Source organism: Pseudomonas sp. SST3, assembly GCF_003325755.1.
Genome location: NZ_QORI02000013.1, coordinates 57,672 through 112,678 on the forward strand (window position 1 = coordinate 57,672; position 55,007 = coordinate 112,678).

Below are 55,007 nucleotides of genomic sequence, written 5' to 3' on the forward strand. Positions count from 1 at the left end.
CAACAGGCGCAGTGATAGACGCCAGGTGTCTTGGTTTCGTTGTACTTGCCCGTAAATGGGCGCTCGGTCGCGCCCAGCCGGCACACCTGAAACTGCTCGTCGGAGAGTTCTTCGCGCCAGGTTTCGAGCGGTTTTTCAAGCTTGTCCATCGGTACACCTCGTGAACTTAAAAAAGGCGGATCTGTACCTTTTCCGGTGATCGGGCCGCACGTATGATGCGTTGCTCTTAGACGCCTAGTCTGGCAGCGGGGTTTCCGGCTGCCAAGGCGCCCGGGTTCATGCCAAACGACGCCAGCCATCAAGAGTCGGGCGCGTCTTCACTTCGGGACACTCAGGATCATGCAGGTCAGCAAATCGAACAAGCTCGCCAATGTCTGCTACGACATCCGCGGGCCAGTGCTCAAGCACGCCAAACGCCTGGAAGAGGAAGGCCATCGCATCCTCAAGCTGAACATCGGCAATCCGGCGCCGTTCGGTTTCGAGGCTCCCGAGGAAATCCTTCAGGACGTGATCCGCAACTTGCCCACCGCGCAAGGCTACAGCGATTCCAAGGGCCTGTTCAGTGCACGCAAGGCCATCATGCAGTACTACCAGCAGAAGCAGGTAGAAGGCGTGACGATCGAAGACATCTACCTTGGCAACGGCGTGTCCGAGCTGATCGTGATGTCCATGCAAGCGCTACTGAACAATGGCGACGAAGTGCTGATTCCAGCACCGGATTACCCGCTGTGGACCGCTGCCGTGAGCCTGGCCGGCGGCAAGCCGGTTCATTACCTCTGCGACGAACAAGCCAACTGGTGGCCGGATCTGGCCGATATCAAGGCCAAGATCACGCCGAACACCAAGGCATTGGTCCTGATCAACCCGAACAATCCGACCGGTGCGGTCTACCCGCGCGAGGTCCTGAAAGGCATGGTCGAGCTGGCTCGCCAGCATAATCTGGTGCTGTTCTCAGACGAAATCTACGACAAGATTCTCTATGACGATGCGGTGCACGTCTGTACCGCATCGCTGGCGCCGGATGTGCTCTGCCTGACGTTCAATGGCCTGTCCAAGTCCTACCGGGTGGCCGGCTTCCGCTCCGGGTGGGTCGTGATCACCGGACCCAAGCACAAGGCGCAGAGCTACATCGAAGGAATCGACATACTGGCCAACATGCGCCTGTGTGCCAATGTGCCGTCCCAGCACGCGATCCAGACCGCCCTGGGCGGCTATCAGAGCATCAATGATCTGGTGCTGCCGCCTGGACGGCTGCTTGAGCAACGCAACCGCACCTGGGAGCTGCTCAACGACATCCCGGGCGTCAGCTGTGTCAAGCCGATGGGGGCGCTCTACGCCTTTCCTCGAATCGATCCAAAGATCTGCCCGATCCACAACGATGAAAAGTTCGTACTGGACCTGTTGCTGTCCGAAAGGCTACTGATCGTTCAGGGCACCGCATTCAACTGGCCGTGGCCGGATCACTTCCGCGTAGTCACCCTGCCACGGGTGGACGACCTGGAACAAGCGATCGGCCGCATCGGCAATTTTCTGAAGACGTACAGCCAGTAGCATTCGATGGACCTGCAGATTAACGACTTTTACCGGGACGCCACGGCTGGCCTGTTGATGCTCTATCAGGCCTTCCCACGGAAGATAACGCTGTATGTCGAAGACCTGATCGGCCATGAAGAGCTCGACGAGTTCGGCCTGCCCAGCAAGCGTCACCAAAGCTGCCTGGGCGCGCTGCTGTGGCTGGCGGAAGAAGGATATTTGCGCTTCAAAACCACCATTCAGTTTCTCGCCATCGACCAGGCCGTGCTGACCGAAAAGGCCCTTCTGCGCTTGACCAGCGCGGTACCCGAAGCCGCGAACGACAGCGAAACATTACCTCCCAGCGTACGTCGGGTGCACTCGAGCCTGGCTCACCAACTCCGCCAGGCACAACGCGACGGCCACGGCGAGCGACTGGCACAACTGACCCGCCAACTGTTCACTTGCTCGTTGGCCAGCCACCCCTGAGCGCGCCTGCAAGACAGGCGACATAGCTTGAAATAGTCGCCAGGTTGAATAGCGCCGACCAGCACCTTATATAGCCTATCGTTCTTATTGTTCTCCCTGGAGTCTGCCGCAACATGATGCGCATTTTCTTGTTCCTGGCCACCAACCTAGCTGTATTGGTAGTCGCCAGCATCACCCTGAAGCTACTCGGAGTGGATCGCTACACGGGTCAGAACTACGGCAGCCTGCTGGCTTTCTGCGCCGTCTTTGGCTTCGCCGGCGCATTGATTTCGCTGTTCATCTCCAAGTGGATGGCGAAGATGAGCACCCGTACCGAGATCATCGGCCAACCTCGCACACGCCATGAGCAGTGGCTGCTGCAGACCGTCGAACAGCTTTCCCGCGACGCCGGCATCAAAATGCCCGAAGTCGGGATTTTTCCAGCCTATGAGGCCAACGCCTTCGCGACCGGCTGGAACAAGAACGACGCGCTGGTCGCGGTCAGCCAAGGTCTGCTCGAGCGTTTTTCGCCGGATGAGGTCAAGGCGGTACTGGCGCACGAGATCGGCCACGTATCCAACGGCGATATGGTGACCCTTGCGCTGATTCAAGGTGTGGTGAACACCTTCGTGATGTTCTTCGCGCGAATCTTCGGCAGCTTCGTCGATCGCGCGATCCTGAAGAACGAAGACGGCCATGGCATCGGTTATTTCGTCGCGACCATCTTCGCCGAGCTGGTACTGGGTATCCTCGCCAGCATCGTCGTCATGTGGTTCTCGCGCAAACGTGAGTTCCGCGCCGACGAAGCAGGCGCACAGCTGGCGGGTACCAGCGCCATGATCGGCGCTCTCCAGCGGCTGCGTGCGGAACAGGGCGTGCCGGTAGACATGCCGGACAGCCTCAAGGCTTTCAGCATCAACGGCGCCCTGCGTAACGGCCTGGCCGGACTGCTGATGACACACCCTTCGCTGGAAGACCGTATCGAAGCCCTGCGTCAGCGCGGCTGAACGAGCGGATCGGGACAAGGGCGGCAATGACCGCCCTTTTTTTCGCCCATGCTTTGCACGTAGTGGCTGTATGCCTGTCGAAGCAAGCGCACCCACCGAACAAGGAACTCACCATGCGCCGCCTCCTCCTACTCGGCTTCGCCCTGCTCACCCTGGTCGGCTGCCAGAGCGCCTATTACTCGGCGTTGGAAAAGGTTGGGCTGCATAAACGCGACATTCTGGTCGACCGTGTCGAAGATGCTCGCGATTCGCAGCAGCAGGCCAAGGAGCAATTCAAGGACGCACTCGAACGTTATCGCAGCGTCGTACAGGTCCAGGGTGGCGAGCTCGAGGAGCGCTACGATGCGTTGAACAGCGAATTCGAAGCCAGCAAGAACAGCGCCCGCGATGTACGAAACAGGATCGAGGCGGTGGAGGACGTTGCCGATGCCCTATTCAAAGAATGGAAGCAGGAGCTCGGTGAGTACAGCAACGCGAGCCTGAAAGCGGCCAGCGCCAAGGACCTGGAGCGCACTCAGAGGGACTATCGCGAGCTGCTGCAACGCATGAAGGCAGCGGAGAAACGCATTGATCCGGTGCTCGATGTGCTACGTGACCAAGTGCTGTATCTCAAGCACAACCTCAACGCCCGTGCCATTGGTGCGCTTCAGGGCGAATACCGGACGCTCGAAGGAAATGTCGATCAACTGTTGGCCGACATGCAGCGGGCAATCGACGAAGCCGAATCGTTTATTCGCCAGCTTCAGAGCACCAAGTGACACACCCCGAACCCATCGCCAGACCCGGCAAGCTGATGGCGGCCGTCATCGGGTTGCCGGGCCTGGGGCAGTCGGTAATCGTGCCCGATGAACCTTACGAATCCGACCCGAGCCGATAGCAGCTTTCTTCCAGGCGCGTCAGGCCGCGTTCGAGAAACTTCCAATTGTCCTCGCTCAGCACATCCACCCGTTCCAGCAATTCGATCTTCCAACGCAAGCCCAGGGACCGTCTGACTTCAGCCTCGCTCACGGCGAATGGCGGACCGGACATCTGTGCCTGCTCATAATCAAGGGTGACCAGCAGCCCTTGGCAGTCCGGCGCAAGGATGTTCGCCAGGTGCTCGACGTAGCGTTGGCGCATTTCAGGCGGCAGTGCAATCAACGCAGCGCGGTCGTACAGCGCCTGACAATCGGCGACATCACCGGGAGTCAGAGCGAAGAAATCGCCACAGCGGATCTCCAGCGCACCGGCACGATAGACCTTGAATCCACCCTGAACACTGACGTCTGCAATCAGCCCCTGCTCATCGAAGAAATCCTCGACGGCCCGCTCGCTGAGCTCGACGCCCAACACTGCGAAACCCTGCTGGGCCAGCCAGGCCAGGTCGAGGCTTTTTCCGCACAGCGGTACCAGAACACGGGCACCCTCGGCCAGACGCAGGTCCGGCCAATGACGACGCAGATAAGGATTGACCTCGTTTAGATGAAAACCGATTTCATTGCGCGCCCAGCGCCGTTGCCAGAACCCTTCGTCCACATCCAGACCCTCATGAGCGATAACGGCCGGAGCTTATCAGAGCCCCGCTTCGAGCAGTTCAGCTATAACGCCGCTTCCGGGTCCATGCCAGCGTCACGCATCTGAGCCAGCTTGTAACGCAGAGTACGCGCACTGATGCCCAGACGGTCGGCAGTCTCCTTGCGGCGTCCACGCTCGGCACGCAAGGTCTCGAGGATCAGCTCGAATTCGCGGCGACGCAGGTCTTCACCCAGCGCGCCAACCGTTTCGGCAGGAGCAGGTGGAGCCATAGTCGGTGCCTGCGCATATGGCGCGGCCTCAGCGCCTGCTGGACTTCGTGCCAACGAGGCGAAACCAGCCGCCGCCGTCAGACAAAGATCATCCGGTCGGATCTGACCGCCCTGTTGCAGGATCAGTGCGCGCTGAATGGCATTGTCGAGCTCACGAACATTGCCGGGCCAGGAATGGCCAAGCAAACAGTGGCGTGCCTCGGTGCTGAGCCTCACGCCTGGCTGACGCATCTTCACCGCATGATTGGCCAGTAGCCGCTCAGCAAGCGGCACGATGTCGGCAGGCCGATCACGCAACGCCGGCCAGGCGAGCGGAAACACCGAGAGTCGATAGAACAGATCCTCACGGAAACGTCCGCTGCGAACCTCGTCAGCCAGGTCGCGATTGGTGGTGGCGACGATTCGGATATCCAGCGGTATCGGCTTGCGGCCGCCGACACGCTCGACCTCCCGCTCCTGCAACACACGAAGCAACTTGGCCTGCAACGCCAGCGGCATCTCGGAGATTTCATCGAGCAACAGCGTGCCGCCTTCGGCCAGTTCGAACTTGCCCGGCTGCGTCGCGATGGCACCGGTGAAGGCGCCTTTTTCGTGACCGAACAGCGTTGCTTCGAGCATGTTGTCCGGTATCGCCGCACAATTGATCGCTATGAATGGTCCTTTGGCGCGCGAGGATTGCTGGTGAATATAGCGGGCGAGCACCTCTTTGCCGGTGCCTGACTCGCCGGAGACCAGCACCGTCGAGTCGCTCCGCGCCACTCTCGCCGCCAATGCCAGCAGTTGCCGGCTTGCCGGCTCGACTGCGACCGGCCCTTCCTCGTCTGCACCAATCTGCCCGCTGGCATGTCGCGCAACCAATCCGAGCAAAACCTTTGGCTCGAACGGCTTGACCAGATAATCCACCGCTCCCTGACGCATGGCCTCGACCGCTCGTTCGACGGCACCGTATGCCGTCATCAGCAGGACCGGCAGTTGCGGATAGCGCTGGCGGATCAGCCCCTGCAGCGCATGGCCATCCATTCCGGGCATATTCACGTCACTGACGACCAGGCCGAAACCGTCCTGTTCCAAAGCCAGCAAGGCGGTCTCGGCGCAATCCACAGCGAGATAGGAATAGCCACCGAGCTCCAGCGTATCGCCCAGAGCCTCGCGCAGCGCGCGGTCGTCCTCCACCAACAGAATTTTTGCGGTCATGGGCCTCATTCCGAACGTACCGGCGTGCACACCGGAAGCAATGGCAGCAGCAAGGTAGCGCAGGTTCCTCGGGCCGGCCGGGAGCGCAACTCAAGCACACCCGAATGCGCTCGAGCCACCGATTTGACAACAGCCAGCCCCAGCCCGGTCCCCGTCGCGCGGGTGGTGAAGAATGGCTCGCCAAGCCGAGCCAGCGTTGCAGCATCGATCCCGACACCGTTGTCGCTGATGCTGATACGCAACATCGGGCCACGGGCGTAGAGATGGATTTTCAGCCTCGGGTCAGTGCCTGCCGCTTGAAGCGCATTCTCGATCAGGTTGAGCAGCGCACCCACCAAGGTGTCACGGTTGCATAGCAGAGCGCCTCCCTGTACATCGCACTGCCAGCGGACGCTGACGCCCTCCACCTTCGTCTCGGCCGAGGCGCGCAGTGCCGCCAGCAGCTCGGCGGGACTCAGTCGATCCTTCAGTGGGAGATCACCCCGAGCGAACACCAGCATGTCACGAACCTGATGCTCCAGCTCGTTTAGACGATCCTTGAGGCGCCCAGCGAAGCGCTGCTGATGCTCAGCGGACAACCCACCCTGCTCCAGATGGCTGGCATAGAGCAGCGCAGTGGAAAGCGGCGTGCGGATCTGATGTGCCAACGACGCCACCATCCGCCCCAGCGCCGACAAGCGTTCGTTACGCGCGAGCTGGTCCTGCAGCCTTCTCGTCTCGGTCAGGTCGGTCAGCAGAACCAGTTGTCCGGGCTCGCCGTTCAGCGAGCGCGTTGCGATGGAAACGCGACGTCCATCCTTCAGCGAGATTTCGTGGCCGTCGTCTTTGCGCGGGGCAAAGCTACAAGCGATCACCTCTCGCCAGAGCAGCCCTACAAGCGGCTCGCCCAGGAGATCGAGAGCAACCGGATTGGCTTCGCGGATAACGCCCTGCCCGTCTATGACGATGACGCCCCCGGGCAGCAAATCAAGCAGACTCTGCAACCGGTTGGCCAGGCGCTCCTTCTCACCAAGCTCTTGCAAGCGTTGTGCGCTGGTTTCAGCCAACTGCCCCTTCAACTCGGCCACTCGCGCCTGCAGCAGCTGTTGGGATTCACCCAGCCGGCCAGACATCCGGGTAAAAAGTGCGAGCGATTGCTCAAGCTCGCCGCTGGCGGTGGTCTTGGCGGGATGCTGGATTAAAGCCGATGAAGAAGACGCGGAAGTCACTGGCACTCGTATCCGTCAAAAAGATGGTCGGTGACGTGACGGCAGCAAGGATCATGCCGCGGCATGAGAAGGAGGGGAATGCCACGCCGCCGGATCCAGCGGCGTGGCGGGGGATTACTCGTCGATGTCGTCGTCGCGGCGGTTCATGCCGTACTTGCGCATCTTTTCAACGAGGGTCGTTCGGCGAATACGCAGGCGTTCGGCCGCGCGTGCGACAACCCCGTTTGCATCTTCGAGCGCCTGCTGGATGAGGCCCTGCTCGAGATTGCCGAGGTAATCCTTCAGATCGAGCCCTTCGAGCGGAAGCATGGCGTGCGCATCGGCAGCCACGATAGGGGCGTTGATCGCGGCGCGCTCCTCCATTTCATCATGCATATTGATGGCGTACTGCTCGTCATCATCATCGACATGACGGAATTTCTTCGGCAGCTCCATCACGCCGATCACCCCATAGGGATGCATGATCGCCATGCGCTCGACCAGGTTGGCCAGCTCACGGACATTGCCTGGCCAATCGTGACGGCACAGCGACATGATCGCGGCGGAGTTGAAGCGAATCGAGCCTCGCTTCTCATGCTCCATTCGCGAGATCAGTTCGTTCATCAACAGGGGGATATCCTCGATGCGCTCACGCAGCGGGGCCATTTCGATGGGGAAGACATTGAGCCGGTAATAGAGATCCTCGCGGAAGCTACCGTCCACGATCATCTTCTCCAGATCCTTGTGGGTCGCGGCGATTATGCGGACATCGGCATTCTGCGTACGGTTGCTACCCACGCGTTCGAAGGTGCGTTCCTGCAGAACTCGCAGCAGCTTGACCTGCATGGGCAGCGGCATATCACCGATCTCATCGAGAAATAGCGTCCCGCCTTCCGCCAACTCAAACCGCCCGGCACGGGAGGAAATCGCGCCGGTAAATGCCCCCTTCTCATGCCCGAACAATTCGCTTTCCAGCAATTCGGCCGGAATCGCCCCGCAGTTAACAGGAACGAATGGCCCACCACGGCGCTTGGAGTGATAGTGCAGATTGCGCGCAACGACTTCCTTGCCGGTGCCCGACTCCCCAAGGATCAACACGCTTGCCTCGGTATCCGCGACCTGCTGCATCATCTGCCGGACATGCTGTACCGCACGACTGGTGCCAACCAGACTACGGAACAGATTGGGTTCGCGCTGCCGCCCGCGCGCCTTGGCCTGGTCGTTCATCTCCCGGTAAACCTGGGCGCGATGAAGAGAATCAAGCAGTTTGTTGTAACTCGGCGGCATCTCGAGACTGGTTAGCACGCGCCGACGAATCTCGTCCGGCCAATCTGCCGGAACGGGCTCACCGATCAGCATGAGCGGAAGATTTTCGTCCCACTTGCTGAGCTGCTTGAGCAACTCCACTGCGCCGCCCTTGGCTGAGACGTCACCGAGCATGACGCCGAGTACGCTGCGACTCGATTCAAGCGCGTCGACGGCGCCCCGCCATTCATTGCTGGCGCAGGCCAGATGATCCTCACTCAGAAAGTTGAGAATGACGGTCAGATCCCGGCGACGATCCCTATCGTCATCTATCAACAAAATCTTGGTTTCACGCCACATCTTGTTTATAGCTCTAGAGGCTGAAAGAAAGCCTGCGCTCGTCTCGCTAGAAACGACTACGTCATCGGCAGATAGCCGGTAGTAAATTAAAAAAAACGTCGCGAGTCAAATTTATGACGTGATTCAACGACAAAAAGACCATTAAATGCATCTTTCATCGATACAAGGGCAGGAAGGACGCGAATGTGCCGGTCAGAATGACGACGGCGCTCGCTAAGCAAGACTTGACTGTATCGAACGAAGCTGAGAGGCGCGTATCGCGTTGCGGACGGGAAATCAGGTTACCGTCACGCTGCTACAGGCGCAAAAGGATTCCGGCGTTACAGATAAATAAGCGCGGCCGACAACAGAACGGCAGCCGGCCAAATGGTAACGCAGGTTTGACACTCTTTCAGTCAACCAAACAGCTTGTAAACGTTGGCGCCGTGCTGAGATTGATTGAGCTGGATCAGCTCATCAGCGACACGCCGCTGCTCAGCCTGACAGGTCATGACCAGTTCACGGTACAGGCTCACCAACTCCTGCAAGCGTTGGCGAATCGCCGGTTCGTCCTCGCGAGGTTCAACCATCGCGGCGTCGATGACTTGACGGCATTGCAGATCCAGGACGCTGATTGCCGTCCAGTCCTGTTGGACCATCGCGTCGCGCAGCGCGTTGCCGGTTTCTTCGAGACGTTTGACTGCTGCACTCATGGATCCGCTCCGGATGAACTGGTTTACAAGGCCTGGCCTCCACGGCCGCCCGGCACGCTTGCTGTGCCTGAAACCGTTATCGGCAAACCTTGATTCGCCTTTAGCGCAACCGCGATAAAAGGTCGGAGCTCAATGCAGCCCGCGCAGCCCAGTCGGAACGCTGGGAGGAGCAACCGGTTCCCAAGGACCATCGGGGCGGCCGGCGCAATACCAGTCACCATCCCAACGGTAGTAAAGCCGCTCGCGGTAGAACATGTCGCGCCCTTCGACGACATAGACACCCAGGCGATTGTCCCAATGCGCAGCGGCATGAGGAGGTGGTGCGTAACGCGGGTGGCTTTTCTGTGTCGCTGGCGGGCGTGGCGCCGGCGGTGTGCGAACCGGCGGAGGGCTGGCGACGGGCTCGCGAGGCTCCGACACCGGCGGCGGCGGTCGGCGTGTCGGCTCCGGTGTCTGATATGGATTGCCCGCACAGGCTCCTAGCAGCAGCGCCAGTATCATTGCGCCGCCCATCTTTGATAGACGATGCGCACCTATCGAAACCGAGTTCATCGCCATTGTTCCGGGCCTCTTGGGTGCCACGCGAGATCAGGGCGTGTCAGGTTGGTTGATGATCAGCTCGGCCGTGTTGTCGCGATCCAACACCAGCGGTTCGCTGCTGCCCGTCCACTCGCCTTGGAGGGCGTTCCCCTCTCGGGAAATACGGGCAAGCAGCCTGACCTGTTCGAAGTTGGACAAGCGAAGCTGCGGAGTCATCGCATCGGCGTCACTCAAACTGACCGTAGCAGGTAGATCGGCGACCGTCAGGCGTTTCACTGCCAATGGCATCGGCGGCCCAGATATCGCGCGAGCGAACACGAATACCGTATCAGTCGGCTGCACATCATCGCTGAGCGCCGCGTCCAGGCGTACATCGACCTTCAGGCCGGCTTCGACAGCAGCCGTCTCGCCTGTAGGCTCCTTCACGCTTGCCGACACCGGTTCGCCGAGTTGCTCGCGCGCTCGGACGATGCCCCCCTGAATGGCTTCGCGAGACGGGTCTTCGACCGGCAGAGTCGCAACCAGTCGCTCCCAGAACGCTATCGCGTCCTCAAAGCGTTCATCTTCGTAGGCGGCGATGCCCAACAGACCAAGGCTGGTGACCTCATCAGGATCGCCCTTCAACGCTTCATCGGTCAGCTTTTGCATTTGCGCGGACCACTGGCGATCTTTCGCAAAGTAGAGCGCTTGCGCCCACTGCCCCAAGAGCTCCGGCTGACGGCCGGCCAGGTTGATCAGCTGCTCATAGGCGGCGGCTGCATCGGTGGGGCGTTCCTGACTCATGTAGGTGCGCGCCAGGAAATACCACGCCTCTGTGGACTCGGGCTGCGCCTTCACCGCACGTTCCAGCCGCGCCGTCATCTCTTCGATGGTTTTGGGTTGCTCGGCGAATTCCCGCGCCAATTGCAGCTTGTCGCTCGCCCCCCAATGCGAATACAGACCGTAACCAATCAGCGGCACGAGGATCGCCGCGATCAATGGGACGGCCCGGCCCAAGTCACTGTTTCGGCGGGTCTCGCCACCTTCTGTGTCGTCGAGCAGCTCACGCGCCGCATCGGCACGTCCCATCTCGAACTGTTCCAGCGTGAGGGTCCCAGCAGCCCGTTGTGCAGCCAGTTCACCGAGCCGCTCTTCATAGAGCGCGACGTTCAGTGCCGTACGGTCCTCTTCTGCCTGTGCACGACGCCCGCGCAACAGGGGGAGCATCAGGAACGCCAGGGCGGCCAGTAGCAGCAGGCCAGCGCCTATCCAGAAATCAGTCATGGGTCTTTTTTATCCAGCAACGTAGCGAGGCGTGCACGTTCGGCCTCGGAAAGTGTGTTCGACGCTTGGTTGGCCATGCCCCGGCGACGGCGCATCAGGATGACCACTAGTACGCCGAAGCCGAGGACGAGCAAGGCGATCGGGCCGTACCAGAGCACGAGCGTCTTCGCATTCACAGGCGGCTTGTAGCGTACGAAGTCGCCGTAACGCGCAACGAGGTAATCGATGATTTGCTCGTTGCTCTGCCCTTCTCCCAGCATGCGATAGATTTCGCGACGTAAGTCCATGGCGATGGGGGCGTTGGAGTCGGCAATGTTCTGGTTCTGGCATTTCGGGCAGCGCAGTTCCTCGACCAGCGTGCGGTAACGTTCCCGCTCGGCCTCGTCCTTGAACTCATAGGCATCGATAGCGGCCTGCGCGCCACTCGCCAGACACAGCGCCAGCAGTATCCCCTGAATCAGCTGTCTCATTCGTCTACCAGCTCCTGATACAACGCGGCGAGCTGCTCACGCCAGACACGCTCATCGATGACGCCGACATACTTGTGGCGAATGATGCCCTGCTTGTCGACGAGGAAAGTTTCCGGTGCACCGTACACGCCCAGATCCAGCCCCAGGCTGCCCTGCTCGTCGCGAATGTTCAGTTGGTAAGGGTCGTGGAAATCCTTGAGCCATTTCTGGGCCGCGGCGTTGTCGTCCTTGTAGTTGACGCCATGGATATTCACGCCTTGGGCAGCAAGTTTGTTGAGCACCGGATGCTCGACCTTGCAGGCCACGCACCAGGTCGCCCAGACGTTGACCAGCGCCGGCTTGCCCTTGATGTCTTCCTCACTGATCAGTCGCTGCGGATCCTCGACCGAAGGCAGGGAGAACGACGGCAAGGGCTTGTCGATCAGTGCCGACGGCAGCTCGGTCGGGTCCAGAAACAACCCTCGGTAGAGGAACACGGCGACCAGCAGGAATATCGCCAGCGGCAGCAACATCAAAAGTCTTTTCATCTCAGGCTCCTTGCTGGGCCAAACCGAGTGCGTCACGGACGCGGGACCTGACTTTCACCCGGTAACGTTTGTCGCACACCGACAGCACCCCACCCAGCGACATCATCAGCGCGCCCAGCCAGATCCAGCGCACGAACGGCTTGATGTGTACCCGCACCGCCCAGGCACCGTTCTCCAGGGGCTCGCCCAGTGCCACATAGAGGTCACGGGTGAAGCCTGCATCGATGCCCGCCTCGGTCATCGGCATCTGCTGCACGGTATAGAGGCGCTTCTCTGGATGCAGCGTCGCGACTTGCTTTTCGCCATCGAAGACACGGATGGTGCCCTTGTCGGACGTGAAGTTGGGCCCGTCGAAATGTTTGGCTCCGTCGAAGACGAAGCTGTAACCGCCCAATTGCAGCGACTCCCCTGGCGCCAGACGCAGGTCGCGCTCATCGCTCTGCAGGCTCGTCAGCACCACACCCAGGGCACAGACGACCAGCCCCAGGTGCGCCAACTGCATACCCCAATAGCTCGGTGCCAGACTCCGCATGCCTTTCAGCAGACCCTTGTGACGAGTCTTGTCGAGTACGTCGCGAATCCCGGCAGTGACCACCCAGGCAGCCAGCAGACAAACAGCCAACACCGCCCAATGGAAATCGCCGAACAACATCGAGCCCAGCCCGCCCAGCACAGCGCTGGTGATCAGCACCGGCGTCAGCATGCCTATCAGCCACTTCGCCGGCGTATCCTTCCAGCGCACCAGCACCCCCACGCCGATTGCAAGCATCAGCGCACCAACGAGCGGCAGGAACATGGCATTGAAATAAGGGGGGCCGACCGAAAGCTTGGTGTTCGACAACGCATCGAGCAGCAGCGGATAGAGCGTACCCAGCAGGATCATCGAAGTTGCAACTACCAGGAGCAGGTTGTTGACCAGCAGCAATGTCTCCCGCGACCACAGGCCGAAGCCGATCTGGCTTTTCACCACCGGCGCGCGCAGTGCGAACAAGGTCAGCGATCCGCCGACCACCAACAGCAGGAACGCCAGAATGAACACGCCGCGTTCCGGGTCAGTTGCAAACGCGTGCACCGAAGTAAGTACCCCTGAACGAACCAGGAAGGTACCCAACAGGCTGAGCGAGAACGCTGCGATAGCCAACAGCACGGTCCAGCTCTTGAACACGCCACGCTTCTCGGTCACCGCCAGCGAATGAATCAACGCGGTGCCCACCAGCCACGGCATGAAGGACGCGTTCTCCACTGGATCCCAGAACCACCAACCGCCCCAGCCCAGCTCGTAATAGGCCCACCATGAACCCAGGGCAATACCCGTGCCCAGGAAGGCCCAGGCAATCAACGTCCAGGGGCGCGACCAGCGCGCCCAGGCGGCATCGAGTCGGCCACCGAGCAATGCGGCAATGGCGAACGAAAAGGCCACGGAGAAACCGACATACCCCATGTAGAGCATCGGCGGATGTACCACCAGACCGAAGTCCTGCAGCAGCGGATTCAGGTCACGGCCGTCCATCGGCGCTTGTGGCAGCAGGCGCTCGAAGGGATTGGAGGTGACAATCAGGAACAGCAGGAAGCCGATACTGATCAACCCCATCACGCCCAATACCCGCGCCAGCATGTCTTCAGGCAACTGGCGCGAGAAGATCGCGACGGCGAAGGTCCAGGCGGACAAAATGAACGCCCACAATAGCAACGAGCCTTCGTGCGCGCCCCATACCGCACTGAATTTGTAGTACCAGGGCAAAGCGCTGTTGGAGTTCTGCGCGACGTAGGCCACGGAGAAATCGTCCACCATGAACGCATAGGTGAGGCAGGCGAAGGAGAACGCCAGGAAGGAAAACTGTCCCCAGGCAGCCGGTTGCGCCAAACCCATCCACTGATGATCACCGCGCCAGGCGCCGATCAGTGGAAGCGTGCCCTGCACGACCGCCAGGCACAGCGCCAGAATCATCGCCAGATGACCGAGTTCGGGGATCATTTCGCATACTCCTGCTTGTCGCCTTCGTAATGCTTCATCATCCCGCTCTGCTCCAGCGCCTGGCTGACTTCCGGCGGCATGTAGTTCTCGTCATGCTTGGCAAGTACCTCATCGGCCACCAGAACGCCGTCGGCATTCACGCGGCCGAGGGCAACGATGCCCTGCCCTTCACGGAACAGATCGGGGAGGATGCCCTGGTACTGGATGGTCACCGTCTCATTGTTATCGGTGACACGGAAGGAGACGGTGAGCGAGTCGCTGCTGCGCTTCACCGACCCGGCCTCGACCAGGCCACCGGCCCGAATCCGCGTGCCCTCTGGGGCTTCGCCCGCAGCGATCTGCGTCGGCGTGTAGAACAGGTTGATGTTCTCTTGCAGAGCAGACAATGCCAGCGCCACTGCGATACCGACGCCTGCCAGAATGGCCAGTACGATGAACAGACGCTTCTTGCGCACAGGATTCACTTCATTTCCTCCCGGCGCAAACGACGCGCCTCGTCTTGCAGATAACGCCGGCGCGCCATGGTCGGCAGCGCCACGTTGAGAATCAGGACCGCCAGGCTGATGCCATAGGAAGTCCAGACATACAGGCCATGGTTGCCCATGGCGATGAAGTCGGAAAACGACGAGAAGTTCATGTTGTTTTACTCACCAGCGCTTTCACTTCGGCCTTGACCCAGCTGCTTCGCGATTCGCGACGCAGCACTTCCAGGCGCATGCGCATCAGCAAAACCAGGGTGAAGAAGCAGTAGAAGCCAAGCACCATCACCAATAACGGCAGCCACATTTCTGCGGGCATGGCCGGCTTTTCCGTCACGGTAAAGGTGGCGGGTTGATGAAGGGTGTTCCACCACTCCACCGAGTATTTAATGATCGGGATGTTGATCACGCCGACGATGGACAGCACCGCGCAGGCCTTCGCCGCACTGTCGCGGTTGGTAATGGCCTGCCCCAGGGCAATGATGCCGAAGTACAGAAACAGCAGAATCAGCATCGATGTCAGACGCGCATCCCACACCCACCAGGCACCCCAGGTCGGCTTGCCCCACACCGCACCGGTAAGCAGCGCAATGAAAGTCATCCAGGCGCCAATGGGCGCGGCCTGCTGCAGGGCGACGTCGGCGAGTTTCATCTTCCAGACCAGGCCGACAATGCCGGCGACGGCGAGCATCACGTAGATAGACTGCGCCAGGAAAGCGGCGGGCACGTGGATATAGATGATGCGAAAGCTGTTGCCTTGTTGGTAATCCTGCGGCGCAAAGGCCAGGCCCCAGACGACACCGACACCGATCAGCAGCAACGCGGCCCAACCCAGCCAGGGCATCCAGCGGCTGCTGATCTCGTAAAACCATTTGGGCGAACCCAGTTTGTGGAACCACGTCCAGTTCATAGACCCCGCCTCACATCCACCACACAGGGCGATACTGCCTTGAAAACGGGCAGCTGCCTCTTGCCCGCGATCAGTAAACTCATCGTCATCGAAACCACTCGTCTCGCATCGGCGACTCGCGCTCCGCTATCGGATATATCCATGGTGCAGTCCGTCATTCGCCAACGCTGATTTTCAGGCCGGCCGCTATTGCAAAGGGTGTCAGGGTAACTGCCAGAGCAGTCAGGCTGGAAAGCCATAATAGGTGTCCGAGCGCAGGTAGCCCCTGCAACGCTGCCTGCAGCGCCCCGCTGCCCAGAATCAGCACGGGGATATAGAGCGGGAGAATGAGTAGCGCCAACAACAGCCCGCCACGCTTGAGCCCTACCGTCAACGCAGCACCCACCGCGCCCAGCAGACTGAGCACGGGTGTACCCAGCAGCAGCGACACCAGTAGCACCGGCAGTGCGCTGACCGGCATGCCCAGCATCAGACCCAGCAGCGGGGCCAACAGAACCAGCGCCAGGCCGGAAAACATCCAGTGTGCCAGCACCTTGGCGAGCACCAGAAGCGCCAAAGGGTGCGGCGAAACGACCCACTGCTCGAGCGAGCCGTCCTCGAAATCGCTGCGGAACAGCCCGTCCAGCGAGAGCAGCACTGCCAGTAGCGCCGCCACCCAGATCAGCCCTGGGGAAATCGTTTGTAGCAATTGCGACTCGGGGCCGACCGCCAGCGGGAATAAGGCAATGACGATTGCGAAGAACACCAGCGGGTTGGCCAGCTCCGCCGGACGACGGAACAGCAGGCGGCTTTCGCGAGCCAAAAGCAGCGTAAAGACGTTACTCATGCGGCGCGCTGCCCCAGGTCTATTTCGCGGAAGCCCGTCGGCATCTCGGCGAGCGAATGATGCGTCGTCAGTACGACCATACCGCCCTGCTCGCAGTGGGTCGCCAGATAGCGTTCGAGCTGCGCCACGCCATGCTTGTCCAGCGCTGTGAAGGGCTCATCGAGAATCCACAAGGGTGGGGGCGACAGATACAGCCGGGCCAGGCCGACGCGACGTTGCTGACCAGCCGACAGGGTATGGCAGGGTACGTCCTCGAAACCGCGCAACCCGACGGCATCCAGCGCTTGCCAGATCGCATCGCGCGTCGCAGGCTGGTGCAGCGCACAGAGCCAAGTGAGGTTTTCCTCCGCAGTGAGCAGCGCCTTGATGCCCGCGGCATGGCCGACCCACAACAGATTGCGGGCCAGCTCGCCACGCTGGCTTTCGAGGTCCCGGCCGTTAAGGAGCACCTTGCCGGCGGTCGGCTGCATCAGACCGGACAGCAAGCGCAGCAGACTGGTCTTGCCACTGCCGTTGGGGCCGGCGATCTGCAACATTTCGCCTTTGGCGATCCGCAGGTCTAACCTCTCGAACAGAAGACGCCAGTCCCGCTCGCAGGAAAGCGCCACAGCTTCTAGAAAGGGACTGGACACGCTAGGGCTACCTCAAGATGGAAGGAGCCAGGCCGCTATATCGATGCAGGCTGGGCGGCCGGAATTATACATGCCGAGCCCCTGCACCAAAGGCCACAAACGGCGAAAGGTTGTAAGAGCATTTAAGTAAGATGACCGAGATCAAAAGCACCCAGGCTATCCCCGCCTCAGGCCCATCTCGCCCATTGGCGAACTCGGCCGAGATGGCGTTGAAATTACTGCAGCCGATGCAGGGGCTGCTACTGGCGGGGGAAAGCGCCGAGGCCGAGGTCATTAATATCAAGGAAGCGCTGCAGAACTTTCAGATGACGCTGCGCCTGACGTTCAACAATGGGCGGCAGGCGACCATCGAGACCAGCAGCCCGAAAGCCGCCGTGCCGGGTGCAGCAATGATGGTCACTGCGCTGTCCGATACGCGCCTGATCGCCGCACTGCAGCCCGGCGGTCGTCAGCCACAAAGCAGCATCGATCTCGGCCAGCTGCCGGTGGGCACCGTGGTGCAAGGCAAGGTGACGGCCAGCCAGCAAATACAGCAGGACGGAAAAAACCTATTCAAAGTGGTAATCACCCTGCTCAACTCGCCACTCGCTGGACACAAGCTGAACGTCGAATCCGCCATGCCGCTCGCACCGGGCAGCCTCATAACGGCTCGAGTCCAAGGCGACCAATCGCTGTCGTTCATGCCACTGAGCGGTCGCCTCGATCAGCTGGTGCTGGGCCAGCAACTGACCGCACAACATGGCCGTCAAGGTTCGCTCGAAGGACTGCTTGGCGCACTCGGATCCGGTTCAGGCCTGCCCGAGCAACTACGTGGTGCGGCCGAGCGCTTGCTAGGCCTGGTTCCGGATATGCAACAGCTTGGCGATGCCAAGACGCTGGCACAGGCATTGGCGCGTAGCGGTGTGTTTCTCGAATCAGGTCTGCTGAGCGGTCAGGCGGGCAACCTGCCGGCGGATATGAAAGCCGCGCTGCTCCGCCTGATTGCCCAACTACCCGGACTGCCGGGCGGCGGCCCACTGGCGGCGGCACAAGCTGGCGCAACACTTGGCCAGGCGCTACCGGCATTTGCCCGCAATGCCCTGGGTGCGCTCGGACAGCCAAACGCGCGTCACTTGGCACAGAGCTTTCCTCTGCCGAGCCGCCTGTCGCCGAACATCGACGAGGAGGCCGACCTGGAGCTGATACTGAAGCTTGCCGCTGCAGCCGTATCTCGGTTGCAGACGCATCAGCTGTCCAGCCTCGCCCAGACCCAGACCAATCCCGACGGCACCCAGGTCACCACGTGGCAGATTGAGGTCCCAATGCGGGACCAACGGGAGATCGTCCCGCTGCAGGTGAAACTTCAGCGCGAAGAAGAACCTCAGCACAGCCACAAGGAAAAACCGGAAACCCTCTGGAAAGTCGAGCTCGCCTTTGACGTCGCACCTTTGGGTCCGCTGCAGGTTCAAGCGCAGCTGCTGCAAGGCAGCCTATCCAGCCAGATATGGGCGGAACGTAGCGGCACCGCCCAGTTGATTGCCGCAGAACTCGATCACCTGCGTCAGCAACTGGTCACCGCCGGATTGAACGTCGGCGAGCTGGCCTGCCGCCAGGGTACTCCGCCCCAAGGCCCGCGCACCTCTCTGGATCAACGCTTCGTGGACGAAACCGCATGACCGCTAACACACCACGTCAGGCCATCGCACTGACCTACGACGGCGCCAACGCGCCAACCCTGTCAGCCAAGGGTGACGACGACCTGGCCGAAGCGATACTGGCAATCGCCCGCGAGCACGAGGTGCCGATCTACGAAAACGCCGAATTGGTGAAACTGCTGGCCCGTCTGGAATTGGGCGATGCCATTCCCGAGGCGCTTTACCGCACCATCGCTGAGATCATCGCGTTTGCCTGGTACCTGAAAGGCAAGTGCCCATCAGGTTTTACCGAGCCACAGACCCAACCGGACGTCCCGCGGCTCAATGGGCCTGAGCGTTGAGGGTCGTGACCCCGCTGAAGCGACCCTTCTCCTGCGGGAAATCGGCCAGCACCCAAGCGAAATAGCCCGCGCGGAAATAAAACACCTGCTCGTAGCCCCACTCCACCGCCAGACGTACCGCCTCGGCGCTGGCCGGACAGACCTCACTGTCGCAGTAGACCACCAGCGGCACAGTTCTAGGCCACTCCGCGCCCGAGAGGCCAAAGAATTCGCGCGCAAGATCCATGTGCACCGCGCCCTCGACATGCCCCCAGCTCCACTCACGACTGGGCCGAACATCGACGAACACTGCGCCAAGCTCATGAAGTTGCCTGGCCTGGTACACGTTGACGGTCATCGCACCGTCGACTTCTACCGGCGCTTCGGCGGCATTGAGCCACGTTGGGCTGACCAGCAAACACAGCATCAGAATGCGCAGCATCACATCCTCCTCGCCCCACTCAGGGCAGGCTTACGCCAGACATGGCGAAGCCCTGTCAGGTTTGGAGGAAGCGATGGCCATATCGTTCACTGCCAAGGCCCGGAGGCCGGACAGGCGTCACAGAATAACGACGAGACAACAGGCCACTAGGAATGCCTGCGTACTTTGACGGCCAATAACGGTGAGCGGCGATGCGCTAGTCGGATTTGCGCCGCGCCTGGTGCAGCTTGCGCATCAGCTCGGCTTCGGACTGGGACAGACCACAGGATTGCGTCAGGTCATCGACGCTGGCGCCCATACCGACCAGCTTGGCGGCCTGGGAGAAAGCGAAATTGTTCGGATCGCGCTGTTCGAGCTGGCTGAGCTTCTCCGGCAATGGCGCAACGACGCGTGACAGCTCGCGCAGCTTCTGGCCCATCGTGATGCTGCCTTCCTGATAGCTATCCAGTCGTGCACCGAGCTCCTTGATGCGCTGGTCACGGGTCGCGTTTTCAAGCGCTTGCGCCTGGACTTGCCGCTGCTGGCGCCGAAACAGCCAGATACAGCAACCCAGCAATGCCAGACAGCACAGGGCAAGCGCGACGACCGCCGCGACCAGCGACTCGATCATGTATCAGATGCTCTCAAGTTCCGCCCATTCTTCTTCGCTCATCATCTTGTCCAGTTCGACCAGAATCAGCAGCTCGTTGTTCTTGTTGCAAACACCTTGAATGAACTTTGCCGACTCGTCATTACCGACGTTGGGTGCGGTCTCGATCTCCGACTGACGCAGGTAGACCACCTCGGCGACGCTGTCGACCAGAATGCCAACCACCTGGCGATCTGCCTCGATGATCACGATACGGGTATTGTCCGACACCGGTGCCGTTTCGAGGCCGAAGCGCTGGCGCGTATCGATCACGGTGACAACATTACCGCGCAGGTTGATGATGCCAAGCACATAGCTTGGGGCGCCTGGCACCGGCGCAATTTCGGTATAGCGCAACACTTCCTGGACCTGCATCACATTGATGCCGTAGGTCTCGTTATCCAGACGGAAGGTTACCCACTGCAGGACCGGATCATCGGAACCCTGTGCGGAAGTCATCTTCATAGCCCCACCTCTTCTTATACCGCTGTGGCGGTCGATTCTATCGGTTACGCGGGGCGCTTGCGCGCACCCACGGTTGTTCAATTCGTTTACGACGGGATGCCCTTGAGATGGCGGGTCGCGCCGCTGGCAATCAATTCTGCAAGCGCAGCCACGTCCACCAGCGCGCACATATGATCAATCACTGTCCCGGCCAGCCAGGGTCGCTGGGTGCGCTGCGAACGCCATTTGACTTCCTTGGGGTCCAGGCGAATCGAGCGACTGACCTGATGCACCGCCAGACCCCATTCATAGCCTTGCACCGAGATCACGTACTGCAGCCCCTCGCGAAAATCATCACGATACCGATCGGCCATGACCCAGCGCGCCGTATCCAACACCTTCAGATTGCCGGCCTGGCTCGGCAATATGCCGAGAAACCACGCGGGCTGGCCGAACAGCGGTGTCAGCTCCTGTCCGGCAAGCGGATAGATCGAGCCGAGACTGACCAGCGGCACCGCCAATGTCAGACCGGCCACGTCGAACAGCAGACATTCGAACGGCTCCTCGCCCCACTCCGGCTGACCGTTCCGGTGTGCCGGCGGGCCACCAGGCACCTGCAGCTTCGGTTCGAAAACGGCTATCGGCTCGATCGATGCGGGGAGCGGTTCTGTCGGCAATTCGGGTTGCAGCTCGAGCAATGCCTCCGGCTCGGCGATAACCGGCGCAAGCATTGGAGCCGGCTCGGACTCGGGTAGCGCAACCTGCCGCAGCGGAACGACCCGTTGGACGTCTCGCTGCTGCTCCTCGAGCACTGCCGCCTGGAACTCGTCGTGGCTGACCGAATCAGTCAGTTCCATGACAGCATCCTGCAAAAGCGCGTCGAGATAGGACTGCAGCGTCTGTTGCGAACGGCTTTCTTTAAGAACGGTACGGCTCATGAAACCAACTCGTGCAAATCCACTGGATAGGCTATCGGCCGCAACCACGGCGAACTTGAACCGCGATCAGATCCGTACGTCGCCATTCAGGCAACCTGCGGCGAAGCTTGTGCCGCCAGCAGCGTCTTGAGCAGTGCCCGGTACGCCAGCACCCCTCGGCTGTTGGGGTCATGCTGCGATGGCGTGACGCCTGCGCGACTGGCATCGCGCAAGCGTGTATCGATCGGGATAAAGGCCTGCCACAGGTTTTCCTGGTAGCCGTTGCGCAACACCTTGAGCGTATTCATCGACGCCTGGGTGCGTCTGTCGAACATGGTCGGCACGATGGTGTAGGGCAACGCCTGTCGACGCGACCGGTTGATCATGCTGAGCGTGCTGACCATGCGCTCCAGTCCCTTCATCGCCAGAAACTCGGTCTGCACCGGGATGACCAGCTGTTGGCTGGCCGCCAGTGCGTTGACCATCAACACTCCGAGCAAAGGCGGACTGTCGATGATGGCGTAATCGAAATCCTGCCAGAGCTGCGAAAGGCTCTTGGCAATGACCAGACCGAGGCCGTTCTGCCCGGGAGACTGACGCTCCAGGGTCGCCAGCACGGTGCTCGATGGCAGCAGCGAAATGCGCTCATGGCTCGTCGGCAGCAGCAGCTGCCAGGGCAGCCCCTCAGGGACGCTGCCCTGATGCTGGAACAGATCGAAAACGCTGCGATCGAGATTATCCGGATCATGACCGAAATAGCTCGTCATCGAGCCATGGGGATCGAGATCCAACGCCACGACCCGCTTGCCGGAATCGGCCAGCAATCCGGCGAGCGCGATGGAGGTCGTGGTTTTACCCACTCCGCCTTTCTGATTGGCTACTGCCCAGACTCTCATAACTCTCTTTCCATCCGGATCGGACCAGACCGGGAACGGCCGTGTCGGCATAACCGACGACGAGGAATTGACGACACCGCGAGCGGCACCTAAACGATCTCAGGGGATAGCACGTTGTGTGCCAGACTGCGGCGCCGGCCCCATAGCCCGGGCGCTGCCGACACCACTGATACCGCGCCGCACATCAAGGTTGCGTGAAATGACTAGAATCACCCGGCGGTTACGTGCCCGTCCCTCTGCAGTCGCGTTATCCGCGATGGGCTGAAACTCGCCGTAGCCCACCGCCGCCAGGCGTGATGGATCGACGCCATCGGCCGCCAGCATCCGCACGACACTACCGGCGCGGGCAGCCGAAAGCTCCCAATTGGTCGGAAATTTGTTCGTACTGATGGGCAGATTGTCAGTGAAACCTTCAACATGAATCGGATTGTCAAAAGGCGCCAGAATCCTGGCGACCTTCTCCAACAGATCGAACGCATGGTCGTTGGGTAATGCATCACCGCTGGGGAACAGCAGGCTGGAATTCAGCTCGATTTCCACCCAGAACTCATTGCCTCTGACAGTAAGCTGATTGTCGTCGATGAGGTCGGCGAAGGCCTCCCGCATGCTCTGCATGATGCTTTGCAGAGGATCGATCGGCTGCTGCGATGACTGCGGCTCGTCGATCTCAGACACATCCGGCTGCGTTGTGCGCGGTCGCTCTTCGCCGATCGGGATGGGCTTGACGGCACGATCGACCTGATTGAATACGCCCACCAGCGAATCTGACAGGATTTTGTATTTGCCTTCATTGAGCGAGGAAATCGAATACATCACCACGAAGAAGGCAAATAGCAACGTGATGAAATCCGCGTAGGAAACCAGCCAGCGCTCGTGATTCTCCGGTTCTTCGTGCGTTCTGCGCCGCCCCATGATCAGCCGACTCTCAGCAGTGACAGGTGAGCAGACATAGCAACGCGCTTACTCGCAAAGGCGGCGCTGTAGCGAATAACGATTGTGGTTCGAGCCTGTACCATATTTCTTCCCGTGTCCGCGGCGGCAGGGGTGCGCACCGTCGGCCTTTCGCTGCTCAATCCATGAAGCCCTGCAGCTTCATCTCGATCGAGCGGGGGTTTTCCCCTTCGGCAATCGACAGGACACCTTCGAGCAGCATTTCGCGATAGGCGGTTTGCTTCTGCACCACGCTCTTGAGCTTGTTGCCCATTGGCAATACCAGCAGGTTCGCAAAAGCCACGCCATAGATAGTGGCAACGAACGCAACGGCTATGCCACTGCCTAGCTGGCTTGGGTCGGCGAGGTTACCCATCACGTGAATCAATCCCATCACCGCACCGATGATGCCCACCGTGGGCGAATAGCCGCCCATACTCTCAAACACTTTTGCCGCTCGCAGATCGCGGGTTTCCTGGGTGTACAGGTCAACCTCGAGAATGCTGCGAATCACCTCGGGCTCGGCGCCATCGACCAGCAACTGCAGACCTTTGCGGGCGTAGGGATCGGGCTCGCTTTCGGCGATCGGCTCGAGCCCCAGCAGCCCCTCCTTGCGCGCCGTGGCACTCCAGCCAGTGACCAGACTGATACCGCCAGCCATGTCGACACGCGGCGGAAAGAAAATCCAGCCAAGAATCGACATGGCCCGCATGAACACCGCCATCGGCGTCTGCAGCAGAACCGCGCCCAGCGTGCCGCCCAGCACGATCAACGCTGCCGGACCATTGAGCAACGCCGAGACGTGGCCGCCCTCGAGGAAATTGCCACCGACGATGGCGACAAACGCAAGGACCAGCCCGATGAGGCTGAGCACATCCATCTAGGGTCTGCTCCCGCTTCGACGCGAGCCGCGTTGCTGCACCAAATGCCGCCAGGCAAGGCGCGGGATGCAGGCAATGGTTTTTCCATTGCCAAGTCCCGCAACGCAGTATGGCGATATTTGGCGCGCAACCCGAAGGGACGGGCCGTTTTTTGCGCGGCGCTGCGTTATTCGTCGCTCATTTGGAATAACCAAACTTCTCTCCTCATGCGATCCCCATGGATGGGGTGAATGCCGCAAGCCCGCCGGGAGCGGGCGCGGTCTTGCTCCGCGCAAAAAACGGCTCCGGCGCGGCCGCGGGCGAAACGGGAACAGACCCTAAAGGCACGCCTCGCTCAGATGCCGGCCGATGTCATCGAGGCCGTAAACCGCATCGCTGAGGTTGGCCTTTGCTACCGCCATCGGCATGCCATAGATGACACAACTGGCTTCGTCCTGGGTCCACACCTGGCTGCCGCTCTGCTTGAGCATGCGAGCGCCTTCGCGACCGTCGGCCCCCATGCCCGTCAACACAACCGCCAGAACCTTGTCATGGAACGCCTTTGCGGCAGATCCGAAGGTGACATCAACGCATGGCCGATAGTGAAGCCGCTCGTCGCCAGGCAGGATGCGAATCGCACCCCGTCCGTCGATCATCATCTGCTTGCCGCCGGGTGCCAGCAGCGCGAGACCCGGGCGCAGCAGGTCGCCGTCTTCGGCTTCCTTGACTCTGATCTTGCATAGCTTGTCCAGACGCTCGGCAAATGCCTTGGTGAACGCGGCGGGCATATGCTGGATCAATACGATGGGAGCCGGAAAATTGGCGGGCAGCTGAGTCAGCACGCGCTGAAGCGCCACCGGACCACCGGTCGACGTGCCAATGGCCACCAATCGATACGACTTGCGACGAGGCGCTGGTGCCGTGTGCGTGGGCGCTGCGGCACGGGCAGTCGAAGGTGCGACACCCGATGGAGCGGGGGTGCTGCGTGCAGGCGCCGCGACAGCTGCCGTAATGCTGGCGGCGTTGCCGTAGCGACGGTTGCTGCGCGAAATCGTATGAATCTTCTCGCAGAGCAGCTGCTTGACCTTGTCCGGATTGCGCGAAATGTCTTCGAAGTTCTTCGGCAGAAAATCCACCGCCCCGGCGTCCAGCGCGTCGAGCGTCACCCGAGCACCTTCGTGGGTAAGCGAAGAGAACATCAACACTGGGGTCGGACAACGCTGCATGATCTGCCGCACGGCAGTGATGCCGTCCATCATCGGCATCTCGTAATCCATGGTGATGACATCGGGCTTCAACGCCAATGCCTTGTCGATGGCCTCGCGCCCATTGGTGGCGGTGCCAATTACCTGGATATTCGGGTCTGAAGAAAGAATGTCCGATACCCGGCGACGAAAGAAGCCGGAATCGTCCACCACCAGGACCTTGACTGCCATAAAACACTCCTAGCGACAGCGATCATCAGAACCGCTGTCCAGTGATCAGACGCGGCGTGCGTAACGCTTGAGCATGCTTGGGACATCGAGGATCAGGGCGATACGACCATCGCCGGTGATCGTCGCGCCGGACATGCCCGGAGTGCCTTGCAGCATTTTGCCCAGTGGCTTGATCACCACTTCTTCCTGTCCCACCAACTGATCCACGACGAAGCCGATGCTCTGGTTACCAACGCTCAGGATCACGACGTGACCTTCGCGCTGCTCTTCATGTTCAGCACCGCGTACCAGCCAGCGCTTGAGGTAGAACAATGGCAGTGCCTTGTCACGGACGATCACCACTTCCTGACCATCAACCACGTTGGTGCGCGACAGATCGAGGTGGAATATTTCGTTGACGCTCACCAGCGGGAAGGCGAAGGCCTGATTGCCCAGCATCACCATCAGGGTTGGCATGATCGCCAATGTCAGCGGCACCTTGATAACGACACGCGAGCCTTGGCCTTTGCTGGAGAATACGTTGACGGTGCCGTTGAGCTGCGAAATCTTGGTCTTGACCACGTCCATGCCGACACCACGGCCGGACACATCGGAAATTTCCGATTTGGTGGAGAAGCCGGGCGCGAAAATAAGGTTGTAGCTTTCCAGATCGCTCAGGCGATCGGCAGCATCTCGGTCCAGTAGCCCTTTCTCTACCGCCTTGGCACGCAGAATGTCCGCGTCCATGCCCTTACCGTCATCGGTAATCATCAGCAGGATGTGATCGCCTTCCTGTTCGGCCGACAGCACTACCTTGCCGGTGCGTGGTTTGCCGGCAGCCTCGCGCTCTTCCGGCGTCTCGATACCGTGGTCGACCGCGTTACGCACCAAGTGCACCAGTGGATCGGCCAAGGCTTCGACGAGGTTCTTGTCCAGATCGGTCTCTTCGCCAACCAGCTCCAGGTTGATCTCTTTCTTGAGACTGCGCGCCAGATCCCGAACCAGGCGCGGGAAACGACCGAACACCTTCTTGATCGGCTGCATGCGCGTCTTCATCACGGCGCTCTGCAGATCGGCAGTTACCACATCCAGGTTGGATACGGCTTTGGCCATGGCTTCGTCAGCGCTGTTGGAGCCCAGACGCACCAAGCGGTTACGTACCAGCACCAGTTCGCCGACCATATTCATGATCTCGTCGAGCCGCGCGGTATCGACCCGTACGGTCGTCTCGGCTTCGCTTGCCGATTTCTCGGGTGCCGGGGCCGCCTTGGAAGCAGCCTCTGCCTTGGGTGTCACGGCTGCCTTGCTGGCCGCAGAGGCTGCTGCCGGCTGCGGCGCCGTATCCTTCTTCGCTGCCGGCGTAGCAGCCGGAGCAGCTTTTGCTGTCGCGGCAGGCGCCGGGGCTACTGGAGCGGCCTCTTCCGGCTCGAACTTGCCCTTACCGTGTAGCTGATCCAGCAGTGCTTCGAATTCGTCATCGGTGATCTCATCGCCACCGGACGCCAAAGGCGTCGCCGACGCCTCCGCACGAGGCGCAGCAGCGGCCGGCTCGGCGAACTGGCCCTTGCCATGCAGCTGGTCGAGCAATGCCTCGAATTCGTCGTCGGTGATCTCGTCACTGGCAGGAGTATCGGTGGGTGGCGTGACTGGTGTCGGCTCGACCGCAAATTGCCCCTTGCCATGAAGCTGGTCGAGCAGCGACTCGAATTCCTCGTCGGTGATCTCATCCGCGGCTCCGGCAGACGGAGACTCGGCGGTCTGGTCCAGTGCGCCCAGAAACTGCTCGAATTCGTTGTCTGCCGTCGCGGCTTCTGGCTCAGGCTCGGCTGGCGCTTCAGCCACAGGCTGTTCCGCTCCGGCCGGTTCGGCCAGGCGTGCCAGTGCCGCCAGCAGCTCAGGGGTAGCAGGGGTTACCGCGGTGCGTTCGCGCACCTGGCTGAACATTTCGTTGACGGCGTCCAGTGCCTGCAGCACGACATCCATCAATTCCGAGTCGACGCGACGCTCACCCTTGCGCAGGATGTCGAAGACGTTCTCCGCGATGTGGCAGCACTCGACCAGCTCATGCAGCTGGAGAAAACCGGCACCGCCTTTTACCGTATGGAAACCGCGAAAAATCGCATTGAGCAAGGCTGTGTCATCGGGGCTGCTTTCCAGCTCCACCAGTTGCTCTGACAATAGTTCGAGAATCTCGCCGGCCTCTACCAGGAAGTCCTGGAGGATTTCTTCATCGGCGTCGAAGCTCATATTCACCTTCCCCTAAAAGCCCAGGCTCGAAAGCAGATCATCGACATCGTCCTGCCCGGATACGACATCCTCACGTATATCGGCATGCATCTGCGGACCTTCACCGTTGGAAGGCTCTTTTTCGTGTTTTTTTCTTTTCCTGCTCGGCGCGCATCGCTTCACGGTCATGCTGGATGCCCGCCACACGATCGACCTGCCCGGCCATCAGCACGAGATTCAGCAGGTTGTTCTCAAGGTCGGTGATCAGCCGAGTGACACGTTTGATGACCTGACCGGTCAGATCCTGGAAGTCCTGGGCGAGCATGATCTCGCTGAGATTCTGCGACAGCTGGCTGCTGTCGTTCATCGAGCGCTGCAGGTACTGGTCAATGCGACGGACCAGATCCCTGAACTGTTCGGCATTCATCTCGCGGCGCATGAAGCGCTGCCAGTCGGCCGTCAGACTCTGGGCTTCGTAGCTGACGTAGTTCACCAGGGGCGCCGACTCTTCCACCAGATCCATCGTGCGGTTGGCGGCCTTTTCGGTCATCTCCACCACATAGGAAAGCCGATCGGTGGCGTCGGTAATCGGTGACGGATCGCCACCCGTTGCACAGGTATCCATCTCGAGCTTGACGATGGCGTTATGCAGCTCGCGGGTGAGCTTGCCAACCTCTCGATAAAGTCCGTTATTTCGCGCCTGATTGAGCTCGTTGAACATCTGGGTCGCTTCGTCGAAGCGGCCTTGTTGCAGACTCTCGATCAACTGGGGTGCATGAGCCTTCAGAGTCGCTTCGAACTCTGCCAGGCTTTGCTCTGCTTGCGTCATAGTGCCCTCGCGGCGTTACTGCTTCAGCCGTTGACGCGCTCGAAGATTTTTTCAATCTTCTCTTTGAGCACTTGAGCCGTGAATGGCTTGACCACGTAACCGTTTACGCCTGCTTGCGCGGCCTCGATGATCTGGTCGCGCTTCGCTTCGGCAGTAACCATCAGTACCGGAAGGTGCTTCAAGCGTTCGTCGGCTCGCACGGCACGCAGCAAATCGATGCCGCTCATGCCCGGCATGTTCCAGTCGGTGACGAGGAAATCGAAACTGCCGCTCTTCAACATCGGCAACGCTGTGACGCCATCATCCGCCTCGGCGGTGTTGGTAAAGCCCAGATCACGCAAGAGATTCTTGATGATCCGTCTCATGGTCGAAAAGTCATCGACGATGAGGATTTTCATGTTCTTGTCCAAGTACACCTCCGTAAATCCCGAAACCCCATAACCTGCTCACGGTCTGTTGCGGGCCTTCATGATGAAGCTCGTAAGCGGCCTCTACTGCTTTCTTGCGAACCGCCCGTTAACGGGCCCGCCACTCGCCGAGGCGAGCCCGCAGACGCGCCGCGCACTGACTGTGCAACTGGCTTACCCGCGATTCGCTGACCCCCAGCACTTGGCCGATTTCCTTCAAATTCAACTCTTCGTCGTAATACAGTGAAAGCACCAGCTTCTCGCGCTCAGGCAGGTTGCCGATGGCCTCGGCCAGCGCCTGCTGAAAACGCTCGTCTTCAAGATCGCGGGACGGTTCCGGATGGGTGCTTGCTGCATCCTGCTCGAATTCCCCGTGCTCGCCTTCCTGAAGCAGATCGTCGAAGCTGAACAGGCGGCTGCCGAGGGTGTCGCCCAGAATGCCGTAGTACTCATCGAGACTCAATTTAAGTTCGGCCGCAACGTCCTGATCTTTAGCGTCGCGACCGGTTCTGGCTTCAATCGCCCGAATCGCCTCACTGACCATGCGTGAATTGCGGTGCACGGATCGCGGCGCCCAATCACCCTTGCGGACCTCATCGAGCATTGCGCCACGGATACGAATACCGGCGTAGGTCTCGAAACTCGCCCCCTTACCGGAGTCGTATTTCTTCGACGCTTCCAGCAATCCGATCATGCCGGCCTGCATCAGATCATCAACCTGCACGCTCGCTGGCAAACGCGCCAGGAGGTGGTAGGCAATACGCTTGACCAACGGCGCGTACTGATCGATGAGCTGATATTGCGAGTCTTTTGCTTGAGCTTTGCTGTAGTACATACCGAATCCAGCTGCTGTCATTCGTTACGGTCTGCGGCGGGCCTGACGAGGCGCTCCACAAAGAACTCCAGATGGCCCCGCGGCGTCGCCGGTAGCGGCCAGCTATCCACTTTCTGCGCGATGGCCTTGAACGCCAGCGAGCATTTGGCTCGGGGATAGGCCTCATAGACGGCACGCTGTTTCTGTACCGCCTTGCGCACCGCCTCGTCGTAGGGGATCGCCCCTACGTATTGCAGCGCCACGTCGAGGAAACGCTCGGTCACCTTGGTCAGCTTGGCGAACAGGTTGCGCCCTTCCTGCGGCGCATGCGCCATGTTCGCCAGCACGCGGAAGCGGCTGAGGCCATAGTCCCGATTGAGCAGCTTGATCAACGCATAGGCATCGGTGATCGAGGTGGGCTCGTCGGTCACGACCAGCAGTATTTCCTGTGCAGCGCGCACGAAGCTCACCACGCCATCGCCAATGCCCGCCGCCGTGTCAATGATCAGCACATCGATGTCGTTTCCGATATCGCTGAAGGCCTGAATCAATCCGGCGTGCTGAAGAGAAGACAGCTGCACCATGCTCTGGGTGCCCGACGCCGCGGGCACGACGCGGATGCCGCCCGGCCCTTGAATCAGCACGTCACGCAAATCGCACTCGCCGGCGATGACGTCAGCCAGTGTGCGCTTGGTCGTCAAACCCAGCAGTACGTCAACATTGGCCAGTCCAAGGTCGCATCGAGCAACACCACCCGGCGACCGAGTTCGGCCAGGGCCAAGGCCAGATTGACCGACACGTTGGTCTTGCCGACGCCACCCTTGCCGCCAGTCACCGCAATAACCTGTACGGGATGAATACCCATTTTCACACGCCTATCTCTTGCTGGAGCCCGAGGGCGATCGATGCGTTCAGCCCGAACGCGTCTCCTTTGTGTGTATCACAGAGCAGAATACTCATCCGACTTTCCGTGAAGAACCGTTGTACAGACCGGAGAACATGTCGGCCATGGTTTCCTCGCTGGGATTCTCCTCGGATTGCAGACTAACCGCCCGGCTCACCAGCTGGTGGCTGCGCGGAAGATGCAGATCGTCAGGGATGCGCGGCCCATCGGCAAGGTAAGCGATGGGCAGATGCTGGCTGATGGTGAGACCCAGCACATCACCCAGGCTCCCGGCCTCATCCAGTTTAGTCAGAATGCAGCCAGCCAGCCCGCATCGGCGGTAGTTGTGCCAGGTCGCCTTGAGCACCTGACTCTGGCTGGTTGCCGGCAGCACCAGATAATTCTTCGACTTGACGCCGCGATCAGCCAAGGCTTCGAGCTGAACACGCATCATCGCGTCACCGGCCGGCAGGCCAGCGGTATCGACCAGGATCAGGCGCTTGCGGGCCATCGGCGCCAGCGTCTTGCTCAACGGCTGACTGGGATCGATCTGAATGACCGGTACGTCGAGGATGCGGCCCAGGGTCTTGAGCTGTTCCTGCGCGCCGATGCGGTAGTTGTCCATGCTTGCCAATGCAATGCTTTGCGCGCCGTGCTTGAGCACGTAGCGCGCCGCGAGCTTCGCCAACGTAGTGGTCTTGCCAGCACCGGCGGGACCGACCAGCGCAATCACTCCGCCCTCTTCCAACGGCTCGACCTTGCTGACCTTGATCGATTGCGCCAGGTGCGCCAGAAGCATCCGCCAAGCCTGGCGCGGCTCGGCCACGGTGGAAACCTTTTCCAGCAATGCGCGCGACAGCTCGGCCGGCAAGCCGACGCGTTGCAGGCGGCGCCAGAGCCCGGCTTGCTGCGGACGACGGCTTTGCTCATGCCCCCAGGCAATCGAGCCAAGCTGCACTTCGATCAACTCGCGCAGGCCTTGCAGCTCCGACTGCATGGCTTCGACCGCGCGCGTATCGAACGAGGCACTCGCGGCGACTGGCGCAGGCTGAACGGCCGCGGGCTTCTCGTCAAGCAGTTGACGATCCTGGCCGGCAATGCTGCGCGATGGCGCTTGCAGCTCCGCGTGGGCACTGGCGATACGCGCCTGGGTCTTGCGCAGCTCCGCTTCCAGCGCCGCATTCGGCTGCTTCGGGGCTGCTGGTTCCATCGGATAATCAAGCACAGCAGTCAGCTCGACGCCGCCGGCAACACGGCGATTACCCGTGATCACGGCATCGGCGCCCAGCTCGTCACGAATCATCTTCATGGCGATACGCATGTCGGCTGCGAAGAAACGTTTGACCTGCATGGCCTATAACCCTCGGTTAATTCTGACCCACCGTGGAAACGATGGTGACCTGCTTGTTATCCGGTATTTCCTGGTAGGCGAGGACGTGGATGTTCGGTACGGCCAATCGGGCGAACCGCGACAACATCGCGCGGACTGGACCGGCCACCAGCAGTATCGCCGGCTTACCCAACATTTCTTGACGCTGTGCTGCCTCTACCAGGGATCGTTGCAACTTCTCGGCCATTCCCGGCTCCAGAAGAATGCCATCTTCGGAGCCTTGCCCTGCCTTCTGAAGACTATTGAGCAATATCTGTTCCAACCTTGGCTCCAGCGTAATCACAGGCAGCTGCGGCTCTAGTCCTACAACGTTTTGCACGATTGCACGGGACAACGCGACCCGCACCGCAGCCACCATCGCGGCGGGATCTTGACTCTTGGCGGCGACATTGGCGATCGCCTCGGCGATGGTGCGGATATCGCGCACCGGCACCTGCTCCTGCAGCAGCGCTTGCAGCACCTTGAGCAAGGTGGACAACGAAATCATCCCGGGCACCAGCTCTTCTGCAAGCTTCGGCGAGCTCTTGGCAAGCAGCTGCATCAATTGCTGAACCTCCTCATGCCCCAGCAACTCGTGGGCATGCTTGTGCAGGACCTGGTTCAGGTGCGTCGCGACCACGGTGCTGGCATCCACCACGGTGTAACCGAGTGACTGGGCCTGGTCGCGTTGTGCGGCCTCAATCCAGACCGCTTCCAGGCCGAACGCCGGATCTTTGGCAGCGATGCCATTGAGCGGGCCGAACACCTGGCCCGGATTGATCGCCAGCTCGCGGTCCGGGTAGACCTCGGCCTCGGCCAGGCTCACGCCCATCAGCGTCAAGCGATAGGCATTGGGCAGCAGGTCGAGATTGTCGCGAATGTGCACCGATGGCATCAGGAAGCCGAGATCCTGCGAGAGCTTCTTGCGCACGCCTTTGATCCGCGCCAGTAGCTGTCCACCCTGGTTGCGGTCAACAAGCGGAATCAACCGGTAGCCGACCTCCAGGCCGACCATGTCAACCGGTGTCACGTCGTCCCAGCCCAGCTCCTTGGTTTCCGCCGCGCGTTGCGCAGGCAGCATTTCCTGCTGCTTCTGCACATCGTCCTCAGCCTGCTGCTTGACTTGCTTCTGGCGATGCCAGATCCAGTAAGCGCCGCCCGCAGCAACCGCACCGAGGCCGAGAAACGACATGTGCGGCATGCCGGGCACCAGGCCCATAGCGATCATGATGCCGGCCGATACGGCCAGCGCCTTCGGCGAGGCAAACATCTGCCGGTTGACCTGCTGGCCCATGTCTTCGGAGCTGGTGACACGGGTCACCATGATCGCGGCGGCCGTCGACAGCAGCAGCGAAGGGATCTGCGCCACGAGTCCATCACCGATGGTCAGCAGCGCATAGACCTGGCCCGCCTCGCTGAAGCTCATGCCGTGTTGCGCCATGCCGATGCCAACGCCGCCGATGAGGTTGATGAACAGGATCAGCAAGCCGGCGATGGCATCACCGCGGACGAATTTGCTCGCACCGTCCATCGAGCCGTAGAAATCCGCCTCCGAGGCGACCTCGACCCGACGCAACTTGGCTTCGGATTGATCGATCAGCCCAGCATTGAGGTCGGCGTCGATGGCCATCTGCTTGCCGGGCATGGCATCCAGCGTGAAGCGTGCGCTGACTTCGGAAATACGTCCGGCGCCCTTGGTGACCACGACGAAGTTGATGATCATCAGGATCGCAAAAACGACGATACCGACGACGTAGTTACCGCCGATCACCACGTTGCCGAACGCCTCAATCACATGTCCGGCTGCCGACCCGCCCTCATGGCCGTTGATCAGCACGACTCGTGTCGACGCCACGTTCAGCGCCAGACGCATCAAGGTGGCAACCAGCAGAATCGTCGGGAACACCGCGAAATCCAGCGGCCGCAGCGCATAGACACTGACCAGCAGCACGACGATCGACAGCGCGATGTTGAAGGTGAACAGCAGATCCAGGAGGAACGGCGGCACCGACAACATCATCATGCCCATCATCACGAGCAACAGCAGCGGCACGCCAAGATTGCCGCGTCCCGCGCCCGTCAGGCCATTGCGAATATGGATGAGTTGCGTGCGATCCACGTAGACCCCGACAAAGACAGAACAAAGAATTGACGCAAAAAGCGCTCTGCCCGAGCTATAGCAAGAAGGGGTCCAACTTCCCCGCGCACTTGCATCCACCGAGCAAGCGGCGCTGTCAACGAAGCCATGTTCGAACCGACCAGACACTAGACAGTCTCACCCTAGGATCGCTGATCGGCAGCAATGCCGAGACGGCAATCGCTATCTGCGACATTTTTCGCGCCTTCACTTCACAGGAGTTTTTGCCATGAAACAGTGGATCATCGCGGCCCTCGCCAGCTGTACGGCCATGGGCCTCCAAGCCGAAACCCTCAGCGTGCCGGTCAAGGCTGTATCGGCTGAAGGCATCGGCGAGTCCGTCGGCACCGTCAAGATCGAGAGCAGCCAGTACGGCCTGGTGTTCCGTCCCGAGCTGTCGGGCCTGGACGCCGGCGCACATGGTTTCCACCTCCACGCCAAGGGCAGCTGCGAGCCGGCGGACAAGGACGGCGAAACCATCGCAGCGGGCTCGGCCGGCGGTCACTGGGATCCGAAGAACTCCGGCAAGCATGGCGAGCCGTGGGGGGACGGCCATATGGGCGATCTACCCGCACTGATGGTCGACAGCGAGGGACAGGCCAACCAGCCGGTCCTGGCTCCTCGCCTGAAAAGCCTTGGCGATATCAAAGGTCTGGCATTGATGGTCCACAAGGGCGGCGACAACCATTCCGACCATCCGCAGCCCCTCGGTGGCGGCGGCGCTCGGGTCGCGTGCGGGGTGATCGAATAAGGCAGCTGAAAATTGGGAACTGTAGAGACGGTTCCCAGCTTCACGCTTCAACGCAAGGGTGAGCCCACACCACTACGGCGAGACCGCCAGTAGGGTGGGCCTCAGCCCACCAACTTAGTCCTAAAGCAGGCTTAACTCACCCGCGAAGCTCCAGATTTCAGAGCGGCGTCCAAGCCGCTCATTCATCTCGACGCAAGTCCGGCGGAATCGGCAGATTACTCAACGGATCAGGCCGTTTACCCTTGCCAGAGCGGTACTGGCGCAGCTGATAGACATACGCCAGCACCTGCGCCACAGCGAGGTAGAGCCCCGCCGGGATTTCCTGATCGAGCTCGGTGGAGTAATACACCGCCCGCGCCAGCGCCGGTGACTCGAGTACCGTCACCTGATGCTCGTTGGCAATCTCGCGAATCTTCAGCGCCACGAAATCCCCGCCCTTGGCCACCAGCATCGGCGCCCCGCCCTTGTCCCCGTCGTACTTCAAGGCGACGGCGAAGTGAGTCGGGTTGGTGATGACCACATCGGCGTCCGGCACGGCCTGCATCATCCGCCGCTGAGCCGCATCGCGCTGCAGCTGACGAATCCGTGATTTAACCTCGGGTTTGCCTTCGCTGTCCTTGTATTCGTCGCGCACTTCCTGCTTGGTCATCATCAGCTTTTGCTTGTTGTCCCAAAGCTGAAAAGGCACATCCACCGCAGCGATCAGGATCAGCCCGCAAGCCATCCACAGCGCGCACCAGCCCACCACCTCAGCGCTGTGCATGATGGCGAGATCCAGCGGCTGTTTGGCGATGGACAGTAGATCATCCTGATAGGCGCTGAGTACCGCCAACGCCACCAGCAGCACCACGAGAAACTTGCCCAGCGCCTTGAGCAGCTCGACGAGCGCCTTGGTCGAAAACATCCGCTTCAGGCCGGGACCGGGATTCATCCGGCTGAACTTGGGCGCCATCGCCTTGCCTGAAAACAGCCAGCCACCCAGCGAGATCGGGCCGATGATGGACACGATCAGCAGCACGATCAGCAGCGGCATGATGGCTTCGAGCGCGATCATGCCGCTGCTCATCAGCAGCCGCACCATGGCGCCTTCGTCCAGCAGGGTTTCACGGCTGAGTTCGAAACTGCCCTGCATCATCGCCATCAGGCTGCCCGCCAGGCTGCCGCCCGAGGCGAGCAGACCGCCGATCCCACCCAACGTCACCGCCACCGTATTCAGTTCTTTGGAGCGGGCCAGCTGGCCCTTTTCTCGAGATTCACGGATGCGTTTCTCCGTGGGTTCCTCACTTTTGTCGGCACCGCTTTCGCTCTCAGCCATGCGAGGGCTCCATTAGCTGTGAAGAAAGAGACCGCATCAGCGTAATCCAATCAGTTCACGCAGCATGCCCAGCGCTTCGCTGACGAAGGTCTGATATTGCGCGAGGATGTCGGCCATGCCGATCCAGACGATGACCAGGCCGAGCACCAGGGTCAACGGGAAGCCGATCGAGAAGATATTCAGCTGAGGTGCCGCGCGGGTCATCAGACCGAAGGCTAGGTTCACCACCAGCAGCGCGGTGATGGCCGGCAACACCAACAGCAAACCGGCGCCCAGCACCCAGCCGAGCTTGCCGGCTACTTCCCAGAAGTGATTGGTCCCAACCAGCCAACCGCCAATCGGCAAGGTGACGAAGCTTTCGGTGAGAATCTCCAGCACAACCAAATGGCCGTTCATTGCCAGGAACAGCAGAATCACCAGCATGTTGAAGAACTGACCGATCACCGGGACCGAGACGCCATTGGCTGGATCGACCATCGACGCGAAGCCCAGCCCCATCTGCATGGCGAGCAGTTGGCCGGAGACGATGAATACCTGGAAAAACAGCTGCAGCACGAAACCCAGCATCACGCCGATCAATATCTGCTCAGCGATCAGCACTAACGCCTGCCCGCTCAGCGCTTCCACCACCGGGACAGCCGGTAGCCCAGGGACGAGGACAACCGCGATTGCAACGGCCAGGTAGAGCCGTATACGCATCGGCACCAGCTGCGTACCGATGATCGGCATGCTCATCAACAGCGCCGCGATGCGAAACAGTGGCAGCAGGAACTGCCCGACCCAGGCACCGATCTGCGCATCGCTGAGTTCAAGCACTGGCGAACGCCTTGCGAGAGGCACTGAACATCAGGGTTATCCGATGATCAGCGGAATGTTCTGGATCAAGCCCTGGGTGTACTCCATCAACTCTCGGACCAACCAGGGCCCGGCCCAGATCAGCGTCATCAGCATGACCAGCAGGCGCGGCAGAAAACTCAGGGTTTGTTCGTTGATCTGGGTAGCGGCTTGAAACATCGCCACCACCAGACCGACCAACAGGCTCGGCACCACCAGCACGCCGACGATCATCGCGGTCATCCACAGGCCTTCTCGAAACAGGTCAACCGCAACTTCGGGTGTCATGCGTGTCTCCCTATGGATGCTAGAGCGTGCCGAAACTGCTAGCGAGCGTGCCGATGATCAGCCCCCAGCCGTCGACCAGTACGAACAACATGATCTTGAACGGCAACGAAATGATCAGCGGCGAAAGCATCATCATGCCCATCGCCATCAGCACGCTGGCGACGACCATGTCGATGATCAGGAATGGAATGAAGATCATGAAGCCGATCTGGAACGCGGTCTTCAACTCGGAAGTCACGAATGCCGGCACCAGAATGGTCAGCGGTGCAGCGTCCGGCGTCTGGATGTCTGTCCGGCGCGACAGCCGTACGAACAACTCCAGATCGCTCTCGCGGGTTTGCGCCAGCATGAAATTCTTCAGCGGTACTTCGGCCCGTGCGATCGCATCCGGTGCGGACAGCTGCTCGTTCAGATAAGGCTGCACCGCCTCGTTGTTAATCCGCTCGAACACCGGGGCCATGATGAACAGCGTGAGGAATATCGTCAGGCCGACGAGGATCTGGTTCGACGGCGTCTGCTGCAGGCCAAGGGCCTGACGCAGGATAGAAAAGACGATGATGATGCGGGTGAAGCTGGTCATCAGCATGACGAACGCCGGGATGAAGCTCAGCGCCGTCATGATCAGCAGAATTTGCAGACTGACCGAATATTCCTGCTGCCCCTCGGCATCGGTGCTCAGCGTGATCGCCGGTATCGACAGCGGGTTGTCACCTTGGGAGATCAGGCCTCCGGCATCCTGCCCCAGAGCGAACGGCGCGGCCAGCACCAGCAGGACCGCCAGCAACAATCGAAGCATCAGGGCTTGTCCTTCTGGTCCCTGCCAAGCAACTCCATCAGGCGCTGGGCAAACTCCGGGTTAGCCGGCTCGGCGTCCGGAAGATGAACCGGTTCTGCAAGCACGTGCAGGGGCGTGATGCGGCCGGCGCTCAAGCCAAGCAGAACCTGCTCGCCGCCGACCTGCACCAGCACCAGACGCTCACGTGGGCCGAGGGCATGGCTGGAGATAAGCTTGATAGCCTGATTGCTACGCGGGTTGAGTTGCTGCATCCGACGCAACAGCCAGGCGAGCAGGAAGATCAGGCCGATCACCAGTAACAAGCCGAACAGCAACTTGGTCATCTGCGTACCCATGCCGGAGCTGCTCATGCTCGCTGCGGACTCAGCGGCCATTGCCGGCATAGCCAGCAATGGCGCAAGGAAGGCCAGAATCCGCATATCAGCGCAACTTCTTGATGCGTTCGCTCGGACTGATCACGTCAGTCAGGCGGATGCCGAATTTCTCGTTCACCACCACCACCTCGCCGTGAGCGATCAGGGTGCCGTTGACCAGTACATCCAGCGGCTCGCCCGCCAAACGGTCCAGTTCGACTACCGACCCCTGGTTCAGCTGCAGCAGGTTGCGGATGCTGATCTCGGTGCTGCCGACTTCCATGGAAATCGACACCGGAATATCGAGAATCACATCGAGGTTCGGCCCGTCCATGCCAGCTGGCCCTACAGCGCTCTTCGGGCTGCTGCCGAACTCCTCCAGCGGTGCACGCGGCGGTGCCGCGGGCGTGGCCGGTCCCTGATTGAGCAGTGCGTCGATATCGTCCTGGCTGGCGTCGCCCGCCTCGGCCAGCGCCGAAGCCCATTCGTCGGCAAGCGCCTGCTCTTCCGCGGAAGTGTTTTCGTGTTCGTCTGCCATCGCTAATCCTCGACCGGCTGGTAATTGAATAGGAGTTGAATCAACGTGGTCGCAATACGGATTCGAGCACCTGCAGGGCCAGGTTGCCCTTGTGCGCGCCCAGCTTGACCTTGAAAGCCGGCATGCCATTGGCGCGCATGATCATGTCTTCGGGCATCTCTACCGGGATGACGTCCCCCGGCTGCATATTGAGAATGTCGCGCAATTTGAGCTGGCGCCGTACCACCGTTGCGCTGAGCGGCACGTGCACGTCGAGCACATCCTCGCGCAAGGCGTTGACCCATCGCTCGTCCTGGTCGCTGACGTCCGACTGAAAGCCGGCGTCGAGCATCTCGCGGATCGGCTCGATCATCGAGTACGGCATGGTTACGTGAAAATCACCGCCGCCACTCTCCAGTTCGATATGAAACGTCGACACCACCACCACCTCACTGGGGCTGACGATGTTGGCCAGTGCCGGATTCACTTCCGAGTGCACGTATTCGAAGTTGACGTCGAGAACCGCGTGCCAAGCCTCTTTCAGATCGACGAATGCCTGATCCAACACCATGCGCACGACACGCAGCTCGGTGGGCGTGAATTCGCGCCCCTCGATCTTGGCGTGCCGGCCATCGCCGCCGAAGAAGTTATCCACCAGCTTGAATACCAGCTTGGCATCCAGAATGAACAGCGAGGTTCCGCGCAGCGGCTTGATCTTGACCAGATTGAGGCTAGTGGGCACATACAGTGAATGCACGTACTCACCGAACTTCATCACCTGCACGCCTCCCACCGATACATCGGCCGAGCGGCGAAGCAGATTGAACATACTGATACGGGTGTAGCGGGCAAAGCGCTCGTTGACCATCTCCAGCGTGGGCATGCGCCCGCGGACGATACGGTCCTGGCTGGTCAGGTCGTAACTTTTGATGCTGCCCGGCTCGGCATCGCTCTCGGTATCGACCAGACCGTCGTCAACCCCGTGCAGGAGCGCATCGATCTCGTCCTGTGAGAGCAGGTCTTGAACAGCCATCTACAACGACCCCTATTGCAATACGAAGTTGGTGAACAGCACTTGCTCAACGGCAAGCTTGCCGATTTCTTTCTCTGCCAGCGCCTGAACGCTGGCGGTCGCCTTCTGCCGAAGCATCTCCTGGCCGACCGGCGTCGCCAGCGTGGCGAAGTCCTCACTGGAAAACAGCATAACCAGTTGATTGCGCAACAGCGGCATGTGTTCCTTCAGCGCGTCGAGTGCCGCCTGATCGCGAGACATCAATGCCACGCTGACCTGCATGTAGCGTTGGCGCCCCTTGGTATTGGTGAAATTGACAATGAACGCCGGTGCCAACGTTTCATAGATTGCCGCCTGCCGCTGTGGCGCAGCCTGCGTATCAACGGCTTCAGCTGATGATTGTTCGGAGGCACCGCGGGTCATGAAATAAAAGGTGCTGCCCACCGATAGCCCAACCGCCAGCAACAGGCCGAGCACGATGAGAATAATCAGCTTGAGCTTGCCCTTCCCGTCGGCCGAAGCTGCAGGACTCGCTACGTCTGGGGGTCCTTGTTTCTTAGCCATGCCAAATATCCGTCATCACAGGTGATTTCACTCGCATCAAAGCGTTACGAGCAACAGCTGTGCCAAAGTATCAGCCAGGGAACTGGCGACGTAAACGATTGCTACAATCGCAGGCCAACTTGTAGACGAATAGCCCGCCCTGGCATCTCCCCAGACGCAAAAAACCGGGCACGGCGCCCGGTTTCTTTTGCCAGCCATCACAGCTTAGGCGTAGTAATCCACCAGGCCGCGCTCGCCGCCCGTACGGGCAGTGCTGATATCCATCGCACCCAGGCTGACTTCTTCGTCACTAACAGCCGCGTTACCGGCAACGCTCCTGCCCCGCGAGTCGTCACCGCCTTCGCCCTGCCAGCCTCGCGACTGGTCGGAAACGTTCACATCCATGCTCATACCCTGCTGGGCGAACATATCTCGCAATCGTTGCATCTGGCCTTCCAGTGCATCTCGGACGCCGGCGTGCGGGCTGAGGAAGGTCACCTGGGTCTGATCCTTGTTCATGTCGATACGAACCTCCATGCGTCCAAGCTCGGCCGGATCGAGCTGGATCTCGGCGGACTTGAGGTTCTGACTCGACAACCACATCACCCTGTCGACAACCGCTTCGCTCCAGCCGGACTGCTGCATCTGTACCGGCTGTCCCGGCACCATTGCCGGCCGCTGGGCCTGCTGAATCTGATTTTGCTGAGCGATCGCCTGAGTCAGCGGATTGAGCCGATTGATCGCCGCATCGGTGGCGCTTGTGCGGCTCTCCTTCGGCGTATCCAGGGTGTCGAGCAGCTCGCCGAAACCGTCCTCCAGCGAAAACTCATCGGATTCGTCGATGGGCGCTTCGCCCTCGAGAAGGCTCGCCGCCAGCGAATCCTGAGCATCCGTAGGCGCTTGCTCTTGCATGAGGAAGGTCGCGAATGGGCTCTTCTGCCCCCCCGACTGGATATCCAATGCGCGCTGCCCAACCAGTGCCATGTCGCCCTCCCCGTCGGCAACGCCGCTAGCCGCCTGCGTCTGCCCCAGGCCTGCCAGCAACTCACTGCCAGTCGGCAGGGGCTTGGCCAGCTCTCCGTCGCTTATTTCACCCTGCCCACCCATGCCGAACAGCAGCAGTGGATCGAGTTCGGCCTCGGCGGCCTGCAAGTCGCTGTTGGCCATCTCGGATTCGGCAGGCAATTCATTGCCGGCATCGGCCGCAGCCGGCTTTTCACTGCCGCCTGCTTTGGCGGTTTCCTGACTCGGCTTTTCATTGACTGGCTTGTCACGAGCGGATCTCGCGGCTGAATCCTGACGCTCCGCCGGCTTAGTCTGACGCTCTTTCGCGTAGACGTTGGCGAAGCTGGAAGGCTCGTCCCGACTGGGTTGCGACGCCTGCTTAGGTGGCGCGCTCGCCGCCTTTGCAGCCGCTGTCGGGGCCTTGATGTTGAGTAACAGATCGGGGGAAACGGCCATGGATCTTTCCGCTCAGGTGATAACGTGAATCTCCTAAAGCAAAGTCCAGGCCAGCGGACAAATTGATCTCCTACAACGGCTCCCATACGGGTTTGATCAAGCGAGATAGCGTGCGTCGTTGCAATGCGACAATCAGCCAGACCCGCCAGCCCGCTGGCGTTCGGCTCGATAGAGAATCCGTACGATGGCGAATTCGCGCTCGATGCGCTCGATCAATTCGGGTGCCTCATCCAGCTGCTCAACCCGCGCGGTCTCTTCCAGCTCGCGACAAAGTTCCGCCAGTAACGTAGCCCCCATGTTGCTGCAACTGCCCTTGAAGCTATGAGCTGCCTGACGCAGATCTTCACCGTCGCCGTTGCGGCAGGCGCTCTGCAGCAGGAGTAGCCGCTCTTCCGAGTCGGTGAGGAAGGTATCCAGCAGCACCGGATACTCTGCCTCCATCACATCTTGAAGGGTCGCCAGCACGCTGCTGTCGAGATGATCGACCACGAATGCTCCTGGCTGCAGAAACGGTGAATTATGCATGACCGGTCCAGTGAAACTCCACGTTGAGAACCTTGCCATCCGGTTCCCAATAGAAGCGTTCGCTCAATTGACGAATCATGCGCAAACCTCGCCCCCCGAGGCGCGACGGGCAGTACTGCTTGTTCAACGCTCGCTGCACGTCGAAGCCGGGTCCGCTATCGCGCACACCGATGCGCAGGTAGCCCTTGGCGCCTTCAGATTTGACCCTCAGGTCGATGGCAACGAAGCCTTCATCGAGCTCACCCAACCGTCGATCACGTTCCTGGTAGTAGCTGGCGAAGCCTTCGGCATCGCATTTCAACGAGGTATCAAGTGACAGCACCCCATGCTCCAGCGCATTGACATAAAGCTCGGTCAGCACCGTGTAGATGGTGCCAGCGCGGTGGCGCAAGGGCGAGACCTGCAGCAACAACTGCATCGTCATTGGCAAGGGGTTGGCGGCACGCAAGCTGTTCGGACGAAGTTCGAAGCTGGCCGACCAATCCCTCGCCCGTGCTCGCCGGGCCTCCAGCGGGTACGAGTCGAACGACTGAAGCGCGGCCTGCACGCTCTCCTCCGTCATGCTCACTTCGACAAGGCTCAGATCGTCAAGCATTTGACCGTGAAAGGCGTGCAATGCCGCTTGAATCTCCTCGAACAAGGCCGAGGGTTCAGCATTCGCGTTCATGATGGCCAGCAGTCGTTGCTCGCCGAACAGTTCATTGTCGGCGTTGCAACTCTCCAGCACCCCATCCGACATCAACAGCAGACGATCACCAATTGACAACGGCAAGGTCTCGAAGCGGTCATCGAAGGCGGACGCCTCGAGCACGCCAAGCGGCAAATGTCTGGACGGCAATGGCACGCACTCGCCATCGGCGGCCCTGAGCAGATAACCATCCGGCAGCCCGCCATTCCAGACTCGCAGCGTGCCCTGCTTGAGGTTGATATCCAGCAATGTGGCGCAGCAGAACATTTCCACCGGCAGGATCAACTTCAGCTTGGCATTGATCTCGCGGAGGATCTCGTCGCTGGAATAGCCTTTGGCGGTCATCCCGTAAAAGGTTTCGGCCAGCGGCATGGCACCGATCGCCGCGGGCAGGCCATGGCCGGTGAAGTCGCCCAGCAGCACGAACATCCTGCTGGCTGGTGCCTGCGCCGCGAGCAACAGATCACCATTGAACAGCGCGCGCGGAGATTGCTGGTAACGGATGTTAGGAGCGTTCAGGCAACCGGCATGAGCCACTTTGTCAAAAATCGCCTTGGCAGCGCGCTGTTCATCGAGCAGTTGCTGGTTGCGCCGCGCGATGAGATCGCGCTGTTCCAGCACCGTTGCCTGCAATCGGCGCAGGCGATGCATGGCTTGGATTTTCGCTTCGAGGATGATCGGGTTATAGGGTTTGGCGATGAAGTCGTCACCACCCGCTTCGAGGCACCGCACCAGCGCCTCGTGCTCCCCGAGCGAGGTCAGGAAGATGATCGGGACCAGCTCGTTGCCGGCCAGGCGCTTGATCTGCCGCGCGGCATCGAAGCCGTCCATCACCGGCATCAACGCATCCATCAACACCAGCTGCGGCCGCTCGCGCTCGAACAGCTGCACCGCTTCGGCACCGTTCGACGCAGTGATCACATGATGCCCCTGGCGACCGACGATGGCGGCCAGCAGCATGCGGTCGGCCGCACCGTCCTCGGCGATGAGTATGGTGAGCCGACCAGGCATTCAGGCGATCGCGAACAATTGTTCGAAATTGGAAACCGAGAGCACCTTTCGCACATCCGGGTTGCAATTGATCAGGCGAATGTTCGACTTATCGCTGCCGCCGTAATCACGCAACAGCAGCAGCATGCCGAGCGCGGAGCTGTCGAGATAGGTCGCACCGCCGAGATCGACCACGTAGCGCCTGGGCGTGCAATCAGCACGCTGATAGGCATCGCGAAACGCCTGATGGGTATTAAAATCGAAACGCCCTTGCACGATAATCGTCAGCTCTTGTCCATCTGCCGATAGCTGTGAACTGATGGTCATGTAGCACTCCTGGTCCTAAGCGATAACGTAGCTGTCGTGTTTGCCGGACAAGCGATGAACCATCGCTGGCATGACGCCTCGTCCAGCTGCGCCTGCGCCTTCAGTGACCAGCCGTGCTGTAGCAAACAAGCTGATGAAGATTTAGCACCCAAAGCCCTGCGCAGCAAGCTTCAATCCTGTTTTGGGCGGCCTGACAGCCGCTGTGAAAATTCATCGAGCAGTTTCTGCTCGCGCTTATCTGCCGCCGTTCTCGCTTCTTGCAGGTAACGCTCGACCAGTTTGCGCAGACCATCCAACCGCGCACGCCGCTGCTGCCATTGCTCACGCAGTTTGTCGAGATTGTTGCGGTGCCAGTCGACGCTGCGCTGCTGTTGACCAATGGCCGACTCGAGCTGGGAAAGGAACCGCTGATAGTTCATCAGCCATTGACCGGAAACCCCCTGACTGCCCTGGCTGAGCCATTGCTGTTGGTAGTCGCCGAAATACTGGCGCAGCTCGCCCAGCTTGGCTTCGGTCTGAGACAGCTGTGCCTGCCCCTGGCCGAACAGCCGCGCCGCATCTCGCTCGGCGCGCTCGGCCATGTCGATCACCGGCGCCAGACGCGCAGCACGGCTCGCCGACAAGGCTTAGCTCGCCGCCCTGGGGTTGAACACGGTCGCGAGCGATGCCTCACTCTGAGCCAGACCCTCGGCCTCGTTCAAACCCTGTCGAAGGTAGCGCACCATTTCCGCCTGCCGGGCGATGGCCAGGTCCGTCTCGGGATCGCCGCCGGGTACGTAGGCGCCTACGCTGATCAGGTCGCGGCTTTGCTGATAGCGCGACCAGAGTTGCTTGAACCGCTGCGAATGACGCACGTGCTCTGCATTGACCACCTGCGGCATGACTCGGCTGATGGACGCTTCGATGTCGATCGCCGGGTAGTGACCTTCCTCCGCCAAGCGACGCGACAGCACGATATGACCATCGAGCACGCCTCGCGCGGCATCGGCAATCGGGTCCTGTTGATCGTCACCCTCGGACAATACGGTGTAGAACGCGGTGATCGAGCCACCGCCTTCCTCCGCATTGCCGGCGCGCTCCACGAGACTTGGCAGCTTGGCGAATACCGAGGGCGGATAACCCTTGGTCGCCGGCGGTTCGCCGATGGCCAGCGCAATTTCGCGCTGGGCCTGAGCGAAGCGCGTCAGCGAATCCATCAGCAGCAGGACGTTCTTGCCCTTGTCGCGGAAATATTCAGCGATGCGGGTGCAGTACATGGCGGCGCGCAGGCGCATCAGCGGCGCGTCATCGGCCGGCGAGGCAACTACCACCGAGCGCTTGATGCTCTCTTCGGTGAGGATGTTCTCGATGAACTCCTTCACCTCGCGGCCCCGTTCGCCGATCAACCCGACCACGATGATGTCGGCCTCAGTGAAGCGCGTCATCATGCCGAGCAGTACCGACTTGCCGACACCAGTACCGGCGAAAAGCCCGAGACGCTGGCCGCGCCCAACCGTCAATAGCCCGTTGATACTGCGAATGCCGACGTCCAACGGCTCGCTGATCGGGTGACGTTTCAGCGGGTTGATCACCGGACCATCCATCGGCACCCAGTCCTCGGCCTTCATGCCGCCCTTTCCGTCCAGCGCACGGCCAGCACCATCCAGCACGCGCCCGAGCATCGAGGTTCCCATGGGCAGCCGTCCGGTGTTGGCCAGCGGCACGACGCGTGCGCCCGGCGCGATGCCGGCCAGGCTACCGACCGGCATCAGATACAGTTTGCCGCCGGAGAAGCCCATCACCTCCGCTTCGACCTGGGTCGGATGGTAGTTGTCTTCGTTGATCACCAGACAGCGGCTGCCAACGGCGGCGCGTAGCCCCTCGGCTTCGAGTGTCAGCCCGACCATACGCAACAGCCGACCCTCGAGGATCGGCTGGCTGGGCAGCTTGATCGCCTCGCCATAGGTGGCGAAACGTTTGGCGAAACTGGTGCGTTCAAGGCGCATCGGGCGAGCTCAGATCCAAATGCAGATCGGCTTCAGGTGGACTGGTGGCGTTTTCGCGCTGCTGCTCGAACAGTTGGCTGATCGCCTGGCCCAGACGCGTTTCGACACTGGCGTCGATACGGCTCTGCTCGGTTTCGATCCGGCAGCCGCCGGGCAGCAGATCGCTGTCCTCGACGATCTTCCAGGTTTCCTCATGCCGCTCGCGCAGCGCTTTGACCAATTCGAAATCTTGCGGATTGATATGGATGCGCACATTGCTGGCGCCCATGGGCAGCAGCTTCAGCGCTTCGCGCAGTACATGACGAATCTGGCTGGAATCGATTAACAGATCGCGCTGGATGACTTCACGGGCCAGCTGGCTGACCAACGTGACCATGGCGTGCTCGAGGTTCCGATCCTGATCAGCGATGGGTTCAAACAGTTGCGCCATCAGCTGCTCGAGATTAGCGAGCTTGGGCGCCAGGGCGGCGTCGGCTTCCTGCCGGGCCTTGAGCTGACCGGCATGAAAACCATCCTTCTCGCCCGTACTGAAGCCCTCGTTGTAGGCCTCCTGACGAATCGCCTCGAGCTCATCGAGTGTCAAGGGTTTGACTTCCTCGATCGGGACGTCCTCGCTGCGGGACGAATCTTCTTCTGCAGCCGGTTCGTCGATCGCCCCTGGCTCTACCGCCTCCGCACCCAGCGGATCGAAGCTCGGCAGCGCCCAGCGATCGAAGACATTGACGTCCTTCGCGCGGATCACATCGCTGGGATTTTCCTTGGGCATTTGGGCTCGCTTAGAGTCAGATCATTTCTTCGCCGCCCTTGCCGCCGAGAACGATCTCCCCGGCTTCGGCCATGCGGCGGGCAATGGTGAGTATTTCCTTCTGGGCGCCTTCGACTTCGCTGATGCGCACCGGCCCCTTGGCCTCCAGATCGTCGCGCAGCAGCTCGCCCGCGCGCTTGGACATGTTCTTGAAGATCTTTTCCTTGATCGCTTCGTCAGCCCCCTTGAGCGCCATGACCAGCACATCGGAGGATACTTCGCGCAGCAGGACTTGGATGCCCCGGTCGTCGACATCCGCAAGGTTGTCGAAAACGAACATCAGGTCTTCAATCTGCGCCGACAAGTCCTGATCGACATCCCGGATCGCGTCCATCAGCTGACCTTCGACCGAGCTGTCAAGGTAGTTCATGATGTCCGCCGCCCGCTTGACACCGCCCAGTGCCGCCCGGGTGGTATTGGCATTGCCAGAAAACTGTTTTTCAAGAATCAGGTTGAGCTCTTTCAGCGCCGCCGGTTGGACGGTATTGAGCGACGATACGCGCAGAACGATATCGAGCCGCACTTTGTGATCGAAATGCGACAGCACTTCGCCCGCCTGATCGGGGTCCAGGTAGGCAACCACGATCGCCTGAATCTGCGGGTGCTCGTAGCGAATCACGTCGGCCACAGCGCGCGGCTCCATCCACTTCAGGCTGTCCAAACCACTGGTATTGCCGCCCAGCAGAATGCGATCGATCAGACCGCCAGCCTTGTCCTCACCCAGCGCCTGGGTAAGCATTTTGCGGATATAACCGTCGGACCCCACGCCAAGGCCGGTCTGATCGCCGACGATTTCGACGAACTCGCTCATCACCTTCTCGACCTGCTCGCGGTGAACGTTGCGCATCTGCGCCATCGCCGTGCCAACCCTCTGTACCTCTTTCGGGCCGAGATGGCGCAGAACCTGCGCGGCATCGGCCTCACCCAGCGAGAGCAGCAGAATCGCGGCCTTGTCGACCTTGTTCAGTTTATTAGCGGGAACTCGAGCATCATTCATCTGCATTGATCCAATCTTTGACGACCTGAGCCACCCGGCCCGGATCTTCTGCTACCAGATTCTTGATGGCATTCAGTTGCGCATCGTATCCCTCGGTCGGGCTCGGCAGCATGATGCTCTGCGGCCCGCTCAGGCTGACCCGGTCATTGGTCAGCGCATCGTCGATTTCCCCCATCTCGCCCAGCTCGGCATCACCACCGACAGGCTGAAGATCCTTGCCTTTGCCGGCGTTGGTCAAGTTGTTCAATACGGGCCGCAGCACGCCGAACACCAGCACCAGAATAAACAGCACACCGAGCACTTGCTTGACGATGTCCCAGAACCACGGCTGCGAGTAGAACGGGATGTCGATGAAGGTTTCATCGAGCGAATCGGCCGCGAACGGCGCGTTGATTACGCTGACGCTGTCACCCCGGCTGGCATCGAAACCGACGGCGTCCTGCACCAGCCGGGTGAAGCGCGCCAGCTCGTCGGCGGTCCTTGGTACCCGGGTCGTGGTCCCGTCAGCAGCGACCGTTACCTGGTCGTCGAGTACCACCGCCACCGACAGACGGCGCAAGCGACCCTGCTGCTGCTTGGTGTAGCTGATGGAACGGTCCAGCTCGTAGTTGCGAGTCGCCTGCTCGCGCTTGTCCGCCGGGTATGGCGCAAGCATGGGCTGACCAGTCGCCGGGTCCATAATTTGTTGGCCGTTGGCATCGAGCAGCGGCTGCCCCGGCGCGATGGCACCAGCAGCGGCGGCCTGTCTGGCAATTGCATTCTCCGGCGCGGCGGCCGGTCCTGGCGGCTGATTGCTCAGCGCACCCGGAACGCCCTGCGGCCCGAGACTGCTCTGGCGTTGTTCACTGACGCTCTGCTCGCTGCGCAGGGCCGGCTGATCGGGATTGAAGGTTTCGGATGTCGATTCGACGGCACTAAAATCAACGTCGGCCGATACTTCCGCCTTGTAGCGTCCGCTGCCCAGCACCGGCTGCAGGATGTTGTGCACGCGCTGGGTATAAAGGCTTTCCATGCGCCGGCTATAGTCGAACTGTTTGCCGGCCATGCTCAGCTCGGTGAGACCCTGCTGATCGGACAGCAGGTTGCCTTTCTGATCCACCACAGTGATTTGCGACTTGGTCAACTCCGGCACGCTAGTGGCGACCAGGTTGATGATGGCCATTACCTGGCTCGGCTCGAGGTTGCGCCCCGGATAGAGCTCTACGAGAACCGAAGCGCTGGGCTTGCGCTCGTCACGGACGAATACAGAGCTCTTCGGGATCGCCAGGTGAACGCGCGCCGCCTTGACGTTGTTCAGGCTGGAAACGGTGCGACCCAGCTCGCCTTCAAGACCACGACGGTAGCGGGTGGCTTCCATGAACTGACTGGTGCCGAGGCCCTGCTCTTTGTCGAGAATCTCGAAGCCGATGTTACTGTCGGTCGGCGCGATGCCCGCGCTGGCAAGCTTCAGCCGCGCACGCGCGAGGTCATCGGCCTTGACCAAGAGGGCGCCGGAGTTGGGCTCGATCGTGTAGGAAATATCGGCAGCCGCCAGGGTTTCCATTACCTGATTGGCGTCCATCCCGGCGAGGCTGCCCAGCAGCGGACGGTAGTCCGGCTGTTGCGACCAAAGCACCACGGCAAAGCCGATGGCGACGCTTGCAGCGAGCCCGACGAGCAGACCGATCTGCCGCAACATCGACATTTCGGAAAGGTTTTCCAGGAAGGACAGGCCCAGCAGAGGCTTCTTCGGAGCCTCCGAATCAACCGGTACTGGAACCTTGCTAAGCGCTTCAGCCATTATTCAAACCCTGCCTTAAACCGGCATCTGCATGATGTCTTGATACGCCTGGACCAGCTTGTTACGCACCTGGGTCATGGCCTGAAAGGAAACGCTGGCCTTCTGCGATGCGATCATCACTTCGGTCAGGTCGATGCCGCCCTGCCCCATCTCGAAGGCGGTGGCCAGCTGGCTGGAGGCTTGCTGGGTTTCATTCACTTTGTTGACAGCCTGGCCGAGCATGTCAGAAAAGCTCGGCGCGCCGACTTCGGGCGTAGCGGTCACGGGCTTGGAGCGTGCCATTGCATCGGTCTGCATGGCCCGCATTTCCAGCATCAAGCGATTGAATTCAATACCCTGGCTCATCTATTCCTCCGACAGCTGCGGTTTTTTTGACGCTTCGCAGCAAGCACAATGTAGATAGCAACATCGATGCCAGTGTCTGGCCCAACAGCCAGGCACTTACGGAAACGAGAGACGGACGGTCCTAGGCGGCACAAGAGACTGTTACGCTGAACCCGCGTGCGGCTGTACCGCGACGCACGTCGTCGTCTCGCCTAGCCTGCGCTAGCGAAGCAAGGATCGTGCGCAAAGAGCGTTTGCCCGGCCTGCCCATGCTTTCTCTTATCTGATAGTTAGCCCATGAAACCGAATCCAAACCCGACGATGACCAGCCCTGCCCCTTTGCTCCAGCCACTCAAGGACAGTTCAGCCTCGACTGTCGTAGCCGGTTTCATCGCCATGCTCACTGGCTATACCAGCTCGCTGGTGCTGATGTTCCAGGCCGGACAGGCAGCCGGACTCAGTGGCGCAGAGATTTCCTCGTGGATCTGGTCGCTGTCGATTGGTATGGCCGTGTGCAGCATCGGCTTGTCGCTACGCTACCGGACGCCGATCGTCATCGCCTGGTCGACTCCCGGCGCAGCGCTGCTGATCAGCTCCTTGCCCGGCGTCCCTTATGGCGAAGCGATCGGGGCCTTTATTTTCGCGTCGGCGCTGATTGCGCTGTGCGGTCTTACCGGCAGCTTCGAGCGCCTGATGCGCAAGGTTCCCGCATCACTGGCGGCGGCATTGCTAGCCGGCGTGCTGTTCAACATTGGCATCGAGATCTTCCGTGCCGTGGAAGTACAGCCTGTGCTGGTGCTGGGGATGTTCTTCAGCTATCTGCTGGCCAAACGGCTTGTACCGCGCTACGCCGTGCTCTCGGCGCTGATCGTCGGCTGCGTGCTGGCCGGTGGGTTCGGCCTGCTGGATTTCAGTGGCCTAAGTCTGGAGGTTGCGATACCAGTGTGGACCACGCCGGCGCTGTCCTTCGCTGCAATCTTCAGCATCGGCATACCGCTGTTCGTCATCGCCATGGCGTCGCAGAACATGCCTGGGTTGGCGGTACTGCGCGCCGAGGGCTATCAGGTACCCGCCTCGCCGTTGATTTCCGTGACAGGCATCGCGTCGGTTCTGCTCGCCCCCTTCGGTTCCCACGGCATTCACCTGGCGGCGATTACCATGGCCATCTGCAGCGGCCCGGAGGCACACCCGGATCCATCGCGACGCTACACCGCAGCGGTCTGGTGCGGGCTGTTCTATGGCATCGCCGGGATTTTCGGGGCGACACTAGCCGCGCTGTTCGCCGCCTTCCCGCCCGCGTTGGTGCTGTCTATCGCGGCGCTGGCGCTGCTCGGCTCGATCGGCAGTGGCCTGACCCAGGCGATGCATCTGCCGCTCGAACGCGAGGCAGCCTTGATCACTTTCATGGTCACCGCGTCGGGCCTGACCCTGTTCGGCATCGGCTCCGCATTGTGGGGGTTGGTAGCCGGCGTGTTGACGCTACTGATTGTCAGCGGCCGCAAGGCTGCGACCTGATCGTCGCGACGGCTCGTTAGATGGCCGTTGCGCCACCGTCAACCGCCAAGGCATGGCCAGTCGTGAAGGCGGCGCCATCGCTACAGAGGTAGAGCACCGCGGCAGCGATTTCCTCGGCCTTGCCGACCCGGCCGACCGGATGCATGGCCGCGGCGAACTCCGCCTTGCGCGGGTCAGCCTCGTAGGCGCGGCGGAACATATCGGTGTCGATTACCGCCGGGCAGACGGCGTTGACCCTGATCTGCTTCTTGGCATATTCGATCGCTGCCGATTTGGTCAGACCGATGACGGCATGCTTGGACGCTGAGTAAATGCTCATCTTCGGCGCTGCTCCCAGACCCGCAACCGAAGCGGTGTTGACGATGGCACCGCCGCCCTGGGCGAGCATCAGCGGCAACTGATGCTTCATGCATAGCCAGACACCTTTGACGTTGACGCCCATGATCGCGTCGAACTCAGCTTCGCTACCTTCCGCCAGACGACCTTGCTCGATCTCGATACCGGCATTGTTGAAGGCGTAATCGATGCGACCGTAGCTCGCCACCGCCTGTTCGACCATCGCCCTGACCTCTTCGTCGCGGGTGACATCGCAGCGCACAAATGTCGCCTCGCCGCCCGCCTCGCGAATGGCCTCGGCGCAGGCAACACCGCCTGTCTCGTCCACGTCTACCACAACCACTTTCAGACCCTGTTCGGCGAATGCCAGCGCCGTCGCGCGTCCAATACCCGCCGCGCCACCCGTTACCAACGCAACCTGACCGAAAAAAGACATGCTCATGCTAGAAACCCTGTTCGATTGAAAGGAAGGTGCCGAGTCCGAATGTGACTACAAGCCGAACGTTGGTCAGTGTTATACCGCCATCCCTCGGGCCGATTAAGAGTCACATCGCGATATCACTCGGGCGGATGCCTTTGCATTCCAGCATTCGCGCCTTGCTTGCGAGGTTGAGCTCGGCGGGCTACACCAAGACTTCGCACACATAAGAGGTTCCTCATGGACAAGACCAATCGCCAGTTCCTGCTGGCCAAGCGGCCCATCGGCGCGCCTAGTCGCGACACCTTCGAGTTCGTCGAAAAGCCGTTGGGTGAGCTCAGCCCGAACCAGATCCTCGTCAAGAACGAGTACCTGTCGCTTGATCCCGCCATGCGTGGATGGATGAACGATGCCAAGTCCTACATCCCCCCGGTCGGTATTGGCGAGGTAATGCGTGCGCTCGGCGTGGGCAAAGTCATTGCATCCCAGCACCCCGGCTATGCCGAAGGCGATTACGTCAACGGCGCGCTTGGCGTGCAGGACTATTTCCTCGGCGAGCCGAAAGGCTTCTACAAGGTTGACCCGAACCAGGCGCCACTGCCGCGTTATCTGTCCGCACTGGGCATGACCGGCATGACCGCCTACTTCGGCCTGCTGGCGGTAGGCGAACCCAAAGCCGGCGAAACCGTCGTGATCTCCGGCGCGGCAGGTGCAGTTGGCGGCGTTGCCGGGCAGATCGCCAAGATCAAGGGATGCCGTGTCGTCGGAATTGCGGGCGGCGCAGAGAAGTGCCGCTTTCTCACCGAAGAACTGGGCTTCGATGCTGCCATCGATTACAAGAATGAGGACCTGCACGCTGCGCTGAAGCGCGAATGCCCGAAAGGCGTCGATGTCTATTTCGACAACGTCGGCGGTGACATCCTCGACGCGGTGCTGACGCGGATCAGTGTGGGTGCCCGAATCGTGATCTGCGGCGCCATCAGCCAGTACAACAACAAGGAAGCGGTCAAGGGACCTGCCAACTATCTGTCCTTGCTGGTCAACCGTGGGCGCATGCAAGGGATGGTTGTGATGGATTACGTTTCCCGCTACCCCGAAGCCATGAAGGACATGGCCGGCTGGATGCAGAGCGGTGAGCTGAAGAGCAAAGAAGACATCGTCGAAGGGCTGGAGACGTTCCCCGATACGCTGATGAAGCTGTTCACCGGCGGCAATTTCGGCAAGCTGGTGTTGAAGGTCAGCTAGGACCGCGAGACTGGTCGCTGCACAGCGGCGACCAGTTGCGATGCTAAAGGTCAAGCCAACTCGGCGACCACTGCGGCCAATGCCTGAGCGGGGTCCGCCGCTTGGGCGATAGGCCGGCCGATCACCAGGTAATCCGAGCCCGCCGCCATCGCCTCGGCTGGGGTAAGAATTCGCCGCTGATCATCAGCCTTGCTGCCAGCCGGACGAATCCCCGGAGTCACCAATTGCAGCTGGGCAAAACGTGCTTTCAGCGATTGAGCTTCCTGCGCCGAGCAGACCAGACCGTCCAACCCGGCCTCTGCCGCCAGCCCTGCCAGACGCAACACCTGCTGTTGCGGTTCCAGATCCAGGCCGATGTCGGCGAGATCCGCCTGCTCCATGCTGGTCAGCACTGTGACGCCGATTAGCAGCGGCTTTTGTCCGCCAGCCTTGTCCAGCGTTTCGCGGCAGGCAGCCATCATTCGCAGCCCACCCGAACAATGCACATTGACCATCCACACACCCAGTTCCGCAGCCGCCTTGACCGCCATCGCCGTGGTGTTGGGGATATCGTGGAACTTGAGATCGAGAAACACCTCGAAGCCTTTCGCCTGCAGCGCCTCGACCACCTGAGGACCGCAACGGGTGAACAATTCCTTGCCGACCTTGACGCGACAAAGCGTCGGATCGAGCTGCCCGGCCAATGCCAGCGCAGCATCACGGGAGGGGAAATCGAGCGCAACGATGATGGGAGTCTGGCAGATCATGACGATTCCTCGGCGAATTTCGGCGCGCATTGTCGCAGAAAACCATCAGCGAGGCGGCATGCGCTAATCCCTTCGCTGCACGCTCAATCGCAATGGCGCGGCTATCTACGGTGGCGTAAGGTTAAAAGCAATCCCATCAGCATCAGGAGATAAACATGCCCTGGTATATCTGGTTATTGCTCGCCCTGGTGCTCGGCACGATCGTCGGCGGGCTGTTGATGCTGCGTGCCGGCG

At 60.7% G+C, this 55,007-nt stretch carries 59 protein-coding genes and 2 pseudogenes (2 of these 61 cut by a window edge); 10 read left to right on the forward strand and 51 right to left on the reverse strand.

Translation table 11 applies throughout. The features are described 5' to 3' along the window. Nucleotides 1–149: the 5' end (the start) of a peptide-methionine (R)-S-oxide reductase MsrB gene (msrB, locus tag DQ405_RS14825; protein WP_168424925.1), read on the reverse strand. 250 nt of this gene lie to the left of the window's left edge; the window shows 149 of its 399 coding nt (coding positions 1–149); the start codon lies at nucleotides 147–149; the stop codon falls past the left edge of the window. 190 nt (nucleotides 150–339) lie between these two features. Here msrB and DQ405_RS14830 point away from each other — a divergent pair, with 190 nt between their 5' ends. The 4 genes from DQ405_RS14830 (at nucleotide 340) to DQ405_RS14845 (ending at nucleotide 3,745) form a co-directional block, all read left to right on the forward strand. Further along, the gene (locus DQ405_RS14830) at nucleotides 340–1,551 is read left to right on the forward strand and encodes a pyridoxal phosphate-dependent aminotransferase (RefSeq protein ID WP_168424926.1); all 1,212 of its coding nucleotides are present in this window, start codon (nucleotides 340–342) and stop codon (nucleotides 1,549–1,551) included. Between the two features lie 6 nt (nucleotides 1,552–1,557). After that, the gene (locus DQ405_RS14835; RefSeq protein WP_168424927.1) at nucleotides 1,558–2,001 is read left to right on the forward strand and encodes a hypothetical protein; all 444 of its coding nucleotides are present in this window, start codon (nucleotides 1,558–1,560) and stop codon (nucleotides 1,999–2,001) included. Between the two features lie 113 nt (nucleotides 2,002–2,114). After that, nucleotides 2,115–2,987 (forward strand): protease HtpX, encoded by an 873-nt coding sequence (gene htpX / locus DQ405_RS14840; protein ID WP_168424928.1) that lies wholly within the window; start codon nucleotides 2,115–2,117, stop codon nucleotides 2,985–2,987. 113 nt (nucleotides 2,988–3,100) lie between these two features. Next, complete coding sequence (locus tag DQ405_RS14845) at nucleotides 3,101–3,745, forward strand: DUF2959 domain-containing protein (RefSeq protein WP_168424929.1); 645 nt, start codon at nucleotides 3,101–3,103, stop codon at nucleotides 3,743–3,745. Nucleotides 3,746–3,839: 94 nt separating this feature from the next. On the opposite strand, the gene DQ405_RS14850 is transcribed toward DQ405_RS14845, so the two are convergent. The 15 genes from DQ405_RS14850 to ccmA form a co-directional block, all read right to left on the reverse strand. Further along, nucleotides 3,840–4,502 carry a thiopurine S-methyltransferase gene (locus DQ405_RS14850; RefSeq protein ID WP_168424930.1) on the reverse strand — a complete coding sequence of 221 codons (663 nt, stop codon included), beginning with the start codon at nucleotides 4,500–4,502 and terminating at the stop codon, nucleotides 3,840–3,842. A gap of 62 nt (nucleotides 4,503–4,564) precedes the next feature. Further along, on the reverse strand, nucleotides 4,565–5,965 hold the full coding sequence (locus DQ405_RS14855) for a sigma-54-dependent transcriptional regulator (protein WP_168424931.1): 1,401 nt from the start codon (nucleotides 5,963–5,965) through the stop codon (nucleotides 4,565–4,567). 5 nt (nucleotides 5,966–5,970) lie between these two features. Further along, nucleotides 5,971–7,077, reverse strand: coding sequence for an ATP-binding protein (locus tag DQ405_RS14860; protein ID WP_168424990.1), 1,107 nt, complete (start codon nucleotides 7,075–7,077; stop codon nucleotides 5,971–5,973). 210 nt (nucleotides 7,078–7,287) lie between these two features. Next, on the reverse strand, nucleotides 7,288–8,757 hold the full coding sequence (locus DQ405_RS14865; RefSeq protein ID WP_168424932.1) for a sigma-54 dependent transcriptional regulator: 1,470 nt from the start codon (nucleotides 8,755–8,757) through the stop codon (nucleotides 7,288–7,290). Nucleotides 8,758–9,152: 395 nt separating this feature from the next. Then, complete coding sequence (locus DQ405_RS14870; RefSeq protein ID WP_168424933.1) at nucleotides 9,153–9,449, reverse strand: flagellar protein FliT; 297 nt, start codon at nucleotides 9,447–9,449, stop codon at nucleotides 9,153–9,155. 129 nt (nucleotides 9,450–9,578) lie between these two features. Next, nucleotides 9,579–10,001, reverse strand: a complete 423-nt coding sequence (locus DQ405_RS14875) for a hypothetical protein (RefSeq protein ID WP_168424934.1) — start codon at nucleotides 9,999–10,001, stop codon at nucleotides 9,579–9,581. A 36-nt stretch (nucleotides 10,002–10,037) separates the two neighbouring features. Continuing rightward, complete coding sequence (gene ccmI / locus DQ405_RS14880; RefSeq protein ID WP_168424935.1) at nucleotides 10,038–11,252, reverse strand: c-type cytochrome biogenesis protein CcmI; 1,215 nt, start codon at nucleotides 11,250–11,252, stop codon at nucleotides 10,038–10,040. Continuing rightward, nucleotides 11,249–11,722, reverse strand: a complete 474-nt coding sequence (locus tag DQ405_RS14885; protein WP_168424936.1) for a cytochrome c-type biogenesis protein — start codon at nucleotides 11,720–11,722, stop codon at nucleotides 11,249–11,251. Before DQ405_RS14885 ends, ccmI begins: the two co-directional genes overlap by 4 nt. Beyond that, nucleotides 11,719–12,249, reverse strand: coding sequence for a DsbE family thiol:disulfide interchange protein (locus DQ405_RS14890; protein WP_168424937.1), 531 nt, complete (start codon nucleotides 12,247–12,249; stop codon nucleotides 11,719–11,721). Before DQ405_RS14890 ends, DQ405_RS14885 begins: the two co-directional genes overlap by 4 nt. A gap of 1 nt (nucleotide 12,250) precedes the next feature. Then, nucleotides 12,251–14,224 carry a heme lyase CcmF/NrfE family subunit gene (locus tag DQ405_RS14895; RefSeq protein ID WP_168424938.1) on the reverse strand — a complete coding sequence of 658 codons (1,974 nt, stop codon included), beginning with the start codon at nucleotides 14,222–14,224 and terminating at the stop codon, nucleotides 12,251–12,253. Then, entirely contained in the window at nucleotides 14,221–14,688 is a 468-nt protein-coding gene (gene ccmE, locus DQ405_RS14900) for a cytochrome c maturation protein CcmE (protein WP_168424939.1), read from the reverse strand. The genes DQ405_RS14895 and ccmE overlap by 4 nt, the downstream gene beginning before the upstream one ends. Beyond that, nucleotides 14,685–14,861 (reverse strand): heme exporter protein CcmD, encoded by a 177-nt coding sequence (ccmD, locus tag DQ405_RS14905; protein ID WP_168424940.1) that lies wholly within the window; start codon nucleotides 14,859–14,861, stop codon nucleotides 14,685–14,687. The genes ccmE and ccmD overlap by 4 nt, the downstream gene beginning before the upstream one ends. After that, nucleotides 14,858–15,613, reverse strand: coding sequence for a heme ABC transporter permease (locus tag DQ405_RS14910; protein ID WP_168424941.1), 756 nt, complete (start codon nucleotides 15,611–15,613; stop codon nucleotides 14,858–14,860). The genes ccmD and DQ405_RS14910 overlap by 4 nt, the downstream gene beginning before the upstream one ends. A 154-nt stretch (nucleotides 15,614–15,767) precedes the next feature. After that, on the reverse strand, nucleotides 15,768–16,439 hold the full coding sequence (ccmB, locus tag DQ405_RS14915; RefSeq protein WP_168424942.1) for a heme exporter protein CcmB: 672 nt from the start codon (nucleotides 16,437–16,439) through the stop codon (nucleotides 15,768–15,770). After that, entirely contained in the window at nucleotides 16,436–17,071 is a 636-nt protein-coding gene (ccmA, locus tag DQ405_RS14920; protein WP_168424943.1) for a cytochrome c biogenesis heme-transporting ATPase CcmA, read from the reverse strand. Before ccmA ends, ccmB begins: the two co-directional genes overlap by 4 nt. 131 nt (nucleotides 17,072–17,202) lie before the next feature. Here ccmA and fliK point away from each other — a divergent pair, with 131 nt between their 5' ends. Together fliK and DQ405_RS14930 are read left to right on the forward strand one after the other, a co-directional pair. Continuing rightward, entirely contained in the window at nucleotides 17,203–18,726 is a 1,524-nt protein-coding gene (gene fliK, locus DQ405_RS14925; RefSeq protein WP_168424944.1) for a flagellar hook-length control protein FliK, read from the forward strand. After that, on the forward strand, nucleotides 18,723–19,046 hold the full coding sequence (locus DQ405_RS14930) for an EscU/YscU/HrcU family type III secretion system export apparatus switch protein (RefSeq protein ID WP_168424945.1): 324 nt from the start codon (nucleotides 18,723–18,725) through the stop codon (nucleotides 19,044–19,046). The genes fliK and DQ405_RS14930 overlap by 4 nt, the downstream gene beginning before the upstream one ends. Here DQ405_RS14930 and DQ405_RS14935 read toward each other — a convergent pair. The 15 genes and pseudogenes from DQ405_RS14935 to flhA form a co-directional block, all read right to left on the reverse strand. Then, entirely contained in the window at nucleotides 19,027–19,467 is a 441-nt protein-coding gene (locus DQ405_RS14935) for a rhodanese-like domain-containing protein (RefSeq protein ID WP_168424946.1), read from the reverse strand. The genes DQ405_RS14930 and DQ405_RS14935 overlap by 20 nt on opposite strands. 196 nt (nucleotides 19,468–19,663) lie before the next feature. After that, nucleotides 19,664–20,077, reverse strand: a complete 414-nt coding sequence (locus DQ405_RS14940) for a DUF2802 domain-containing protein (RefSeq protein WP_168424947.1) — start codon at nucleotides 20,075–20,077, stop codon at nucleotides 19,664–19,666. A gap of 3 nt (nucleotides 20,078–20,080) precedes the next feature. Further along, a complete protein-coding gene (locus tag DQ405_RS14945; RefSeq protein WP_122164264.1) occupies nucleotides 20,081–20,560 on the reverse strand; it encodes a chemotaxis protein CheW in 480 nt (159 codons plus the stop codon). A gap of 86 nt (nucleotides 20,561–20,646) precedes the next feature. Continuing rightward, nucleotides 20,647–21,477: a CheW domain-containing protein gene (locus DQ405_RS14950; RefSeq protein WP_168424948.1), complete on the reverse strand. Its 831-nt coding sequence runs from the start codon at nucleotides 21,475–21,477 to the stop codon at nucleotides 20,647–20,649. An 86-nt stretch (nucleotides 21,478–21,563) separates the two neighbouring features. Then, nucleotides 21,564–22,352 carry a ParA family protein gene (locus DQ405_RS14955; RefSeq protein WP_168424949.1) on the reverse strand — a complete coding sequence of 263 codons (789 nt, stop codon included), beginning with the start codon at nucleotides 22,350–22,352 and terminating at the stop codon, nucleotides 21,564–21,566. A 99-nt stretch (nucleotides 22,353–22,451) separates the two neighbouring features. Beyond that, on the reverse strand, nucleotides 22,452–23,264 hold the full coding sequence (gene motD, locus DQ405_RS14960) for a flagellar motor protein MotD (RefSeq protein WP_168424950.1): 813 nt from the start codon (nucleotides 23,262–23,264) through the stop codon (nucleotides 22,452–22,454). Nucleotides 23,265–23,421: 157 nt separating this feature from the next. Continuing rightward, entirely contained in the window at nucleotides 23,422–24,162 is a 741-nt protein-coding gene (locus DQ405_RS14965) for a flagellar motor protein (RefSeq protein WP_168424951.1), read from the reverse strand. A 318-nt stretch (nucleotides 24,163–24,480) separates the two neighbouring features. Further along, nucleotides 24,481–25,578, reverse strand: a complete 1,098-nt coding sequence (locus DQ405_RS14970; protein ID WP_168424952.1) for a protein-glutamate methylesterase/protein-glutamine glutaminase — start codon at nucleotides 25,576–25,578, stop codon at nucleotides 24,481–24,483. 45 nt (nucleotides 25,579–25,623) lie between these two features. Further along, nucleotides 25,624–27,804 carry a chemotaxis protein CheA gene (locus DQ405_RS14975; protein WP_168424953.1) on the reverse strand — a complete coding sequence of 727 codons (2,181 nt, stop codon included), beginning with the start codon at nucleotides 27,802–27,804 and terminating at the stop codon, nucleotides 25,624–25,626. Between the two features lie 12 nt (nucleotides 27,805–27,816). Next, nucleotides 27,817–28,612: pseudogene (locus tag DQ405_RS14980) on the reverse strand (protein phosphatase CheZ). Between the two features lie 23 nt (nucleotides 28,613–28,635). Further along, nucleotides 28,636–29,010 (reverse strand): chemotaxis response regulator CheY, encoded by a 375-nt coding sequence (locus DQ405_RS14985; RefSeq protein ID WP_174824682.1) that lies wholly within the window; start codon nucleotides 29,008–29,010, stop codon nucleotides 28,636–28,638. 118 nt (nucleotides 29,011–29,128) lie between these two features. Continuing rightward, nucleotides 29,129–29,875: an RNA polymerase sigma factor FliA gene (gene fliA, locus DQ405_RS14990; protein ID WP_375154402.1), complete on the reverse strand. Its 747-nt coding sequence runs from the start codon at nucleotides 29,873–29,875 to the stop codon at nucleotides 29,129–29,131. After that, nucleotides 29,872–30,698, reverse strand: a pseudogene (gene fleN, locus DQ405_RS14995) (flagellar synthesis regulator FleN). Before fleN ends, fliA begins: the two are co-directional and overlap by 4 nt. Nucleotides 30,699–30,789: 91 nt before the next feature. After that, nucleotides 30,790–32,067 (reverse strand): flagellar biosynthesis protein FlhF, encoded by a 1,278-nt coding sequence (flhF, locus tag DQ405_RS15000; protein ID WP_168424956.1) that lies wholly within the window; start codon nucleotides 32,065–32,067, stop codon nucleotides 30,790–30,792. 16 nt (nucleotides 32,068–32,083) lie between these two features. Then, nucleotides 32,084–34,204 carry a flagellar biosynthesis protein FlhA gene (flhA, locus tag DQ405_RS15005; RefSeq protein ID WP_168424957.1) on the reverse strand — a complete coding sequence of 707 codons (2,121 nt, stop codon included), beginning with the start codon at nucleotides 34,202–34,204 and terminating at the stop codon, nucleotides 32,084–32,086. Between the two features lie 247 nt (nucleotides 34,205–34,451). On the opposite strand from flhA, the gene sodC reads away from it, so the two are divergent. Continuing rightward, complete coding sequence (gene sodC / locus DQ405_RS15010; RefSeq protein WP_168424958.1) at nucleotides 34,452–34,973, forward strand: superoxide dismutase family protein; 522 nt, start codon at nucleotides 34,452–34,454, stop codon at nucleotides 34,971–34,973. Nucleotides 34,974–35,151: 178 nt separating this feature from the next. Here the strand turns inward: sodC and flhB are convergent, their stop codons facing one another. The 18 genes from flhB to fliE all read right to left on the reverse strand — a co-directional run bounded on the left by flhB (nucleotide 35,152) and on the right by fliE (nucleotide 50,534). Beyond that, entirely contained in the window at nucleotides 35,152–36,288 is a 1,137-nt protein-coding gene (gene flhB / locus DQ405_RS15015; protein ID WP_168424959.1) for a flagellar biosynthesis protein FlhB, read from the reverse strand. A gap of 36 nt (nucleotides 36,289–36,324) precedes the next feature. After that, entirely contained in the window at nucleotides 36,325–37,104 is a 780-nt protein-coding gene (gene fliR, locus DQ405_RS15020) for a flagellar biosynthetic protein FliR (protein WP_168424960.1), read from the reverse strand. Between the two features lie 36 nt (nucleotides 37,105–37,140). Then, nucleotides 37,141–37,410 carry a flagellar biosynthesis protein FliQ gene (gene fliQ / locus DQ405_RS15025; RefSeq protein WP_019340606.1) on the reverse strand — a complete coding sequence of 90 codons (270 nt, stop codon included), beginning with the start codon at nucleotides 37,408–37,410 and terminating at the stop codon, nucleotides 37,141–37,143. Nucleotides 37,411–37,429: 19 nt separating this feature from the next. Continuing rightward, nucleotides 37,430–38,206: a flagellar type III secretion system pore protein FliP gene (fliP, locus tag DQ405_RS15030; protein WP_168424961.1), complete on the reverse strand. Its 777-nt coding sequence runs from the start codon at nucleotides 38,204–38,206 to the stop codon at nucleotides 37,430–37,432. Continuing rightward, a complete protein-coding gene (fliO, locus tag DQ405_RS15035) occupies nucleotides 38,206–38,625 on the reverse strand; it encodes a flagellar biosynthetic protein FliO (protein WP_168424962.1) in 420 nt (139 codons plus the stop codon). The genes fliP and fliO overlap by 1 nt, the downstream gene beginning before the upstream one ends. Before the next feature lies 1 nt (nucleotide 38,626). Further along, on the reverse strand, nucleotides 38,627–39,097 hold the full coding sequence (gene fliN, locus DQ405_RS15040) for a flagellar motor switch protein FliN (RefSeq protein ID WP_168424963.1): 471 nt from the start codon (nucleotides 39,095–39,097) through the stop codon (nucleotides 38,627–38,629). 40 nt (nucleotides 39,098–39,137) lie between these two features. Next, nucleotides 39,138–40,109, reverse strand: coding sequence for a flagellar motor switch protein FliM (gene fliM / locus DQ405_RS15045; RefSeq protein WP_168424964.1), 972 nt, complete (start codon nucleotides 40,107–40,109; stop codon nucleotides 39,138–39,140). Nucleotides 40,110–40,121: 12 nt separating this feature from the next. Next, nucleotides 40,122–40,652, reverse strand: coding sequence for a flagellar basal body-associated protein FliL (gene fliL, locus DQ405_RS15050; RefSeq protein WP_168424965.1), 531 nt, complete (start codon nucleotides 40,650–40,652; stop codon nucleotides 40,122–40,124). Nucleotides 40,653–40,856: 204 nt separating this feature from the next. Then, nucleotides 40,857–42,092, reverse strand: a complete 1,236-nt coding sequence (locus tag DQ405_RS15055; RefSeq protein ID WP_168424966.1) for a flagellar hook-length control protein FliK — start codon at nucleotides 42,090–42,092, stop codon at nucleotides 40,857–40,859. 132 nt (nucleotides 42,093–42,224) lie between these two features. Further along, nucleotides 42,225–42,617 (reverse strand): Hpt domain-containing protein, encoded by a 393-nt coding sequence (locus DQ405_RS15060; protein ID WP_168424967.1) that lies wholly within the window; start codon nucleotides 42,615–42,617, stop codon nucleotides 42,225–42,227. After that, nucleotides 42,610–44,316 carry an ATP-binding SpoIIE family protein phosphatase gene (locus DQ405_RS15065; RefSeq protein WP_168424968.1) on the reverse strand — a complete coding sequence of 569 codons (1,707 nt, stop codon included), beginning with the start codon at nucleotides 44,314–44,316 and terminating at the stop codon, nucleotides 42,610–42,612. Before DQ405_RS15065 ends, DQ405_RS15060 begins: the two co-directional genes overlap by 8 nt. Continuing rightward, on the reverse strand, nucleotides 44,317–44,622 hold the full coding sequence (locus DQ405_RS15070; RefSeq protein WP_168424969.1) for an STAS domain-containing protein: 306 nt from the start codon (nucleotides 44,620–44,622) through the stop codon (nucleotides 44,317–44,319). Nucleotides 44,623–44,792: 170 nt separating this feature from the next. Then, a complete protein-coding gene (fliJ, locus tag DQ405_RS15075; RefSeq protein ID WP_168424970.1) occupies nucleotides 44,793–45,245 on the reverse strand; it encodes a flagellar export protein FliJ in 453 nt (150 codons plus the stop codon). Between the two features lie 3 nt (nucleotides 45,246–45,248). After that, the gene (gene fliI, locus DQ405_RS15080; protein WP_168424971.1) at nucleotides 45,249–46,607 is read right to left on the reverse strand and encodes a flagellar protein export ATPase FliI; all 1,359 of its coding nucleotides are present in this window, start codon (nucleotides 46,605–46,607) and stop codon (nucleotides 45,249–45,251) included. Further along, on the reverse strand, nucleotides 46,597–47,373 hold the full coding sequence (fliH, locus tag DQ405_RS15085; protein ID WP_168424972.1) for a flagellar assembly protein FliH: 777 nt from the start codon (nucleotides 47,371–47,373) through the stop codon (nucleotides 46,597–46,599). Before fliH ends, fliI begins: the two co-directional genes overlap by 11 nt. Before the next feature lie 16 nt (nucleotides 47,374–47,389). Continuing rightward, nucleotides 47,390–48,409 carry a flagellar motor switch protein FliG gene (gene fliG, locus DQ405_RS15090; protein ID WP_168424973.1) on the reverse strand — a complete coding sequence of 340 codons (1,020 nt, stop codon included), beginning with the start codon at nucleotides 48,407–48,409 and terminating at the stop codon, nucleotides 47,390–47,392. Continuing rightward, entirely contained in the window at nucleotides 48,402–50,189 is a 1,788-nt protein-coding gene (fliF, locus tag DQ405_RS15095; RefSeq protein WP_168424974.1) for a flagellar basal-body MS-ring/collar protein FliF, read from the reverse strand. The genes fliG and fliF overlap by 8 nt, the downstream gene beginning before the upstream one ends. Nucleotides 50,190–50,204: 15 nt before the next feature. Then, a complete protein-coding gene (fliE, locus tag DQ405_RS15100) occupies nucleotides 50,205–50,534 on the reverse strand; it encodes a flagellar hook-basal body complex protein FliE (protein WP_025242402.1) in 330 nt (109 codons plus the stop codon). A gap of 276 nt (nucleotides 50,535–50,810) precedes the next feature. Here fliE and DQ405_RS15105 point away from each other — a divergent pair, with 276 nt between their 5' ends. After that, nucleotides 50,811–52,028 carry a benzoate/H(+) symporter BenE family transporter gene (locus DQ405_RS15105; RefSeq protein ID WP_241730013.1) on the forward strand — a complete coding sequence of 406 codons (1,218 nt, stop codon included), beginning with the start codon at nucleotides 50,811–50,813 and terminating at the stop codon, nucleotides 52,026–52,028. 16 nt (nucleotides 52,029–52,044) lie between these two features. On the opposite strand, the gene DQ405_RS15110 is transcribed toward DQ405_RS15105, so the two are convergent. Further along, nucleotides 52,045–52,806 (reverse strand): SDR family oxidoreductase, encoded by a 762-nt coding sequence (locus tag DQ405_RS15110; protein WP_168424975.1) that lies wholly within the window; start codon nucleotides 52,804–52,806, stop codon nucleotides 52,045–52,047. 216 nt (nucleotides 52,807–53,022) lie between these two features. Here DQ405_RS15110 and DQ405_RS15115 point away from each other — a divergent pair, with 216 nt between their 5' ends. Next, on the forward strand, nucleotides 53,023–54,027 hold the full coding sequence (locus tag DQ405_RS15115; RefSeq protein ID WP_168424976.1) for an NADP-dependent oxidoreductase: 1,005 nt from the start codon (nucleotides 53,023–53,025) through the stop codon (nucleotides 54,025–54,027). Nucleotides 54,028–54,077: 50 nt separating this feature from the next. Here DQ405_RS15115 and pyrF read toward each other — a convergent pair whose 3' ends face one another. After that, the gene (gene pyrF / locus DQ405_RS15120; protein WP_168424977.1) at nucleotides 54,078–54,773 is read right to left on the reverse strand and encodes an orotidine-5'-phosphate decarboxylase; all 696 of its coding nucleotides are present in this window, start codon (nucleotides 54,771–54,773) and stop codon (nucleotides 54,078–54,080) included. Nucleotides 54,774–54,928: 155 nt separating this feature from the next. Here pyrF and DQ405_RS15125 point away from each other — a divergent pair, with 155 nt between their 5' ends. Then, a protein-coding gene (locus DQ405_RS15125; RefSeq protein ID WP_168424978.1) for a DUF2897 family protein crosses the window boundary here: on the forward strand, nucleotides 54,929–55,007 show its start. 89 nt of this gene lie beyond the right edge of the window; only the first 79 of its 168 coding nucleotides appear in the window; the start codon lies at nucleotides 54,929–54,931; its stop codon lies beyond the right edge, outside the window.

What these genes read in the sequence shown, in the direction of transcription:
- DQ405_RS14830 (WP_168424926.1), top strand. Translation starts at nt 340, where the DNA reads ATGCAGGTCAGCAAATCGAACAAGCTCGCCAATGTCTGCTACGACATC.
- DQ405_RS14835 (WP_168424927.1), top strand. Translation starts at nt 1,558, where the DNA reads ATGGACCTGCAGATTAACGACTTTTACCGGGACGCCACGGCTGGCCTG.
- htpX (WP_168424928.1), top strand. Translation starts at nt 2,115, where the DNA reads ATGATGCGCATTTTCTTGTTCCTGGCCACCAACCTAGCTGTATTGGTA.
- DQ405_RS14845 (WP_168424929.1), top strand. Translation starts at nt 3,101, where the DNA reads ATGCGCCGCCTCCTCCTACTCGGCTTCGCCCTGCTCACCCTGGTCGGC.
- DQ405_RS14855 (WP_168424931.1), bottom strand. Translation starts at nt 5,965, where the DNA reads ATGACCGCAAAAATTCTGTTGGTGGAGGACGACCGCGCGCTGCGCGAG.
- DQ405_RS14860 (WP_168424990.1), bottom strand. Translation starts at nt 7,077, where the DNA reads ATGTCTGGCCGGCTGGGTGAATCCCAACAGCTGCTGCAGGCGCGAGTG.
- DQ405_RS14865 (WP_168424932.1), bottom strand. Translation starts at nt 8,757, where the DNA reads ATGTGGCGTGAAACCAAGATTTTGTTGATAGATGACGATAGGGATCGT.
- DQ405_RS14870 (WP_168424933.1), bottom strand. Translation starts at nt 9,449, where the DNA reads ATGAGTGCAGCAGTCAAACGTCTCGAAGAAACCGGCAACGCGCTGCGC.
- DQ405_RS14875 (WP_168424934.1), bottom strand. Translation starts at nt 10,001, where the DNA reads ATGAACTCGGTTTCGATAGGTGCGCATCGTCTATCAAAGATGGGCGGC.
- ccmI (WP_168424935.1), bottom strand. Translation starts at nt 11,252, where the DNA reads ATGACTGATTTCTGGATAGGCGCTGGCCTGCTGCTACTGGCCGCCCTG.
- DQ405_RS14885 (WP_168424936.1), bottom strand. Translation starts at nt 11,722, where the DNA reads ATGAGACAGCTGATTCAGGGGATACTGCTGGCGCTGTGTCTGGCGAGT.
- DQ405_RS14890 (WP_168424937.1), bottom strand. Translation starts at nt 12,249, where the DNA reads ATGAAAAGACTTTTGATGTTGCTGCCGCTGGCGATATTCCTGCTGGTC.
- DQ405_RS14895 (WP_168424938.1), bottom strand. Translation starts at nt 14,224, where the DNA reads ATGATCCCCGAACTCGGTCATCTGGCGATGATTCTGGCGCTGTGCCTG.
- ccmD (WP_168424940.1), bottom strand. Translation starts at nt 14,861, where the DNA reads ATGAACTTCTCGTCGTTTTCCGACTTCATCGCCATGGGCAACCATGGC.
- DQ405_RS14910 (WP_168424941.1), bottom strand. Translation starts at nt 15,613, where the DNA reads ATGAACTGGACGTGGTTCCACAAACTGGGTTCGCCCAAATGGTTTTAC.
- ccmB (WP_168424942.1), bottom strand. Translation starts at nt 16,439, where the DNA reads ATGAGTAACGTCTTTACGCTGCTTTTGGCTCGCGAAAGCCGCCTGCTG.
- fliK (WP_168424944.1), top strand. Translation starts at nt 17,203, where the DNA reads ATGACCGAGATCAAAAGCACCCAGGCTATCCCCGCCTCAGGCCCATCT.
- DQ405_RS14930 (WP_168424945.1), top strand. Translation starts at nt 18,723, where the DNA reads ATGACCGCTAACACACCACGTCAGGCCATCGCACTGACCTACGACGGC.
- DQ405_RS14935 (WP_168424946.1), bottom strand. Translation starts at nt 19,467, where the DNA reads ATGCTGCGCATTCTGATGCTGTGTTTGCTGGTCAGCCCAACGTGGCTC.
- DQ405_RS14940 (WP_168424947.1), bottom strand. Translation starts at nt 20,077, where the DNA reads ATGATCGAGTCGCTGGTCGCGGCGGTCGTCGCGCTTGCCCTGTGCTGT.
- DQ405_RS14945 (WP_122164264.1), bottom strand. Translation starts at nt 20,560, where the DNA reads ATGAAGATGACTTCCGCACAGGGTTCCGATGATCCGGTCCTGCAGTGG.
- DQ405_RS14950 (WP_168424948.1), bottom strand. Translation starts at nt 21,477, where the DNA reads ATGAGCCGTACCGTTCTTAAAGAAAGCCGTTCGCAACAGACGCTGCAG.
- DQ405_RS14955 (WP_168424949.1), bottom strand. Translation starts at nt 22,352, where the DNA reads ATGAGAGTCTGGGCAGTAGCCAATCAGAAAGGCGGAGTGGGTAAAACC.
- motD (WP_168424950.1), bottom strand. Translation starts at nt 23,264, where the DNA reads ATGGGGCGGCGCAGAACGCACGAAGAACCGGAGAATCACGAGCGCTGG.
- DQ405_RS14965 (WP_168424951.1), bottom strand. Translation starts at nt 24,162, where the DNA reads ATGGATGTGCTCAGCCTCATCGGGCTGGTCCTTGCGTTTGTCGCCATC.
- DQ405_RS14970 (WP_168424952.1), bottom strand. Translation starts at nt 25,578, where the DNA reads ATGGCAGTCAAGGTCCTGGTGGTGGACGATTCCGGCTTCTTTCGTCGC.
- DQ405_RS14975 (WP_168424953.1), bottom strand. Translation starts at nt 27,804, where the DNA reads ATGAGCTTCGACGCCGATGAAGAAATCCTCCAGGACTTCCTGGTAGAG.
- DQ405_RS14985 (WP_174824682.1), bottom strand. Translation starts at nt 29,010, where the DNA reads ATGAAAATCCTCATCGTCGATGACTTTTCGACCATGAGACGGATCATC.
- fliA (WP_375154402.1), bottom strand. Translation starts at nt 29,875, where the DNA reads ATGACAGCAGCTGGATTCGGTATGTACTACAGCAAAGCTCAAGCAAAA.
- flhF (WP_168424956.1), bottom strand. Translation starts at nt 32,067, where the DNA reads ATGCAGGTCAAACGTTTCTTCGCAGCCGACATGCGTATCGCCATGAAG.
- sodC (WP_168424958.1), top strand. Translation starts at nt 34,452, where the DNA reads ATGAAACAGTGGATCATCGCGGCCCTCGCCAGCTGTACGGCCATGGGC.
- flhB (WP_168424959.1), bottom strand. Translation starts at nt 36,288, where the DNA reads ATGGCTGAGAGCGAAAGCGGTGCCGACAAAAGTGAGGAACCCACGGAG.
- fliQ (WP_019340606.1), bottom strand. Translation starts at nt 37,410, where the DNA reads ATGACACCCGAAGTTGCGGTTGACCTGTTTCGAGAAGGCCTGTGGATG.
- fliP (WP_168424961.1), bottom strand. Translation starts at nt 38,206, where the DNA reads ATGCTTCGATTGTTGCTGGCGGTCCTGCTGGTGCTGGCCGCGCCGTTC.
- fliO (WP_168424962.1), bottom strand. Translation starts at nt 38,625, where the DNA reads ATGCGGATTCTGGCCTTCCTTGCGCCATTGCTGGCTATGCCGGCAATG.
- fliN (WP_168424963.1), bottom strand. Translation starts at nt 39,097, where the DNA reads ATGGCAGACGAACACGAAAACACTTCCGCGGAAGAGCAGGCGCTTGCC.
- fliM (WP_168424964.1), bottom strand. Translation starts at nt 40,109, where the DNA reads ATGGCTGTTCAAGACCTGCTCTCACAGGACGAGATCGATGCGCTCCTG.
- fliL (WP_168424965.1), bottom strand. Translation starts at nt 40,652, where the DNA reads ATGGCTAAGAAACAAGGACCCCCAGACGTAGCGAGTCCTGCAGCTTCG.
- DQ405_RS15055 (WP_168424966.1), bottom strand. Translation starts at nt 42,092, where the DNA reads ATGGCCGTTTCCCCCGATCTGTTACTCAACATCAAGGCCCCGACAGCG.
- DQ405_RS15060 (WP_168424967.1), bottom strand. Translation starts at nt 42,617, where the DNA reads ATGCATAATTCACCGTTTCTGCAGCCAGGAGCATTCGTGGTCGATCAT.
- DQ405_RS15065 (WP_168424968.1), bottom strand. Translation starts at nt 44,316, where the DNA reads ATGCCTGGTCGGCTCACCATACTCATCGCCGAGGACGGTGCGGCCGAC.
- DQ405_RS15070 (WP_168424969.1), bottom strand. Translation starts at nt 44,622, where the DNA reads ATGACCATCAGTTCACAGCTATCGGCAGATGGACAAGAGCTGACGATT.
- fliI (WP_168424971.1), bottom strand. Translation starts at nt 46,607, where the DNA reads ATGCGCCTTGAACGCACCAGTTTCGCCAAACGTTTCGCCACCTATGGC.
- fliH (WP_168424972.1), bottom strand. Translation starts at nt 47,373, where the DNA reads ATGCCCAAGGAAAATCCCAGCGATGTGATCCGCGCGAAGGACGTCAAT.
- fliG (WP_168424973.1), bottom strand. Translation starts at nt 48,409, where the DNA reads ATGAATGATGCTCGAGTTCCCGCTAATAAACTGAACAAGGTCGACAAG.
- fliF (WP_168424974.1), bottom strand. Translation starts at nt 50,189, where the DNA reads ATGGCTGAAGCGCTTAGCAAGGTTCCAGTACCGGTTGATTCGGAGGCT.
- fliE (WP_025242402.1), bottom strand. Translation starts at nt 50,534, where the DNA reads ATGAGCCAGGGTATTGAATTCAATCGCTTGATGCTGGAAATGCGGGCC.
- DQ405_RS15105 (WP_241730013.1), top strand. Translation starts at nt 50,811, where the DNA reads ATGAAACCGAATCCAAACCCGACGATGACCAGCCCTGCCCCTTTGCTC.
- DQ405_RS15110 (WP_168424975.1), bottom strand. Translation starts at nt 52,806, where the DNA reads ATGAGCATGTCTTTTTTCGGTCAGGTTGCGTTGGTAACGGGTGGCGCG.
- DQ405_RS15115 (WP_168424976.1), top strand. Translation starts at nt 53,023, where the DNA reads ATGGACAAGACCAATCGCCAGTTCCTGCTGGCCAAGCGGCCCATCGGC.
- pyrF (WP_168424977.1), bottom strand. Translation starts at nt 54,773, where the DNA reads ATGATCTGCCAGACTCCCATCATCGTTGCGCTCGATTTCCCCTCCCGT.